Raw genomic sequence first — 54,356 nt, 5'->3', positions numbered from 1 at the left:
CTCCGCCGACCAGGGTGTCGTCGCCGCCGTGGCCAACCAGCAGGTCGTTGCCGCCGAGGCCGGTGAGCACGTTGTTGTTCCCGTCGCCCTCCAGGGTGTCGGAGATCTGCGAGCCGATGACGTTCTCGACGTTGGTGATGATGTCGAAGCCGCCGTCGCCCTGGCTGCGCGGCTGGTTCGGCGCGCGCCACAGGTAGACGCCGACGCCGATGCCGTTGACCACCGAGATGTCCTCGTAGGACACCGTGTCCGTCCCGGCCCCGCCGTCGATGGTGTCGTTGCCGAGACCGCCCAGCAGGGTGTCGTCACCCTCGCCGCCTTCCAGGGTGTCCGTACCATCGCCGCCTTCGAGACGGTCGTTCCCTTCCAGGCCCTGCAGGGTGTCGTTGTCGCCCAGGCCGGTGATGGTGTCGTCGCCCACGGTGCCGGGCAGGGTGTTCGGACCGTTGTCGCCGGTGATGTCGGCCATGATGAAGTTCCCCCAAGATGCGGAATTGAGCAGCGCTAGAGCATTCCGAGTGGCGTCGGCAGTGCAAAAAACAGGACCTATTTTTTGGCGGCCAGACGCGAGTCCCCCTGCGCTTAGCAGGCGATCCTAGTCACGGACGGGCGGCGGGCTAGGGGACGCACCGCACGGGCGAGGCGGCGTTTACCGTGTTTGGCCGCCCTGCGACTGAAAAACCGGCATTTCAGAAGCCAGCGTTCAACCATCGCCCGAAAAGGTGCGACAATCCGCCACACTGCTTAACCAACTGCGGCAGCCTGCCGCACCCCATTTTAGGCGGAAAACCCATACAGGGCTTGGAATTGCGGGTCGCGGGCGGCGATCTGGCGGGCGCAGTCGACCATCACCTTGGCCTGTTTCCATGTGGCGTCGTCCTGCATCTTGCCGTCGAGCATGACCACGCCCGTGCCGTCCGGCATGGCCTCCAGGATGCGCACCGCGAACTTCACCTCGTCGGGGTCAGGGCTGAACACCCGCTTGGCGATGTCGATCTGGCTGGGGTGCAGGCTCCAGGCCCCGGCGCAGCCGAGCAGGAAGGCGTTGCGGAACTGCTGTTCGCAGGCCTCGGGATCATCGATGGCGCCGAACGGGCCGTAGAAGGCCTTGATGCCATGGGCGGCGCAGGCGTCGACCATCCTGGCGAAGGTGTAGTGCCAGATGTCCTGCTGGGCGGCGATGCGCGGCCCACCATCAGCGCGCGGGTCCTCGATGACCTTGTAGAAGGGATGACCGCCGCCGACCCGGGTGGTCTTCATACCGCGGCTGGCGGCGAGGTCGGCCGGGCCCAGGCTGATGCCGTGCATGCGCGGACTGGCGGCGCAGATGGCCTCGACGTTGTTCACCCCCTCGGCGGTCTCCAGGATGGCGTGCAGCAGGATCGGCTTCTTCAGCCCGTGCCGCGCCTCCAGCACCGCGAGGAACTGGTCCATGTAGTGGATGTCCCAGGGCCCCTCGACCTTGGGGATCATCATCACGTCCAGGCGGTCGCCGACGCCCTCGACGATCTGGGTGACGTCGTCGAAATGCCAGGGGCTGTTGAGGCAGTTGATGCGGGTCCACAGGCCGACGCCGAGGGCGGCGAAGTCGGTCTCCTGGGCCATGGCGATGAAGCCGGCGCGGGCGGCGTCCTTGGCGTCGGCGGGGATGGCGTCTTCCAGGTTGCCGAGGATGACATCGGCCTGCCTGGCCATCTCCGGAACCTTGGCGCGCACCTTGTCCAGGTGCGGCGGCACGAAGTGGATCATCCGCTCGACCCGCACCGGCAGCTCGCGCGGCGGCGTCGGCGCGCCGATGGCCAGAGGCTTGAAGTATCCCCGCGGCGTCTTCATGGCGCTCGTCCCTTCGCAGTTGCGAACGGTTGTTTGAGGTCTGCGCTGCGGTGCGTCAAGCCGTCGGCGAGCGGAACAGCGGCAGGACCAGCCAGACGCAGAGCGCCAGGGCGGCCAGCCAGATCAGCACGACGATGACCGCCGCCGTTCGGCTGGTTGGCCGCTCGGCCATCACCACGGCCGCCGCCCGGCTATCGCGCCAGACCTCGGCCGGAACCAGGCGAGAGACCGCCAGAATGCCCAGGGGCACGATGATCACATCGTCCAGCAGACCAAGCACCGGGATGAAGTCCGGTATCAGGTCGATGGGCGAAAAGGCGTAGGCCGCCACGGCCAGGGCCAACGCCTTGGTCCACCAGGGCGTGCGAGGGTCCCGCGCCGCCAACCAGACTGTCAGGGCGTCCTGCTTGAGACGCCGGGCCCAGTCCCGGAGGATCATTGGCGCGGCTCGCCGTATCGGACCTCGCGCGGCGAGCGGCCGGTCCAACGCTTGAAGGCGCGGGAGAAGGCGGCCGGCTCAGAGAAGCCGACGAGATAGGCGGTTTCGTTGACCGACACCTTGCGGGCCGCCAGGTAGTCGACCGCCAACCGGCGCCGCAGGCCGTCGAGCACGGCTTCAAAGGTGGCGCCCTCGGCCTTGAGACGGCGGAACAGGGTCTGGCGGCTGACGCCCAGCTGGCCGGCGGCGTAGTCGACGCTGGCCTTTCCCGTATGCAGCACCGGCAGCAGCAGGCCCTCGACGCGGCCGCGCAGGGTGGTGGCCTGTCGCAGGTCGGCCAGCATGGCGTCCGCCCGGTCGGTGAGAACGCCGAACGCATAGCCCGGCAGCAGGGCGACGGGGTGGTCGGCCAGGGTCATGTCCATCCGCATGCCGTTCCAGGCGGCCCCGAAGGTCACCGGCACGCCCCAGACCCGCTCGTATTCATCGCCATGGGCCGGCCGGCCGTGGGTGACCTCGACGGCGGTGACGATCTGGCGGGGCAGGATGTGGCGCGGGCCGACGACGAAGCGGGTGAAGGTGCTCTCGGTCAGTTCGGGAAAGTCGTTGGGCCGGGCGCGCTGGTCGACCAGCCAGACCTCTTCCCCCCGCATGACGATGGCGAACCGCTCCCCGTCGGCGACGCCCTCGACCTCCATCACCAGCCGGCCATAGCGGTTCAGCTGCAGGAAGGCGTCGGTCATGGTCTCGGCCGCGTGGCTGATCAGCCCGACCACCGACAGCTTCGACAGGTCGAGCGCCTCGGCGAAATGCAGCGACAGGGCCGGGTCGTCGCAGGCGACCTTGGCGGCCCGCATCAGGGCCATGTAGCGGACGAAGGACACGCGGCCGTCGAGGTCGATGAGCTCCGCTTCGGTCAGGCCGGCGGCGGCCAGCAGCGTCGTCCGGTCGGCGCCCCGGCCGGTCGCATAGTCGGCCAGGCCCTTGGCCAGGCCTGCGGCCACCGTCGCCCGCGCGGACCCGGCGGGCGCATAGCTGCAACCTGCGATCATGTCTTTGGTGTCCGGCGTCATGGCTCCTCGGCGTGGCCTGAGCGAGGCTGATCTTCAATCGCCTCAAGGCCAAGTGACAAACAGGAAAGAGTGGTTCCCTTGCTCGGACTTTCAGCGACCGCCCTGGTCCATGTCGTCAGCGGCATGGTCGCCATCATCGCCGGCCCGGTCTCCCTGCTGGCCCCCAAGGGCCAATGGCTGCACCGCAAGGCGGGCATCGCCTTCTACTGGGCCATGCTGGTGATGGCCGGCGTCGCCCTGGTGATGGCCACGGTCCGCGTCCAGAAGGTCAACATCTTCGCCGCCGCCCTCACCCTCTATCTGGTGGTCACCGCCTGGAGCATCGTCAAGGCCCGGGCCGGAACCCTCACCCGGGTCGAGCGCTGGGCTCCCTGGTGGGCGGCCGCCGTCGCCGTCGGGGCGGCGAGCGTCGGGGCCCTGGTCGCCGTCGTTCCGGAGTGGCTCTACGAGGGCGATCCGCGCGCGCCCGCGGGCGCCGTGATCTTCCTCGTCTTCGCGGGAATCGCGGCCCTGGCGACCGCCGCAGATATCCGGACCCAGCGCCGTGGGGGCCTGAGCGGCGCGGCGCGCGTCTCTCGCCACCTCTGGCGGATGTGCCTGGCCCTGTTCGTCGCCATCGGCTCCTTCGCCTCGCAGGCGCCTCTGCTGGCGCGGCGCATGGACCTTGAGCCGCCGCCGTCCCTGACAATCTTCGGCCCGGCCCTGGCGGTGCTGGTCCTGATGGCCTTCTGGCTGATCCGGGTGCGGATGGGGCGCCGCTACAGGCCCGCGCCGGCCGCCGCATGACCGCCCACCTGCCGGTCCTGCTGGTCCACATCGCGGCCGGGACCCTGGCCTCGGTCACCGGCTTCGTGGCCCTGTTTTCGCCGAAGGGCGCCTGGCTGCATCGCCGCGCGGGGACCATCTACGTCGCCGCCATGATGCTACTGGCCATCAGCACGGCGGCGCTGGGCGTGATCATCGCCAAGCCGGGTAACATCTTCGCCGGCGCCTTCACCTTCTACCTGGTGCTCAGCTCTTGGCTAGCGGTGCGCCGTCCGCCGGGGACCTTCGGCTGGATCGAACGCGCCGGCGCCCTGATCCCGCTGGTCATGGCCGTTCTCTCCATCGCCGACGCGGTCTCGGTCCTGACCACCCCGGGCGGTCCTCCGGCCGGCCTGCCGCCGGGCGACCGGCCGCAGGTCGTCCTGACGGTGGGCCTCATCGCGCTTCTGGCCGCCGGTCTCGATCTGCGGGTGATGATCAAGGGCGGCCTCTCCGGCGCGGCGCGGATCGCCCGGCACGTCTGGCGCATGTGCCTGGCGATGTTCATCGCCACCGGCTCGTTCGGGGCGCAGATCCCGGCCATGCTGAAGCGGATCGACGTCGGCCCGCCGCCGCTGCTGGTCGACTTCGCGCCGGCCCTGCTGGTGCTGGTCCTGCTGGCCTTCTGGATGATCCGGGTGCGGATCGGGACACGCTTCAAGACGGTCTAGCTCTTCCGCCCCAGCGGGTGCTTGCTCTCCACCACGGCCCGCAGGCGGCCCTCGGCCACATGGGTGTAGATCTGGGTGGTGGCGATGTCGCTGTGGCCGAGCAGGGTCTGCACCACCCGCAGGTCGGCGCCGCCCTCCAGCAGATGGGTGGCGAAGGCGTGGCGCAGGACGTGGGGACTGACCCGGGCCGGGTCGATGCCGGCGGCCAGCGCCGCCTCTTCCAGCAGCTGCGAGAACCGCCGGGGCGTCAGCCGGCCGGCCTTGCCCCGCGACGGGAACAGCCAGGGACTCTCCTTGACGCCCTTGGACAGGAAATCCTTGCGCACCTCCAGCCAGGCCTTCACCGCCGTCCGCGCCGCCCCGTTCAACGGGGCCAGCCGCTCCTTGCCGCCCTTGCCCTTGACGATCAGGTAGGCCGGGTCGCGCGCCAGGGCGGCCAGCGGCAGGGCGACCAGCTCGCTGACCCGCAGGCCCGAGGCGTAGGTCAGCTCGATCAGACAGGCGAGGCGCAGGCCCTGGCCGCCGTCCCTGGCCGAGGCGGCGCTAAGCAACCGATTGACCTCATCCCGCGTCAGCACCTTGGGCAGCGGCCGCCCCTGCTTAGGGGCCTCGACCCGGCGGGAGGGATCGTCGCTCCGCCAGCCCTCGCCGAGCACGAAACGGTAGAACTGCCGCACCGCCGCCCGCCGCCGGGCCGCCGTCGAAGCCGACAGCCCCCGCGCCGACAGGTCGATGAACCAGGCCTCGATGTCCTCGGCCACCGCGTCGGCGAAGCCCTTGCCGCGACGGGCGAGGAAGCCGGCGACGTCCTCCAGGTCCTTGCCGTAGGCGGTCAGGGTGTTACGGGCCGCGCCGCGCTCGGCGGCCATCATTTCGAGGAAGGCTTCAGGCCAGCCGCCGCCCTCTTTTCCGGGACTCATTTGGGACTGAGGGCCAGGATGCCCTCGACCGCGAAGGCCCGCGCGTCCTGCGTCAGCCCGGCCCTGTTCAGGGCCCGGATGACAAAGGCCCGGTCGGCCGGCGACAGACTGCCGGCTTCGCTCGCGATCCACACCGCCAGCAGCCCCGTCTCGCCCTTCAGCCCGGCCTGGGCGGCGATATCGAGGGCGAACAGCCGGGTCGGCGGGACCAGCGACTTATCGGCCGCGAACCCTGAGAAGGCGTCCCGCGCCTCGCCGTCCATCGGCGCGCCCAGCGCCGCGATGTAGAGCGACGCCGTCCGGGCCAGCGGATTGCCGACCACGCCGCGCTGGACCAGCGCATCCTGCACGGCGGTGAGGTTCTCGCCCGTGGCGGCGGCGATGGCGGCGTCGAGCAGGTCGATGTCGTGCGGCTTGGCGCCCGGAATGACGTCCTGGGTCAGGCTGGCGCGCAGGGCCTTGGCCCCAGCCAGGTCGCCGGCGGCCAGCATCTGACGCCCGGCCCGGATCGGATCGCTGGCCAGCAGCTCGGGCGGCGGCGGGGCCGGCGCGACGGTCGCGGCCGGCGGCGGGGCCAGGGCCAGCTTTCGCGACAACGCCGTCTCGACACCGTTGCGAGCCGAGGCGGCGCCGGGCTCGCCGCCGACCAGCAGGGCGGTCATCAACCGCGCGAACACCGCGTCCTTGGCCTTCTCCTGGGCCAGGGTCAGGCTGAGCTGCGCCGCCTCGGTCTGGCCGGCGATGGCCTGGCAGTAGGTCCGCAGGCGCAGCCAGTAGGTCTCGCCCCGGCCGACGGTCACCGTCTGTTCGATGCGGCAGGCGCGGTCGTCGGCCCCGGCGATCAGCGCCGCCTCGGCCGCCACCTCGGCCAGCGCCGGCTCCGCCGCCAGGTTGGGAATGCGCTCGACCGAAGCGTTGGCGGCGGCCGGCTCGCCCAGGCTGAGCAGGGCCCGGCCCCGGGCGGCGGCCAGGACGCGATCCTCGGCGGCGCCGTCGGGCGCGTTGGCCCCGGTCGACAGCAGCCGCACGGCCAGCGCCTTGGCGGCGGGGCTGAGCGGCTTGGTCCCTATGCTCGGCATCACCCGCCGCGCCAGCTCGGCCGACGAGCCTTTCCACAGGCCCGCGCCCAGCCCGGTGTCCCGCGCCCCGCCCGAAAACACGTCCGGCGCGGTGAGCGGCGCGACCTCGACGCCCTGAGCCAAAGCCAGGGGGCCATATGCGGCGGTGGCGATCAGGCAAGCGGCCAGGAGGGGCGGGAGCAGCTTCATGCGAGGAGCCTAGCACGGCGCCTGCCCCTATGGCGCCTCTCCCGCACCGCAGCAGGATCGTGTATCGCCATCCCCGTGAGCTCGCCCCTGCCCTTCCCGCGCGACAAGACCATCGCCCTCGTCGGCCTGATGGGCGTCGGCAAGTCGAGCGTCGGCCGGCGGCTGGCGACGGCGCTGGGCCTGCCGTTCAAGGACGCCGACACCGAGATCGAGACGGCGGCCGGCCGCTCCATCCCCGACATCTTCGAGACCTTCGGCGAGGCGCAGTTCCGCGACGGCGAGCGGCGGGTCATCGCCCGGCTGTTGGAGGAGGAGCCGATGGTGCTGGCCACCGGCGGCGGCGCCTTCATCAACGACCAGACCCGGGCCCTGATCGCGCAGAAGGCCCTGTCGGTCTGGCTGAAGGCGGACGTCGACATCCTGGCCCGCCGCGTCGCCCGCAAGGACAACCGCCCGCTGGTCAGCGGCAAGGACCCGCTGCAGGTGCTGACCGCCCTGGCCGAGGTCCGCTACCCGATCTACGCCCAGGCCGACATCACCGTCGAACTAGGCGAAACCCCGCACCAGGACTCGGTCGCCGCCATCCTGCGCGCCCTGGAGGCCCACGCGGCATGACCCTGCATGTTCCCGTCGCCCATGTTTCGGTAAATTTGGCCGGCCGCGAATACGACGTCGTCATCGGCCCGGGCCTGATCGACCAGGCCGGCAGCTACATCGCCCCGCTGCTCAAGCGCGGCCGCACCGCCATCGTCGCCGACGAGACGGTCGCCCACCTGCACGCCGGCCGCCTGGTCGCCGCCCTGGCCCACGCCGGCGTCGAGGCCCACCTCATCACCATCCCGCCGGGCGAACAGTCCAAGAGCTTCGAAGGCCTGGCCGACCTTTCCGACCGCCTGCTTGCCCTCGAACTGGATCGCGGCGACTTGATCGTCGCCCTCGGCGGCGGCGTGGTCGGCGACCTCGCCGGTTTCGCGGCCAGCATCTACAAGCGCGGCATCGACTTCATCCAGATTCCCACCACCCTGCTGGCCCAGGTCGACTCCAGCGTCGGCGGCAAGACCGCCATCGACACCCCGCGCGGCAAGAACCTGATCGGCGCCTTCCATCAGCCCCGCCTGGTGCTGGCTGACCTTGGTGTATTGGATAGCCTCCCCGACCGCGAGATGGCCTGCGGCATGGCCGAGGTCATCAAGTACGGCCTGCTCGGCGACGCCGGCTTCTTCGCCTGGCTGGAAGCCCACGCCGCCGCCGCCATGGCCCGCGAGCCCGCCGCCCTGGCCGAGGCCGTCCGCCGCTGCGTGGAAATGAAAGCCGAGATCGTCATCGAGGACGAGAAGGAAGCCGGCCGCCGGGCCCTGCTCAACCTCGGCCACACCTTCGGCCACGCCTTGGAGGCCGAGAACGGCTACGGCGAGGCCCTCAAGCATGGCGAGGCGGTCGCCGCCGGCTGCGCCCTGGCCTTCCGCTACGCCGCCGCGCAGGGGACCTGTCCGCCGGCCGACGCGGCCCGGGCCGAGGCCCTGCTGGCGCTCGTGGGCCTGCCGACGCGGCTGGACCAGGTCGCCGGCCATCCGTTCGACGCCGCCCGGCTGGTCGGCCACATGGCCCAGGACAAGAAGGCTGAGGGCGGCGCCATCACCCTGGTGCTGCCCAGTACGCTCGGCGACAGCCATGTCGCCCGGGCCGTCGATCCGGGTCCGCTGGCCGATTTCCTGCGCGCCGAGGGGGCGCTCTGAATCTTTTTCAGGTTGTTGCTGGAACTTTCGGCAACCCTACCCGTTTTTGGCCATTACGCGGATCAGACCGACTTGGGTTTCCGCGGGTTGAGTTGTGGTCGGCGCCCAGGGCGCCGACCGTTGGTTTCGGGCGGAGGGGTTCGCATTGATGGTCGATAGCGTCGCTGGTCTCGACGGCCTTCGTGTGTTGGTCGTTGAAGACGAAATGCTCGTGTCCATGCTGGTCGAGGACATGCTGACGGAATTCGGCTGCGACATTGTCGGCCCCGCCCCCGACCTCGACCAGGCGATGAGCCTGGCCCTCGACGCCGAGCTCGACGCCGCCATCCTCGACGTCAACGTCGGCGGCCGCCAGATCTTCCCCGTCGCCGACCAGCTGAAAGCCCGCGGCATCCCCTTCGCCTTCGCCAGCGGCTACGGCGAAGCCGGCCTCGTCGACGCCCACCGGGGCGCGCCCGTGCTGCAGAAGCCGTTCCGCCAGGGCGACCTGGAACGGGTGCTGAAGGAACTGGCGGCGAGGCGGGGTTAGGCAGGCCGCATGATCGCGCGCTCCCTCCCCGAATTGGGGAGGGTGTCACGCGTAGCGTGACGGGTGGGGTAGTCGGACACATCCCCGACATCTGAGTGGTTGTCGTATTCCCCACCCTGACGGCTTCGCCGTCTGTCCCTCCCCATGAAGGGGAGGGAGGACTCCAGATGTTATTCCCCCGGCGCCGTCGCCTTGACCGACAGCGCATGCACCGGCCCAGCAAGTTCTTCACGAAGCGCCGCGTAAACCTGCCGCTGCCGCGCCACCCGGTTCACCCCGGCGAAGGCGGCCGCTTCGATGACCACGTTGAAATGGCTCTCGCCGCCTTCGCGATGTCCGGCATGCCCCTGGTGGCGCGCGCTGTCGTCCACCACCTCCAGGCGGGAGGGGGCGAAGGCCAAAGTGAGCTTTTCATGGATCACTTTTGATATGGGGGCTGAGTCGGTCATGTTCAATTCTAGAAAAGGCCACGCTGGCGGCCCATACTTCGTGCGATGAGTGGCGCCTTTCAATACCGACCCCGATTTGTCGACATCCGTGTCCGCCCCCCCAAGGAGGGCGAGCAGGAAGCGGAGAACGACGTCAACGCCCTCAAACCCGGCGAGCGGGCCTGCGACCACGCCGGCTGCCGCACCGCCGCCACCGCCCGCGCGCCGAAATCGCGGCAGATGATGAATGAGCACTACTGGTTCTGTCAGGCCCACGCGGCCGAGTACAACAAGCAGTGGAACTTCTTCGCCGGCATGAGCGACGAGCAGGTGGCCGAGGTCCAGGCCTCGCGCCTGACCGGCGAGCGCCCGACCTGGTCGTTCAAGGCCTCCAACCGCAGCCGCGAGGCCCAGGCCGGAACCCGCGACCCGGGCTCCTTCGCCGACCCCTTCAGCCTGTTCGGCAGCGGCACGTCACAGGTGCAGGCCAAGCCCCGCTCCGACGGCCGGCTGCTGGGCAAGATGGAGCGCGGCGCCCTGGCCGACCTCGACCTCGACGACACCGCCGAGCCCAAGGACATCAAGAAGCGCTACCACGAGCTCCTGAAACGCTGCCACCCCGACAGCAACGGCGGCGACCGCTCGGCCGAGCACAAGCTGCAGCGGGTCATTCAGGCGTGGAAGACACTGAAGAAGGCGAAGCTGGCTTAACGTTCCTCCCCCTCTTGGGGGAGGGGGACCATTGCGCAGCAATGGTGGAGGGGGTCACCGCCGAAGTCGGCGGGTAAACCTGCCAGAAGCTGCCGCCATCGCCGGTGGGGACCCCTCCGTCAGCGGCTTCGCCGCTGCCACCTCCCCCGGGAGGGGGAGGAACTCGGCGCCTTATCCCCCTCCTCCACGTCTTTCACCCACCACTTCTCGACCGCCCACACCGCCAGCCAGCAGGCCATCGCCCAGGCGGCGCCGACGCACCAGCCGGCCAGCACGTCGCTCGGCCAATGGACGCCGAGGTAGACCCGGCTGACCCCGACCATGGCCGTCAGCAGCAGCCCCACGCCCATGGCGAACCACTTCACCCGCCGCCGCTCTGCGAACCGCGCCACCAGCGCCCCGAGCGTCAGGTAGACCACGGCTGACATCATCGCGTGGCCGCTGGGGAAGCTGGTGTTGACCACCTCGACCAGCCGCCATCCCTCCTCCGGCCGCGCCCGCCCGAACAGGCCCTTGAGCGCCTGGCTCAGCGCCGTGCCGCCCATCGCCGCCACCAGCAGCAGCACCGCCTCGCGCCACCGCCGCAGACTGGCGAACAGCCCGACCAGCAAGAGCACGAACAGGCTCAGCACCGTCACCCCGCCCAGCGCCGTGACGTCGCCCATCGCCTCGCGCAGGAACCGTCCGCCGATCGGCGTCGCCGGATCGCCAGGCATGCGGAACATCAGGAGCAGCGCATGGTCGATCCCGCGCGTGTCGCCCTCGGCCACGTCGTCGGCGATCTCGATGAAGGACAGCAGCCCGACGCCCAGCACCAGCATCGCCAGGGTCGCCGCCAGCTCCGACCGCGCCGCCCGAACCATCCGTAGCGTCAAGGCGGGCCAACGGGCCGGCTGCAACAATTCCTTACGGTTCATGCTCTGAATCCCATCGAACAGCTGTTTGCCGAACGCTTCAAACGCGCTATCGAACCTTCGACATGGCCGACCTGACCGACAACCCCGCCGCCGCCGACACCCTGCTCAGCCTCGTTCCCGACAAGCAGGTTTCCATCCGTGACGTCTTCGGCGTCGACAGCGACATGAAGGTGCCCGCCTTCAGCCATCGCGACAGCCACGTCCCGGACATCGACGAGGCCTACAAGTTCGATCCGCAGACCACCCTGGCCATCGTCGCCGGCCTGGCCTTCGATCGCCGCGTCATGGTGCAGGGCTACCACGGCACCGGCAAGTCGACCCACATCGAACAGGTCGCCGCCCGCCTCAACTGGCCGCTGGTCCGGGTCAACCTCGACAGCCACGTCAGCCGCATCGATCTGGTCGGCAAGGACGCCATCGTCCTGAAGGACGGCAAGCAGATCACCGAATTCCGCGAAGGCATCCTGCCCTGGTGCCTGCAGCGCCCGATGGCCCTGGTCTTCGACGAATACGACGCCGGCCGCCCGGACGTGATGTTCGTCATCCAGCGGGTGCTGGAGGCCGGCGGCAAGCTGACCCTGCTCGACCAGAACAAGGTGATCCGCGCCAACCCCTATTTCCGCCTGTTCTCGACGACCAACACCATTGGTCTGGGCGACACCACCGGCCTCTACCACGGCACCCAGCAGATCAATCAGGGCCAGATGGACCGCTGGTCGATCGTCACCACGCTCAACTACCTCGACCACGACGTCGAGGCCGAGATCGTGCTGTCGAAGAACCCCGGCTACGCCACGGCCGAGGGCCGCCGCACCATCGCCGCCATGGTCCGCGTCGCCGACATGACCCGCAACGCCTTCATGAACGGCGACATCTCCACCGTCATGAGCCCCCGCACCGTCATCACCTGGGCCCAGAACGCCGACATCTTCGCCGGCGACATCGGCCTGGCGTTCCGGATGACGTTCCTCAACAAGTGCGACGAGCTGGAGCGGCCGACGGTGGCGGAGTTCTACCAGCGGGCGTTTGGGGAGGATCTGCCGGAGAGTGCGGCGCGGGTGAAGGTGGCTTAGGCAGGCGAAGCCAGTTCCTGCACGTAAGATATCATTTCCTGCAAATGGTCTGGCTTGTTCTCCAGTAACCACTGCGTAAGCTGAACCGAATGGGTTCTCTTACGGTATTCTACTTTGGCCTCAGATAGTTCCTGGAATAGCTCGGCGAGTAGTTTTGGCGCGTTACAGACGTCTTGCCAATCACTGCCCGCCGCGACCGACGACGCTTTCGGCTTGAATCTGCCGCGATTGTCTTTGATCCAGCGCGCCACATCTGCCGCTGTTGAAGCCTCGCCGCCTTCAGCAAGAATATGAGCGATCGCATCCACATCCAGCAGGTAATTTTCGTAGGTTCGCCTTCCAATCACTCTCGTCTTGACCGGCCGTCGCAAAAGATCGCCTAGCTCCGCCTCGCTCCTTAGTTCTCGGTCGAAACTAAAGGCTAAGGCGGGTGCAACCACTGCACCGGACTTTGTAAGGCGAGAGTAGAGATCAAGCGTGGCCGCTGCCCGCGGCGTATGCTTATCGATTTCCGCCGTGCTTCTCATAGCCAAAAATCTGAGGCCCCGCGGAACCGCCCCTACGGCCTTCCGCAAAACAATCGGGAAACAGGCTTCTTCGGTCTCTCCTTCGACCCAGACAACCTCATCCGGTCCAAATACGTCCGACAGGGAAACGCCGAGGTCACTAAGAATCTGACTCATATCGTCGATCTCAGACAAGCCCATTGTTGAAACCTTCGACTGTCCGCCAACCCATCTAACAAGGTGAAGGAAACTGGGCTCCGTCCAAGAAACTACGCCGGACGAGTGCGTGGACACTACGTACTGATTGCTTGGGTATTCTTTCAAGATATCGATTAACCTTTTGGATGCTCCTGGATGTAGGAAGCTATTTGGTTCGTCAATGCACACCACGGCATCAGACATGTTCATGGCGACATAGAGAATCGCGAGCACCTGCCCCACTCCGGACCCGCCCTCATCCAACGAAGATGTGAGGTCAACGCGCTCCGATGTCGGACTGACACCCCAAACACGCAACTCGATCTGATTGTTGGAAAGAGGGTTCGGGGCCACCCAATGAATATTCGGGAATATCTCAGATACGTGGGCGTTGAATCTCTCGTATCGCGCCTTGTTCGCCTGCAACTTTAACAACACTCTCGGCAAGTTGTCTGCGTTTGGCGTTAGTGCGGCCTCATCTCCGTATGCGCACTGACCTATATTGTGCCTTTGAGCCGCAAATATAAATGTGTGCTGAGGAACGTAGTTGACGATGATATCGAGTAAATTGTCCTCCTTACCACCGAAGGTACCCTCGTAGTCGAACCCCGTTCTATTGGAATTCGGAATTGCATGGATTGATAGATCATGAGAGTCATCACTAAATATTCCATGCGATGGATACTTAATATTGTGGAATTTATGCTGTCCTGGTCGGCACGAGAAATTGAACAATATCGGCACATCTGAATTCAGTATGTTTTGGAGTCTTTTGGACTCTTTTTCTACATTTTGACCTAAGACAGGCCAGTGGATCGTACTATTGTTCATCAGGGCGGCCGCTGCGATTTCCCTGCCTCTTAGGGAAAGGCCGACGGTAAAGGTCGCATTGGGGTTCAGGGCGGCGCTCGCCGCGATCTTCTCGTTTCTGTGCGGCCGGTTTGAAGCCTGCACGAGGCGAAGCGCCTCCAGGATTGAGGTCTTGCCTGCATTGTTTTGGCCCACGAGTACGTTGAAACCCGGCCCAAATTGAATTGGAGCAGATGCTTCGAAGCCTTTGAAGTTCTCGATCGATATGGAATGGAACTGCATAGGATCGCTTTCTGGGGGTGGTACTGAATTCAAGTCCGACCTTGGGGACCTAGGCACAGCATACCGATTCCCAATGTGATGGGTCAGGCCTCCGACAACGTCAGCACATTGCCGTCCGGATCGCCGAAGAACGCCACCTTCGTCCCGTCCGGCCCAGTCCAGATACCGGCCGCGTCCTGCCCCATCCCCTCGTAGTGGATCATCGCCACCCCTCGCCCGCTCAGCGCCGCCACCGCCGCCGCGATGTCGGCGACGTTCCAGCCGAGCACCGGGTGGCCGCTGGCCTTGTGGTCCGGGTTCACGGTCATCCGCAGCAGGCCCTGGCCGCCCAGCGCGATGAAGTCGCCGAAGCCGTCGCTGCTCTTCAAGGTCAGGCCCAGCACGCCCGCGTAGAAGGCCAGCGCCCGGTCGCGGTCGCTGACGAAGAGGAAGGCCACCGGGGTGGCGGATGCGTCGAAGGTCATGGCGTGGCTCCTGGCCTGCTTGAGAGCCGACCATGGGCCCGCCAGCCGCCTCCGCCAATCGCCCGAAAGGGTGATTTCGCGCCCTTAGCCCGCGATCGGCTCGCTCAGTAGGCGCGCCGCCGGATGCCGTCCTCAGTAACGATGGTCAGGTGGCTCCGCAGCGCTTCGCCGAGCTCGGCGACCACGGCCCCCACTCTGCTCGCTCGGGCAGCGGGCCGCAGACTCGGGCAGAAGACCAACAGGACACCAGTTTGCGGCGACAGACGCCGAACCGCGAGCTCACCGAAGTCGAAGTCCTCGCTGATGACGATCCGGTCCTCGGCATCGGCCAGCGCCGCCAGGCTTTCGTCCGCCGCGCCTCTTGCCGCGTCGGCGACGAACAGCACGTCGTGAGAAAGCTCGCGGAGGGTGACAGCCACCTCGCGTGGACAGCATTCATCAACGAGAAAACGCAAGACCCCCTACTCGGCCGCGATGCCGGCCTGGGCGCGCATCACGTCGGCGGCGTAGATCAGCGCCGCCTTGACGTCCTGCGGCGTGACGCTCGGATAGTGGTCGGCGATCTCCTCGGCGGTCATGCCGTTGGCGGTCTCGCGCAGAATGTGCTCGACGGTGATCCGGGTTCCCCGGACGACCGCCTTGCCCACCATGACGGCGGGATCGATGCTGATCCGCTCGTGAAGCATGGGCCCACTATAGTGCAAAGCGCGCTGCGAGGCCATTCGCGCCCCATGTCTAGCTCGTCCACCCCACTCATGCTATCTTCCTTCATTCCCCGAGGAAGATTGCGATGGCCATCAACATCAAGGACCCCGCGACGGAAGGCGTCGTCCGGGAGCTTGCGACGGCGACCGGCGCCACCATCACCGACGCCATACGCATCGCCGCGCAGGCCGCGCTGGACGTCGTGAAGGCGGAGCGCGAAACCGACCGTACCGATCGCCTCGCGGCCATCCAGGCCCTCATGGCCGACGTCGCCCGGATGCCGGTCGCCGACGACCGGCCCATCGCGGTCATCCGCAAGGCGCTTTCAGGCGGCCTGTGACCATTGTAGTCGATACCTCGGCCCTGATCGCCATCCTCTTTTCCGAGCCCGAAGGGATCGCCTTCGCGCGGCTCCTGGTCGACGCCGACGAGGTGGCGGTTTCGGCGGTCAGCCTTCATGAGACGCGGCTGGTCTATGCCAAGCGTATGGTCTCGGCGGACCAGACCAGGCTGGACGACCTGCTGAGCCTCGTCCGCGCCGGCGTCCGGCCGTTTGACGAGGCGCAGTCCGACATCGCCTTCAAGACCTTCACCCGCTTCGGCCAGGGACGCGACGGCCTGAACCTCTGCGACTGCGCCTCCTACGCCCTCGCCAAATCCCTCGGCGCCTCCCTGCTGTTCAAGGGAGAAGACTTCGCCCGCACCGACATCCCGCCGGCCGCTGAGCGCCATGTGTAACAACTACGCCAACCACATCCCGGTCGGCGAGATCTTCGAGATCTTCAGCGAGAGCCGCTTCCCGCTGGTCTTCCCGAGCGGCCCGCCCAACCTCGAGCCCAACGACGACATCCGCCCGACCGACGCCGCCCCGGTCATCCTGCCGGCCGGCGACCACACCACCCTGCTCCGCCTCAAATGGGGCCTGGTCCCCAGCCAGCCCAAGCGGCCGCCGGTGATCAACATGCGGGCCGAGGGCCGCCGGTTCGAGAGGGGCCGCTGCCTGATCCCCGCCTCGTCCTTCTTCGAGTTCACCGGCGAGAAGTATCCCAAGACCCGCTGGCGCTTCAGCCGCACGGACGGCGACTGGTTCTGCTTCGCCGGCTACCAGAATGGGGGAGAAGACGCCCGCTTCAGCCTGCTGACCGTCGACCCCGGTCCCGACATCGCGCCCACCCACGACCGCCAGCCGGTGGTGCTGGATCGCGCCGACTGGGACCGCTGGCTGGCCGGCGAGGACGGCCTGCTGAAGCCGTCGCCGGCCGGAACCTGGGTCATCGAGGAAGCGCCGCGGGCGGCGCAGGGGTCGCTGTTGTAGGGGATTGGCCGCCCGCCCTCCCCACCCACCGACCATGCTCGCGAAGGCGGGCATCCATGCGCGGGTCGACGTACACGCTGGCGGCGGCGGTCAGCGACGTACCTGACGCGGTTTATTCAGCTGAACCTCAGCATGGATGCCCGCCTTCGCGAGCATGGTCGGTAGAAAAGGTGAGCAACTGCTCCCCGCCGCCAGGATCAGTTCCTGAACAGCTGCAGGATCAGCTGCGGCTGCTGGTTGGCGATGCTGAGCGCCTGGATGGCCAGCTGCTGCTTGACCTGCAGCGCCTGCCAGCGGGCGCTTTCCTTGGCCAGGTCGGCGTCGACCAGCCGGCCGATCGAGGCCTCGATGGTGTCCTGCAGCTTCGAGATAAAGGTCTCGTGGGTGTCCAGCGCCTTGGCCCCGGTGCCCAGCTTGGCCACCGCCCCGTTGACGCCCTTCAGGGCATTGTCGAGGTTGGTCAGGTCGGCGGCGGTCACCGTCGTCAGGTCGGCCAGGGTGCCGCTCAGCAGCGAGCCGGTGGTCGACAGGTCGATGTGGTCGACATTGATGCTGTCGGTGGCGGAGGCGTTGGCCAGGGCGCGGACATTGCCGCTGGCCCCCGAGGAGATCAGGCTGACGCCGTTGAAGCTGGCGTTGGAGGCGGCCAGATCGATCTGCTTGCGCAGGGCCACATAGTCGGCGCTGAGGGCGGCGCGGTCGGTGGCGTTCAACGAGGCGTCCGAGGCCGCCAGCATCTTCTCCTTCATCTGGGTCAGGAGATCGCTGATCGTCTCGCCGCCACTGATCGCCACGTCGACGATCGACTGGCCGCGCTGCAGCGAGCCGGTCACGGCGCCGAGGGATTTGAGTTCGGCCCGCTGGCCCTGGGCGATCACCCAGGTGGCGGCGTCGTCCTTGACCGACGAGACCTTGAGGCCGGTGCTGATGCGGCGTGTGACCTCGGCCAGCTCGCGGTTGACCGCGCCCAGGCTCTGGAGCGCGATCATCGCGCCGTAGTTGGTGTTCACGCTCAGCATGACTGGCCCGTTCTGGTGTCCGCTCACACGGAAGGGCCTTTTGCCCCGCCTACCTCAATACCGGAGCGGGGTTAGGGGAAGATTACCACTAGAGCGCGTTCCGATAAGTGGGAACCGGTTATCGGAGCAAACGCGCGACAACGAAAAAGCTAGAGCACGAGCCAGGTCCCGTTCGTCTCGGGGTGACCGTTGACCAGGATGCGGGCGTCGGCGACGCCGTCGCCGGTGACGTCGAGCTGGACGACGGTGAACTTTTCGACCGTGTCGTAGCTGAGCATCAGCTGCCCGGCGGCCTTGGTGAAGGCGGCCACCTGCTTGAAGGCCTGGTCGCCGGCCAGCTTGCTGTTGGCGTCGATCAGCGACAGGTCAAGCAGGTCGCCGTTGGCGAAGTCGTAGATCCGGTCCGGGGTCATGGCGAGCGAGTCGCCGGTCTTTTCGTAGATGAAACGGTCCGCGCCAGCCCCGCCGTGCAGGAGGTCGTCCTGGGCGCCACCGATGATGACGTCGGCGCCATCGCCGCCCCACAGCCCGTCGCGGTCCATCCCGCCGACCAGCCGGTCGTCCCCGGCGCCGCCGAACAGGGTGTCGTGGCCCCCGGCGCCGATCAGGGTGTCATTGCCGCCGGCGCCGTTCACGGTCTGGCCGGGGCCGATCAGGCCTGCATAGTAGGTGTCGTTGAAGCTGGTGAGGTCGAACGTCTTGATGCCGCTGAAGGTGTCGAGCCGGGCGTCGCCGGTGTTGGCGCTGCCGTCGACGGTGCGCAGATCGAGCCGGATCGCCGAGCTATGGCCGGCGTAGGTGACCTTGTCGTCGCCGCCCATGCCAAGATGCTGGTCCGCCCCGGCCCCGCCGACGAAGACATCATTGCCGCCCGTGCCGTACTGGTAGTCGTCGCCCGCGCCGCCGATGAAGTGGGTGTTTCCGAGCTCACCCCACAGACGGTCGTTACCGTCGCCGCCGTCGAGCAGGTCATCGCCGCTGCCGCCGTACAGGGTGTCGTCGCCCGCGCCGCCGAACAACTGGTCCTTCCAATTGCCGCCGCTGAGGAGATCGTTACCGTCGCCGCCGTACAGCTGGTCGTCGCCGTCGCCGCCCAACAGCACGTCCTTGCCGCCCTCGCCGGACAGCCAGTCGTCGCCGGCGCCGCCGTTCAGCTCGTTGTTCGCGGCGTTGCCGGTGAAGCGATCCTTCGCGGCGCTGCCGTTGAGGTTCTGGATATTGATCAGCCGGTTGTTTCCCGCCCCGCCGGTCGCCTGGAAACCGGTGAGGTTGAGGTTCACCGTGACGCCAAGCCTGGACCAGCTGTAGTCGACCGTGTTGACGCCCGTTCCGCCGTCGAAATCGTCGTCGCCGCCCATGCCGAAGAAGGTGTCGGCATCCTCGTAGCCGAAGAACTGGTCGGCCCGGGCCGACCCCTTGAGGATGTCGTTGTACTTCCCGCCCCTGTACAGCATGTCGTCCCCCCACCGGACCAAGGCCGCCAAAGACCTGAGCATACTCCACAGGCCCCCGCTCCCTCAATATCGGGGGGCTGCGTCAATCAGCGCCCGGCGAACGGCCAGAACAGCGAGATCAGCAGCGGCGCGATGAGCAGGATCAGCAGCGACAGCGGCGCCCCCAGCCGGGCGTAGTCGCCGAACCGATAGCCGCCCGGCCCCATGACCAGGGTGTTGCACTGATGGCCGACCGGGGTGAGGAAGTCGCAGCCGGCCCCCACTGCCACGGCCATCAGGAAGGGATCGGGGCTGAGGCCCAGCTGCTTGGCCAGGCCCATGCCGATGGGGGCGACGATCAGCACCGTGGCGGCGTTGTTGAGGAAGGGGGTGGCCAGCATGGCGACCAGCATCATCGCCGTCAGGGTGACCAGCGGCGGCATGCCGTGGAAGGCGCCCGACAGGGCATGGGCGATCAGATCGGCCCCGCCGCTCTTTTCGATGCTGTCGCTGACCGGGATCAGGGCGGCGACCAGGATCAGCACCGGCGCGTCGAGGGCGGCGTAGGCCTCGCGCATGCGCAGAGCGCCAACCGCCACGACGAGGACAGCGGCGATGAAGAACCCCGCCGCCACCGGCAACAGGCCGGTGGCCACCACCACCATGGCCCCGCCCAGGATGAGGGCCGGGGCGACGGCGTGACGGATGCCGCCCAGCCGCACCGCCCGCTCGGCCAAAGGCAGCAGGCCCAGCGCCTTCAGCGCCTCGGGCAGCGACTGCTCGCTGCCCTGCAGGACCAGGATGTCGCCGCTCCTCAACCGGGCCGTGGAGAGGGGGCCGCGCCTGCGAAAGCCGCTGCGGCTGACCCCGATCAGGTTGACCCCGTGGCTCTCGTGCAGGGCGAAGCTCTTGGCGCTCTCGCCGATCAGGTCGCTCTCGGCCCCGATCACCGCCTCGACGACGCGGACCTCGTCGGTCGGCTCGGCCAGGGCGACGGGCCTGTCGGTCAGGCTGAGCTTGAAGCCGGCCCGCACGATCAGCTCGTTCAGCTCCTGCTCCTCGCCCTCCAGCAGCAGGATGTCGCCGGGCAGGATCTTGCGGTTGGCGTGCGGGGCGCTGAAGCGTCTGCGGCCGCGCAGGATGGCGATGACTTTGTTGGAGCCGTCGCCGAATTTCTGGATGTCGACGACCCGGCTGTCCTTGAAGCTCCAGCCTTCCGGAACCTCGACCTCGGTCATGTAGGCGTTGGCGGCCAGGGCGGCGTCAACGCTGATGCTGGCCTTGCGGTCCTTGGGCAGCAGCCGGTAGGCGAAGCTCAGGTAGAGGATGGCGATCACCGTCAGGATGCCGCCGACCGGGAAGTAGTCGAACATCCCGAAGGCCTCGCCGCCGGCCTCGCGGCGCACCTCTGAGACGATGATGTTGGGCGATGTGCCGACCAGCACGGCCAGGCCGCCGACCAGGCTGGCGAAGCTCATCGGCATCAAGACCCGCGAGGCCGGCGTGCCGGTGCGCTTGGCGATCTGCAGGGCGGTCGGCATCATCAGGGCCAGGGCCCCGACGTTCTTGCTGACCATGGAGAGGAGGGCGGTGGCGGCGCTGAACACCGGCACCTGGCTCTTCTCGGTCTTCAGGCGGGGAACCAGCGGCGCGAGGATGGTGTCCACCAGCCCCGACCGCGCCACCGCGGCGCTGAGCACCAGGGCGCTGGCGATGATGATGACGATGTCGTTGGAGACCCCATCGAAGGCGCTCTTCACCGGGATGACGCCGATGACCACCCCCACGGCCAGGGCCCCCAGCGCGACGAGATCATAGCGCCAGCGACCCCAGATGAAGACGATCACGGTCAGGCCGACAAGGCCGAACGACAGCGCCTGCTGCAAGGTCATGTGGTGCGCCCCATCGCTGGGGAGAACGTGGCGGGGAAAGCGCGGTTCCTTTACCGGCCCGTGGAGAGAAGGGACGCGATCATATCACCGCAATGGCCATCGGCTGGCGGAACTCGACGTCTTCGCCCAGGCCCGGTGCGACGGGCAGCATGCCGCAGCTCGCATGGCCTGGGGCCGATCTACAGGACGAGCCAGGCGCCGTTCGCCTCCGGTCGGCCGTCGATCAGGATTCGAGCGTCGGCCTTTGCGTCGCCGTCGACATCCAGCAGGACGGTGCTGAGCTTGAAGTTGGCGTCGTAGCTGAGCACCAGCTGGCCCGCCGCCTTGGTGAAGGTCGCAACCTGCTTGAAGGCCTGATCACCGGCCAGTTTGGTGTTGGCGTCGATGGCCTGGAGATCGAGCAGGTCGCCTTTGCCGAAATCGTAGATTCGATCGGAGTAACCGACCGTCGACTCGCCCAGCTTCCTGAGCACAAAACGGTCGGCGCCCGCGCCGCCATACAGCACGTCGGCGCCGGAACTGCCGATGAGGACATCGCTGCCGTCGCCGCCGTTCAGATAGTCGCTGTTGAGGCTGCCGTTGAGCGTGTCCGCTCCTGCGTCGCCATAGAAGGTGACGCCGATGGAGCCCGAATACATCGTGTCGTTGCCGGCCCCGCCGCGGGCGACATGGCCCAGGCTGTCGACGAAGGTGTCGTTGAAGGCGGTGAGAATGAACTGGTCGATATAGCTATAGGTGTCGCCCAGCGCATCGCCGGCATTGCTCCGGCCGCCGGTGTTGGAGGTGAGATCGACCAGCACCGCCGCCGTCGACGCGGCGTAGGTCACGATGTCGTCGCCGCCCTGGCCGTAGTGGGTGTCGGCGCCGGCTCCGCCGACGAAGATATCGTTGTCGCCGCCGCCGACCTGATGGTCGTTGCCGTCGCCGCCGGTGATGCGGTTGGCCCCGCTGCCCGCCAGGATGTAGTCGTCCCCGGCGCCGCCGTCGATGATATCGGCGCCCCAATAGCCCTCGAGGCGGTCGTTGCCCGCGCCGGCGACCAGCTGGTCATCCCCCTCGCCGCCCTCAAGCTTGTCGTCGCCATCGCCGCCGAACAGCTGATCGTTTCCGTCGCCGCCGTACAGCATGTCCGAACCGCCGTTGCCGGACAGCCAGTCATTGCCGCCGTTGCCATACAGCTTGTTGTCCGCTCCATTGCCGGTGAAGCGGTCATTGTAGGCGCTCCCACCCAGACCCTGGATGTTGACCAGCTTGTTCGAACCGCCGCCGCCTGTCGCCTGGAAGCCGGTGACGTTCAGGTTGACCGTTACCGCCGACTTTGCCCAGTCGTAGTCGACGCGGTTGAAGCCCGTGCCGCCATCGAACGAATCGGCGCCGCCCATGCCAACGAAGGCGTCGTTCCCCTCATAGCCGACGAACTGGTCCGCCGCAGCGGTTCCCTTCAGATAGCTGCCGTATCTACTCGCCTTGTAAAGCATGTCGCCCTCTCCGTTCGGTCAACGAATGGTTGAGCACATTTGATCGAACAATGCTCGATCAAAATCAGGGGTTGCGACAATCTGCGCGCTCGCCTCGCGGCGGGACGGCCGAAATGCGGTAATCGGCGATCGCGGTTCAGGTCACCAGCGGCGAGGCGCTGGTCGGCGGCGGGAGGTCCTTGCCCGGCCCCGTCGGCCCGCGCAGCCTGGTTTTGAACTCGCGCCAGGTCACCGACTTGTCCTTGCGCAGCAGCCACTTCAGGAAGCCGAAGATGTCCTCCAGGATGGTGTACATCACCGGCACGAACAGCAGGCTGAGCAGGGTCGAGGTGATCAGGCCGCCGATGACGGCGATGGCCATCGGCTGGCGGAACTCGACGTCCTCGCCCAGGCCCAGCGCCACCGGCAGCATGCCGGCGCCCATAGCCACGGTGGTCATCAGGATCGGCCGCGCCCGCTTGTGGGCGGCGTCCATCATGGCGTCGTAGCGGGCCTGGCCGGCGTTGCGCGCCTCGATGCCGTACTCGACCAGCAGGATCGAGTTCTTGGCGGCGATGCCCATCAGCATGAGCAGGCCGATCAGGGCCGGCATCGACAGGTTGGTGCCGGTGATCAAGAGGGCGAAGAAGGCCCCGCCCAGGGCCAGCGGCAGGGCCATCTGGATGGTGATCGGGTGCAGGAAGCTCTTAAACAGCAGCACCAGCACCGCGTACATCAGCAGCACCCCGGTCGCGAAGGCGGTCAGGAAGCCGATGCCCAGTTCGGCGAAGGCCTCGACGTCGCCCGAGGGCTGGATCGAGACGCCGGCCGGCAGGGTCTTCAGCGCCGGCAGCGCCTTCACCGCCTTGTCGGCATCGCCCAGGGCCATGCCGGCCAGCTCGGCGGTGATGGTGGCGTTGCGGCTGCGGTCCAGCCGTTCGATCTGGCTGGGCCCGGCCCCGAAGGTGATGTCGGCCACGGCCGACAGCGGCACGGCCTCGCCCGAGGCGGTCGGCACCCGCAGGTTCTGCAGCACCTCCAGGTGCTCGCGGGCGTTCTCGGTCAGGCGCAGGCGGATCGGGATCTGCCGGTCGCCGAGGTTGAACTTGGGCAGCAGCTGGTCGATGTCGCCCAGGGTGGCGACCCGCACCGCCTGGCTGATGTCGCTGGACGACACCCCCATGCGGGCGGCGACGTCCGGCTTGGGCGTCACCAGGATCTCCGGCCGGGCGATGTCGGCGGTGTTGACGATGTTGGCCAGGCCCTGGATGCCGCGCATCTGGGTCTCGACCTCGCGGGCCGCCTTAGCCAGGGCGGCGCCGTCGTCGCTGGTCAGGGTGACGTTGTACAGCGGGGCAGAGCCATCGACGCCGAAGCGGATGCGGACCCCGGGGATGTCCTTCAGACTCTTGGCGATGTCCTGCTCGAACTCCTGCTGGGAGAGCTTGCGGTCGTGCTTGGGGACCAGGTTTGCGGTCACCGCAGCCCGCCGCACGTCGCCGAGCGCCCCGCCCGAGCCGCCAGGCCCGGTGGCCGCCAGGCCGGCGCCGACGCCGCCGTAGACGCTCTTCACCTCGGGCCGGGCCTTGAGGACCTGGGTGATCCGCAGGACCACCGCGTCGGTGTCCTCGATGGTCGCCCCCGGCGGCAGCTCGACGCTCATGGCGCTGTAGCCCTGGTCGCCGGCCGGGATGAACTCGCCCGGCACCATGGCCGCGACGACGATCGACAGGATGAAGAACAGCGTCCCCATGAAGAAGGAGATGATCCGGTGGCGCATGCCCCAGGCCAGGGCCTTGAGGTAGCCGCCCATCCAGAACGGGTCCTTGTGCTCGCTCATCTTGGCGGTGCGCTTGAGCAGGAAGGCGCTCATCAGCGGGGTGAGCATCCGCGCCACGACGAGCGAGAACAGCACCGAGACGCAGGCCGCCAGGGCGAAGCTCTTGAAGAACTGGCCGACAATGCCGGGCATGAAGCCGACCGGCGCGAACACCGCGATGATGGTCGCCGTCGTCGCCACCACCGCCAGGCCGATCTCGTCCGCCGCCTCCATGGCCGCCTGGTAGGGCGTCAGATTGTACTGCTGCATGTGGCGGACGATGTTCTCGATCTCGACGATCGCGTCGTCCACCAGGATGCCGATGGTCAGGCTGAGGGCCAGCAGGGTGACGACGTTGAAGCTCTGGTCCAGCGGCGCGAGGATGGCGAAGGTCGGGATCAGCGACAGCGGGATGGCCGTCGCCGTGATCAGGGTCGCCCGCCAGTCGCGCAGGAACAGGAAGACCACCGCCACCGCCAGGATGGCGCCCAGCAGCAGGGCCTCGACCGAGGCGTTGTAGCTGGCCTCGACGTACTGCACCGTCGAGGTGACCTCCTCGATGTCGAGGTCCTGGCGTTCGGCGTCGAGCTTCTCGATCGCCTTGCGGACCGCCTTGCCGGCCTTGACCTCGCTGCCGTCGCGGGTGCGCAGCATCGAGAAGGAGACCACCTCCTGGCCGTTGAACCGGGCCCTGATGCGCGGCTCGGTCCAGCTGTCGCTGACCTTGCCCAGGTCGCCCAGCCGCACGCTGCGGCCGCCGCCAAGCGTCACCCGCTTGTCGGCCAGTTGCTCGACGGTGTCGGCCCCGCCCAGGGTGCGGATGGCCCGCTCCTCGCCGCCGACCGTGGCCCGGCCGCCGGGCAGGTCGGCGTTGATGCTCTTCAAGGTCTGGCTGACCTGCGCCGCCGTCACCCCTTGCGCGGCGAGTTTGCGCGAGTCGAGCTCGACGCGGATCTCGCGCGACACGCCGCCCTCGCGGGTCACCTGGGCGATGCCGGGGATGGCCAGCAGGCGCTTGGAGACGTCGTTGTCGACGAACCAGCTCAGCTGTTCAGGATTGAGCGCGCCGGAGCGGACCACATAGGTGATCAGCGGCTGGCCGGAGATGTCGATGCGCTGGACGATCGGCTCGGGGATGTCCTGCGGCAGGTCGGCGCGCACCGAGGCGACGGCGTTGCGCACGTCGTTGGTCGCCCGCTCCAGGTCGGTGCCGATCTCGAACTCGACGCTGGTGTTGCTAACCCCGTCGCCGACGGTCGAGCGCACGTGGCGCACGCCGTTCAGGCCGGTCAGGGCATCCTCGATGATGCGGGTGACCTGGCTTTCCAGCTCAGGCGGCGCGGCCCCCGGCTGGCCGGCGGCGACCACCACCATCGGAAAGTCGATGTCGGGGAAGTTGTTCACCCGCATCTTCAGGAAGCCCTGCACGCCGGCCAGCGTCAGGATGATGAACAGCAGGATGACCGGGATCGGATGCTTGATCGACCAGGCGGAGATGTTGCGGAACATCGGCCGCCCCTAGCGTTTCGGCTGGGCGGCGACCACGCGGACAGTGTCCCCGTCGGCCAGGAAGCCGGCCCCGCCGACCACCACCCGTTCACCCGCCTGCAGGCCGGCGGCGATCTCGACGAACTCGCCGACCCGCGCGCCGGTGGTCACCTCGCGGAAGTGGGCCTGACTCCTGGCGTCGACGACATAGACGCCCGGTTTGGAGTTGCGGAACACCACCGAGGACTGCGGCAGGGTCAGGGCCGGCTGGTCGCCGACGTCGATGCTGGCCTTGGCGAACATGCCAGGCCGGAAGCTCTGCGGCGAGGCCAGGGTGACGCGGGCCAGGCCGACGCGGGTCTGGGCGTCGACGCGCGGGGTGACCAGGCGGACGACGCCACCGGTCTGGCCGCCCTCGTCGCCGGTGATCACCGCCGGCATGCCGGAGCGCACCAGGTTCAGCTGCGCCTCGGGCACCTCGCCGGCCAGCTCCAGCCGGCCGTCGCGGACCAGGCGGAGGAGTTCGACGCCGGGCTGGACGATCTGGCCCTTGACCACGGTGCGGCTGGAGACCCGGCCGCTGACCGGGGCGCGAAGGTTGGTCTGGTCCAGCTGGGCGGCCGAGGAGGCCGCGGCCGCTTCGGCCTGGGCCAGGCCGGCCGAGGCGGTGCGTTGCTTGGCCAGCGCCGTGTCCAGCGCCGCCTGCGACAGGAAGCCCTTGGCCTTCAGCTCCTGGGCCCGGCCGAGCGCGGCGGTGGCCTCGGCCAGGGTCGCCTTGGCCGACAGCACTCCGGCCTGCGCCTGGCGCAGCGCCGCCCGCTGGACGGTGTCGCTCATCTTGACGATCAGCTGGCCCTGACGGACCCAGTCACCCTCGTCGACCAGCACCTGCACGGCGGTCAGGCCGCCGGTCTCGGCGCCGACGATGACCTCGTTCCAGGCGGTGACGCTGCCCGACACCTCGACCCGCCGGGGCAGGGTCTGTTCGGTGACGACGGCAGCGGTGACGGTCTGGGCGGTCCGGGTCTTGGGCGCCTCTTCCTTCTTGCCACAGGCGGCCAGCGGCAACGCCAGGGCGAAGGCGAAAGTCAAAGCGAGGGTCCGCGTCCGGCCAGGCCGGTCGGTAAAGGCGCGCACTTAGAACTCCCCAGTCTGTGCAGGCGACCTGCGGTATCTAGGCTCCTGCGAGCATTTCGCAACCACGAAGCACCCCGTTCGTCCCTTAGGACGGCCGGGAAAGCCCAGTTCCGACAGGCTGCTGACAAAATAGGGACAGTGGGCTCAGCCTTCGGCCCGATCCGCCCAATGGCCAGGGGCGGCGGCCAGCACCGCGGCGACCTTGGCGGTCAGCTCCTCGGCGGCGAAGGGCTTGAGCAGGTAGCCGCCGGCTCCGGCCCGGATGGCCGCCTGGATGTCGACGCCGAGCCCCGAGGCGCTGAACACCAACACCGGGGTGTCCTTGAACCGGTTGCGCAGGCGGACGCGGCTGATCAGTTCCAGGCCGGACATGCCGGGCATGCTGACATCGACCACCAGCATGTCGGGGCGGCCCATGACCAGGTACTTCAGGGCGTGCTCGCCGCTCCAGGCGGTGGCGACCTCGTAGCCGGCCGCTTCCAGCACCAGCCGGGCGTATTCACGGACGGGTTCGTCGTCGTCGACGACCAGAATGAGTGGCGCCATCGCATACCTCGCGTCATGCGAACGCTCAGATTGGGCCCAGAGTTCTTCCGAACTGTAAATCCGTCGCGCGTCGCGGACGCTCGCACCGGGCGCGATTTGTGCTAGACGCGCCCCACCATGACCACCCCGCCTATCGACAAGATCCGCAACTTCTCCATCGTGGCCCACATCGACCACGGCAAGAGTACGCTCTCCGACCGCCTCATCCAGCAGACGGGCGGCCTGACCGCGCGCGAGATGACCGAGCAGGTCCTCGACAACATGGACATCGAGAAGGAGCGCGGCATCACCATCAAGGCGCAGACCGTGCGCCTCAACTACAAGGCCAAGGACGGCGAGAACTACGTCCTCAACCTGATGGACACCCCCGGCCACGTCGACTTCGCCTATGAGGTCAGCCGCTGCCTGGCCGCTTGCGAAGGTTCGATCCTGGTGGTCGACGCCAGCCAGGGCGTCGAGGCCCAGACCCTGGCCAACGTCTACCAGGCCATCGACAACAACCACGAGATCGTCCCGGTCCTCAACAAGATCGACCTGCCGGCCGCCGAGCCCGACCGCATCCGCCAGCAGATCGAGGACGTCATCGGCCTCGACGCCAGCGACGCCGTGCTCTGCAGCGCCAAGAGTGGCCTCGGCATCGACGACGTTCTGGAAGCCATCGTCACCCGCCTGCCCGCCCCCAAGGGCGACCCGGACGCGCCGCTGAAGGCCCTGCTGGTCGACGCCTGGTACGACGCCTACCTGGGCGTCATCGTCCTGGTCCGCATCTTCGACGGGTCGTTGAAGGCCGGCCAGCGCATCAAGATGATGAACGCCGGCAAGACCCACCTGGTCGACCGGGTCGGCGTCTTCCAGCCCAAGAACACGCCGGTCGACGCGCTTGGCCCGGGCGAGGTCGGCTTCTTCACCGCCCAGATCAAGGAAGTGGCAGACGCCGCCGTCGGCGACACCATCACCGACGAGAAGAAGCCGACGTCCCAGGCCCTGACCGGCTTCAAGGAAGTGCAGCCGGTGGTGTTCTGCGGCCTGTTCCCGGTCGACGCCGCCGACTTCGAGGACCTGCGCGCCGCCATCGGTCGCCTTCGCCTGAACGATGCGAGCTTCTCGTACGAGATGGAAACCAGCGCCGCCCTCGGCTTCGGCTTCCGTTGCGGGTTCCTGGGCCTGCTGCACCTGGAGATCATCCAGGAGCGCCTCAGCCGCGAGTTCGACCTCGACCTGATCGCGACGGCGCCGAGCGTCGTCTACAAGATCGGCCTGATGCACGACGGCGGCGAGATCGAGCTGCACAACCCGGCCGATCTGCCCGATCCGGTCAAGATCGACACCATCAGCGAGCCCTGGATCAAGGCGACGATCCTGACCCCCGACGAATACCTCGGCGGCGTCATCAAGCTGTGCCAGGACCGCCGCGGCCAGCAGCGGGAGCTTTCCTACGTCGGCAGCCGCGCCCTCTTGGTCTACGACCTGCCGCTCAACGAGGTGGTCTTCGACTTCTACGACCGGCTGAAATCCATCTCCAAGGGCTACGCCAGCTTCGACTACCAGATCGAGGGGTACAGGGTCGGCGACCTGGTCAAGATGCAGATCCTGGTCAACGCCGAGCCGGTCGACGCCCTCTCCATGCTGGTCCACCGCGACCGCGCCGAGCAGCGCGGCCGGGGCATGGTCGAGAAGATGAAGGAGCTGATCCCGCCCCACATGTTCGTCATCCCCATCCAGGCGGCCATCGGCGGCCGGATCATCGCCCGCGAGACCGTGCGGGCCCTGCGCAAGGACGTAACGGCCAAGTGCTACGGCGGCGACGCCAGCCGCAAGCGCAAGCTGCTCGACAAGCAGAAGGCCGGCAAGAAGCGCATGCGCCAGTTCGGCAAGGTCGAGATCCCGCAGGAAGCCTTCATCGCGGCGCTGAAGATGGACGACAACTGAGGTGACTCCCGAAGACGCCGAACTGCTCGAACCCTACCACCAGGAAATCGGCCGCCTGGCCCTGGAGGCCGCCGACGAGACGGCCACCAAGCTCCTGGTCTACGCCGAGATGGACTCCGACGGCCTGACCGCCGACCTCTTCTTCGACGACCCCGAGGCCCCCGACGACATCCGCTACCGCCTCTGCCCGCCGATGCTGGAGGCGGTCATCGAGGCCTATTGGGACGCCGCCCGCCAGATCGATCCCAAGGGCGAATGGGCGACCATGGCCTATGTCATCGAGGACGGCGGCTTCCGGGTGGAGCTGAAATACCCCGAAGAGATCGACGAACTGCCGGACGAGGACATCAGCGACCGGCGGCCCGTGGTGGTGGCGGCGGTGTTCGGCCCCGGTCTGGTGGACTACTCGCGGCCGGGGGCGTGAAGCGGCTGGGGGGTGGTGTTATCGAAGCGGGACCATTATAGCACGGCGCCAGTCGATGTGCCGGTATTTATTCTTGTATTTTCCACGCCTTAAGTCCAATCGAATGTCCGCCGGAAGGCGCCATTCGACGGTCGTCGGATGCCGTTTCGACCACCCGGGAACCTCCCGTGTCGGCTGCCTTGGCGGACCGGCGGCGGGGCGGCGAAATCGGGGGGAAAACAATATGTCTAGACATATTCATCCGCCCTGGCGGCGGTCGCCGCGTCAGACGCCCCAGAAATAGTCCGGCGCCACGCCCTCGGCCTTCTGCCAGACGCAGACCCAGCGGCGCTTGCCGCCGTCGTCGTAGGACACCGCCTGCAGCAGGGCGAAGCCCTGGGCGCGGAAGGCCTTGTCGCGGACGAGCGCGTCCTCGTCCCCGACCCAGGCCTGCCAGCCGTGCTTGCCGGCCGGCCGGTAGAGGCTGGCGAAGCGAAGCTGGCCGGCGTCGAGGTAGGGCACGGCGCGGGCCAGGCGGAAGCCCTTGGCCTGCATGGCCTTGGTCAGGGGTGTCAGGTCATTCTGCTTGAGGCCGTGGCGCGCCTCCCAGGCGGTCGCCGAGCGCCGCAGCAGGGTGGTGAAGCGGGGGGCGCCGTCCATGTTGTCGACGCTGATCGAGACCGGCTCCAGGCCGGTGCGCGCGGCGCGGGCGACCAGGGCCTGGTATTCGGCCGGCGTCTGGCCGATGTGCCAGCTTTCAGGCCCGGCCGCGCCGCCCAGCTGGAACAGGGTCATGACACTCTGGGCGTGGGCCTGCACGCAGAGGCCGCGCAGGCGATAGCCGTTGTCGCCCGCGTCCTTGATGACGCCCGCCAGCTCGCCGCCCGCGACGCCGAAGGCGGCCAGGCCGGGCGGCGGCGCGATCTCGCTGAGCACCACATCGACCTTGCCGAACCCGCCGCCGGCCAGGTCCAGGCCGGTCGGGCTGAAGCCGTCACCGTCGTCGGCGAAGCCGTCGCCGAAGTCGTCCGCCGGGCCGCTGAAGATGTCCTGCCGCGCAACCGCCGCCGTCGCGGCCCGCGCGCCGGCGCCCGTGCCGAGGCCAAGGCCGGCGAGGCCGGCGATCATCGCCCGTCGGTTGGTGGTCATCGCCAAAGCTCCCCTGGATACCGAGGCCTGCATGGCCAAGGGGGAGCAGTGGATCAATACCCGTTTGCGGTAGGTTGTCTGGGCGTGCGGACGCCGGCCCTCAGGCCGCGGAGGCGCCCGACGGCTCCTCGGCCACGACGCGGATCGGCCGCCGCATGCGGTACAGCCACAGGCCCAGCACGACCGCCCCGCCCATCATGACCGCCTGCATGGCCAGGATGACCGGCAGCATGACGATCTGGAGGAGGACGACGAAGCCGAAGGCGGTGGTGTCCGCGGATCCGGTCATGCTGGCCAGCAGCAAGAACAGGGCGATGAGCAGGAAGAAGGGCACGAAGATCACGCCCATGCCGATGGCATAGCCGATGGCGACCATCTTGAAGGCCCCGCCCAGCTGCAGCTGTCCCCCTGTCGTCCGCAGTTCCATGATGTCGCCCTCCCGTTGGCCTGGCCGGTGACGGTTACGCGGACAGGGTGTCCTCGGCAATCCGCACCCGCCGGCGGAAGGCTGAATCGGGGACAGGGCTAGGAGGGTGGCGATCGGACGATTGGGTATTTCGCGCTCCGGCACGTCCGAGAAAGTTCTTGACTTTTGCTCATTTTGAGAATAATGTCCAAAGACAAGCTTCGGAGTGGTTACAGGTTCAATTCCAATCGTCACGGCTTTGCCCGTTGTCGCCCTACTCTCTGTCCTAGGCCTCATGGCTGGAAAGGTGAAAGGTGACGATATGAATACAGGCAATCCGAAAAATCAGGATGGCAAACAGACGATAGTAACTAGGCTGGTGAACATAACGCGTAAATTTGCAGGTCAATTCCTGCTAGTAACCGCGGCGATGGGCGCAAGCTGGACGGCTGGAAACGTCGCTCTACCACTATGAAAGGGCCGCTAGCTGGGAAGCAGCGGCCCTCTCGGTTTCCGGCGGCAAGTTGCTGAGCCGTGCACTCTCGGTGGCAATGCAAAACACTCAAATTGGTGACGACGATGCTCCCATGCCGGGACCTAGCACCATTGCAAACATCTAGTATTCGGAGAAAATTTTGCACGCATTTCAAATCAAGGTCGCTCGTGTAAACGAGGGGGAGCACCAAGCCGCTGAATTCAGCGTCGAGGCTATTGGCGTGCATCTCGACGCAGAAGGGTCGCTCACCATCACCCAAGAAGGCGGCTGCAGTCAGTCGTTAGGGCCGACTTCGTGGGGAGCATTCAGGGTCTCAAGGGTGCCGTCAGCGAGCGACAGGCTGTAGCCCTTGGAGCTTTCGAGGGCGGCCATCTGACATTGCACTGCTGCCGCCCTCGTAAGTTCAAGAGGTTCTGCCTCGACACTCTGAAAAGTTGCACATTATGCTGACTTATCAGGGGGAGAATTTTGGCCAGCAATGAACGACCAGAAGTGCAGCACCGCTTTGGCGGCGCATGGACCGAGAAAAAGCTCGAAGCCGTCCGCTACTATCTAGAGTTCTATACTGGAGCCCTACGAAATCAGCCCTTCGACCTTTGGTACATTGATGCGTTTGCGGGAAGCGGAGAGCGTACCGAAACCCGCCTTGAGGGTGGCCTCCTTGAGGGCACGCCCACGGAGTTCAAGAACGTTCAGCTAGACGGGTCGGCCCGTCGCGCTATGGCGATCCAACCACCCTTTAGGCACCTTATTTTTGTTGAGGGTGACACAAAGCGATTTAAGGCCCTTTGCAAACTCCGCGACGAAGACACGCGCGTCGAATGCCTAAACGGCGATGCGAACGAAGTCTTGCGCGGAATATTCTCTAGACCGGCATGGCGCCTTTCCGGCCCAGGCAAAGGTTCTCAGCGTGGCGTCGTCTTCCTGGACCCATACGGCATGCAGGTTTCTTGGGAGACCTTGAAAATGCTCGCCGCTACTAAAAGAGTTGACGTCTGGTACCTCTTTCCGTTGGCGGCAACAACACGACAACTGGCAAGGAATTTTGAGGCAATCGATTCACACAAGACCGCCGCGTTGACGCGACTCTTCGGGGACGAGAGCTGGGCCACAGATCTTTATGAACCTAGCGCTACGACTAGCCTCTTTGATGAGCCTGCAGGCAGCGAAAGAGGCGCGACGCCGGAGCAAATCGAGGCCTACTTCAAGAAGAAGCTCGAAAAGATTTTCAGCTACGTTTCGCCGCCGTTGCCTCTGTTCACCGACGCGGGATCTCAGCAGTTTTCTCTCTTCCTGACGCTTTCTAATGATTCACCGAAGGCCATTCAGCTAGCGAAGAACGGCGTACGAGACCTCCTTAAACAGCACTCACAACAGGCATTTCGTCGTAAGTCCGCCCATTGAGCAGCCTGCCGGTGGCTTTCTTGTTCCGGCCGCCCCACTGTTTGAAGAAGAATGCGGTACCGTTCGCCGCGCAACGCAGCCGGATTTCGTCGACCCATTCCGGCGACATCGGTCGGGCCCTGGGGCCAGACTCTCCACCAACGATCGCCCAGCCAATCCCTGAAAGATCCGCAGCGGCGACAGAGCCGATCAGTGGTTCAAACGAGACAAATCTGACCTGAGCCGGAACCGCTCTAAGGTCATCCAGACGAGTGAGCACTGCAGAGTCCTCGACACTCGTGCCAAGCCAGACATTCGGCAAAACTGGCCCGGCAAAAGTGGACACTATCTCCCGCATGCGCTCGGGGCGCTTCGTGAGGATCTGATAGGTGTGGTGGGGCGTCCGGCGCATGACGTCCCAGACGCGCTCGACGAAATCCGCAGGAACGTCCTGATGGAAAAGGTCTGACATCGAGTTCACAAATATCTTGCGAGGAGATCGCCAGCGCAGCGGCGCCTCCAGCGATCCTTCGTCCAAGGTGATCTTGCCAGTCCAGATGTACCGATCGCCACTCTTGCGAGTTAGGCCGGCATATTTCGGCACCCGCATAGCGTCTAGACGTGCGGCCATTCTCATGGCGTAGCAGTTGGTGCAGCCCGGCGTAATGATGGCGCACCCAGCGACAGGGTTCCAAGTAGCGTCCGTCCATTCAATCGAAGTCTCGGCCATGCGGCGGACTCTCTTCTCAGAAATTGGCGTCAAGGAGTCCATGCCTGCATTAACCATGCCAAGTTCGCACTTTGTGAGAGCGATTCTCAAAAGCGAACAAAACAAGAACAACACGACTTATACGGTCGGTCAAGGAGCGCTCTCGCTGTCCGCCCACTAGAGTGGGCGGAGGACGGTTCGGAGCGGGAGCGACGGACCAGGAGGCGGGCCCGCGCCGGTGGTTGGGGGTTCGCGCCCTTCTTGAGGCGTTGGCGGCGGCTTTCGCCCTTCACATCCGCCAGTGGAAATCCCGCCTCGGTTTGGCTCGCTTGCAGCGCTCGCCAAAGCAAGGTTCCGCCCCCGCCGACGCGGAGGGCGAACGCTCCCTCCTACACTCCGCTCATCCCGGCGAACGCCGGGACCCATCCGCGTGATCTCGATGCCTGAACATCCCGGCTCGAAACCCGGTTGTTCGGGGGCCAATCCCGAAGGTCAGAGCTCTGGCGGATGGGTCCCGGCGTTCGCCGGGATGAGCGGAAGGGGGATGAGCGGAAGGGGGGTGGGCGGAAGGGGAATGACCGGAGCGGGTGAGGTGGGGTCGCGGGTCGGGAGGGTGGCCAGGAAGGCCTCCACATGGCCGGGCGGGCCTATGCCGCAGGCCTCCCAGTAGAGGTCGCGCCAGTTGGCGTTGGCTTCCTCGATCAGTTCGATCTTCCAGGAGCGGCGCCATTCCTTCATGCGGCGCTCGCGGCGGAAGGCGGCTTCCCGGGTTTCGAAGACCTGGAACCAAACGAGGCGGTCACAGCCGTACTTGGCGCTGAAGCCGTCGAAGGTCTTGTTCTTGTGCTGGCCTATGCGCGTGGTGAGGCAATCGGTGCTGCCGATGTACAGCGTTCCGTTCTGCTGGTTGGTCACGATGTAGCAGAAAAAGGCCATGCGTTTGAGCATGGCCTTCTGAGAACAAACACGCAACATCGAGATCACGCGGATGGGTCCCGGCGTTCGCCGGGATGAGCGGAAGGGAGGAGGGGGCGGTGGTCCTCCTCCCCCCTTGTTAGTGCACCTTCGCCTTGCCGATCTCCAGCGCCCCATCCCCGGCCCGCACCTGGATGACGCTGCCGTCCTCCAGCTCGCCGGCCAGCAGTTTCCGCGCGATCGGGTCGACCAAGTCCTTCTGGATCACCCGCTTCAGCGGCCGCGCCCCGTACACCGGGTCGTAGCCCTTCTCGGCCAGCCAGTGCATCGCTCCGTCGTCCAGGGCGATGGCCATCCTCCGGTCGGCCAGCAGCTTTTCCACCCGGGCCAGCTGGATGCGGACGATGCTGCCCATGTCGACCCGCGCCAGCCGCTTGAAGAGGATGATCTCGTCGATGCGGTTGAGGAACTCGGGGCGGAAGTTCTTGCGGACCACGTCCATCACCTGCGGGCGCACCAGGTCGGTGTCCTCGCCCTCGGCCTGGGCGGCCAGGTATTCGGCGCCCATGTTCGAGGTCATGATGATCAGGGTGTTGCGGAAGTCGACCGTGCGGCCCTGGCCGTCGGTCAGGCGGCCGTCGTCAAGGACCTGCAGCAGCACGTTGAAGACGTCCGGGTGGGCCTTCTCGATCTCGTCGAACAGCACCACCTGGTAGGGCCGGCGGCGGACGGCCTCAGTCAGGGCGCCGCCCTCGTCGTAGCCGACGTAGCCGGGGGGCGCGCCGATCATGCGGCTGACGCTGTGCTTTTCCATGTACTCGCTCATGTCGAGGCGGGTGACCGCCGCCTCGTCGTCGAACAGGTACTCCGCAAGCGCCTTGGTCAGCTCGGTCTTGCCGACGCCCGTGGGGCCGAGGAACAGGAAGCTGCCGATCGGGCGTTGCGGGTCCTTCAGGCCGGCACGGGCCCGGCGGACGGCGTCGGAGACGGCGACCAGGGCTTCCTCCTGGCCGACGACGCGTTGGCGCAGGCCGTCCTCCATCTTCAGCAGCTTTTCTCGCTCGCCCTCCAGCATCTTCTCGACCGGCACCCCGGTCCAGCGGCTGACGACGGCGGCGATCTGCTGGTCGTCGACGACCTCGGGGGCGACGTCGGGCTCGGCGGCGTCCTTGGCCTCTTCCTCGGCCAGGCGCTTTTCCAGGGCCGGGATCTCGCCATAGGCGATCTCCGAGGCGCGCATCAGGTCGCCGCTGCGCTGGGCGCTGATCAGTTCGGCGCGCAGGCGTTCGAGGGCCTCTCTGCTCTGGGCCTCGGCCCCGCGGTTGGCCTTCTCCTGGCTCCATTTGGCGGTCATCTCGTCCGACCGATGTTGGAGATCGTCGATCTCGACCTCCAGGTTCTCCAGCCGCGCCTTGGAGGCGTTGTCGGTTTCCTTCTTCAGCGCCTCGCGCTCGATCTTCAGCTGCACCAGGCGGCGGTCGATCTCGTCCAGCTCCTCGGGCTTGCTGTCGACGGCCATGCGCACGCGGCTGCCGGCCTCGTCCATCAGGTCGATGGCCTTGTCGGGCAGGAAGCGGTCGGTGATGTAGCGGTTGGAGAGGGTGGCGGCGGCGACGATGGCACCGTCGGTGATCCGCACCCCATGGTGCAGCTCGTACTTCTCCTTCAGGCCGCGCAGGATGGAGACGGTGTCCTCGACGCTCGGCTCGTCGACGAACACCGGCTGGAAGCGGCGGGCCAGGGCGGCGTCCTTCTCGACGTGCTTGCGGTACTCGTCGAGCGTGGTGGCGCCGACGCAGTGCAGCTCGCCGCGGGCCAGGGCGGGCTTGAGCAGGTTGGAGGCGTCCATCGCCCCGTCGCCCTTGCCGGCGCCCACGAGGGTGTGCATCTCGTCGATGAACAGGACGATGCCGCCCTCGGCCGCGACGACCTCGCCCAGCACGGCTTTCAGGCGCTCCTCGAACTCGCCGCGGTACTTCGCGCCGGCGATCAGGGCGCCCATGTCGAGGCTGAGGAGCTTCTTGTCCTTGAGGCTTTCGGGGACGTCGCCGTTGACCATGCGGATGGCCAGGCCCTCGACGATGGCGGTCTTGCCGACGCCGGGTTCGCCGATGAGGACGGGGTTGTTCTTGGTGCGGCGGGCCAGCACCTGGATGGTGCGGCGGATCTCCTCGTCGCGGCCGATGACCGGGTCGAGCTTCTGGTCGCGAGCCGCCTGGGTCAGGTCGCGGGCGTAGCGTTTGAGGGCGTCGTAGCCGTCTTCGGCGCCGGCGCTGTCGGCGGTGCGGCCCTTGCGCAGGTCCTCGGCGGCGGTGGTCAGCTGCTTTTCGGTGGTCCCGGCGGCTTTGAGGGCCGTGGCGGCGTCGCCGCCTTCCTTGGCGGTGGCGATCAGCAGGCGTTCGGTGGTGACGAAGGCGTCGCCGGCGGCCTTGGCGGCCTCCTCGGCGGCGGCGAAGACGCGGGCGGTCTCCGGCTTCATGTAGAGCTGGCCCGAGCCGCCCTCGACCTTGGGCATCTTGGCGAGGTTGGCCTCGACCGCCTGGTCGGCGACGTCGGGCCGGCCGCCGGCCGATTGGATGAGGGCGCGGGAGAGGCCGTCCTTCTCCTCGAGCAGGACCTTGAGGATGTGGTCGGGGGTGAGGTGCTGGTGGCGACGCGCCAGGGCCAGCGACTGGGCCGATTGCACGGCCTGCTTGGCGCGGTCGGAGTAGAGGTCGATGTTCAAGGTGTCAGTCCCCTCTGGAGGCGGAGTTGGCCGGAAGCCTCATCGGAGCGCAACCGGACTGGCACGGATGTAGGTGTGGCAGATGGGTCACACAAGGACATGGATCAAATTGTTCCTCCCCCATCGGGGGAGGGGGACCGCGCGCGGATACGCGCGTGGTGGAGGGGGTCCCCACCGGCGGTTCAGCCGTGAACAGGTTTACCCGCCGACTTTGGCGGTGACCCCCTCCGTCAACGGCTTCGCCGCTGCCACCTCCCCCGAGAGGGGGAGGAGCTGCTACTTCTGGTCCGCGTACAGCTTCACCACCTCGTGCAGGAACGTCCGGCTGTCGTAGAGGCTCTTCACCCGCACCCGCTCGTTCAGCCCGTGCGTGCCGCCGCCGTCGGGGTCGAAGAACAGGCCCGACAGGCCGTAGCTGGGGGTGCCGGCGGCCGAGGTGAAGCGGCTGTCGGTGGCGCCGGTCGACATGGCGGGGATGATCGGCACGCCGGGCCAGATCCTGGCCGCCACCTGGCGGGCCGGGCCGAGGACCTTTTCATCGAGCGGCGGGGCGACGGCCTTGGGGCTGGGGGCGGCGGCCAGCTTGAACTTGACGCCCGGGTCGCCGCCGACGCGTTCGAGCTCCTTCAGCACCTCAAGCGGATCGACGCCCGGCAGGATGCGGCAGTTGACGTTGGCGGTCGCTCTCTGGGGCAGCGCGTTGGGGGCGTGGCCGGCCGTGACCATGGTCGGCACGCAGGTGGTGCGCATCATGCTGTTGCGGCCGCGGTCCTTGACGATGACGGCCTCGGCCGCCTTGTCGGTGGGGTCCTTGAGGATGGCCAGCAGGGCGGCGGCGACGGCCGGGTCGGTCTCCAGCTTGGCGGAACCCTCGAAGTTCTGGCGGACGGCGTCGTTGATGGCGATCGGGAAGTCGTAGTCGCCGACGTTGGCCAGCACCTTGCTGAGCCGGACGATGGCGTTGTCCTTGAACGGCCGGCTGGAGTGGCCGCCCGGGTTGGTGATCTCCAGGGTGTAGTCCTGATAGACCTTCTCGCCGGCCTGGATGGCCAGGTAGAGGGGCTTGCCGTTGGCGTCGAGGCGGGCGGCGGCGCCCTCGTTGAGCACCATGCCGGCGGCCAGGGCCTGGGGGTGGGTCTTCATCAGCCAGTCGACGCCGTTGAAGGTGTCGGCGGTTTCCTCGCCGCAGGTCAGGGCCAGCTTGATGTCGCGGCGGGGTTTGTAGGCGGCCTCTTTGTACCGGACCATGCTGTCGGTGAAGATGGCGGCCATGGCTTTGTCGTCGCTGGCCCCGCGGGCGTAGAAGTAGCCGCCTTCCTCGACCAGGGTGAACGGGTCGCGCTCCCAGTCGGCCCGGTTGGCCTCGACGACGTCGATGTGGGCCAGCAGCAGCAGGGGTTTGAGCTTGGCGTCCTTGCCGTGCAGGGTGGCGATCAGGTTGCCATCCTTGGGGCGGCCTTCGGGGATCAGGATCTGCAGGTCGGCGTCGGGGTAGCCGGCGGCCTTCAGGCGAGCAGCCATGCGCTCGGCGGCCAGGGTGCAGCTGCCGACCGACAGGGTGGTGTTGGTCTCGACCAGCTCCCTGTAGAGGCCCTTGAAGCGGACGAGGTCGGGGCGGAGCGCCTCCTGCGCCTGAGCCGCGCCGGCAAAGAGGGTCAGGGCCAGGACGGCGGCGCCAGTCTTCAGAAGGGTTGGGCGGATGGACATGGAAGCTCCCCAGGACACGAAGAGCCGAGCCTATGGGGCGGGCAAAGGCGAGGCAACCTTTGGTCCTTCCTTCTCCCTCTTGGGGGAGAAGGTGGCCCCGAAGGGGTCGGATGAGGGGTCGCACCCGGTGGCCGGAGCGTGTTGACGACAAGCGTTCATTGAGTCATGTTCTCGTTATGTTCCAACGCGATCATCTGCCCCTCGCCAGGGCCATGCGCCGCCAGCCGACCCACGCGGAGGCCCGGCTGTGGGCGGCCTTGCGAGGCAGGAAACTCGATGGGCTGAAGTTTCGCCGGCAGGCGCCGGTCGGCCGCTACATCGTCGACTTCTTCTGCTCCGAGAGGTTCCTCATCGTCGAGGCGGACGGGCCGACCCATGTGGACAGCGAGCACGACCGGGTGCGCGATGCCTGGCTGCGAGCGGAAGGCTACCGCGTGCTGCGGTTTCCCAACGAAGACGTGGCGAACCGGCTGGAGTGGGTATTGGATCAGATCCGCCGGACAGTCGGAAACCGCGCCTTGCCTGACAGGATCGGTTGACGGCGACTCAGCCGCCGGTGCGCCCCCTCATCCGACCCCTTCGGGGCCACCTTCTCCCCCAAGGGGAGAAGGAGATCATTTTTTCAGCTCCAGCACATCCAGCTTCGATTCCTGCTTCGGGAACGGCACGGCCATCCGCCAGCGGTCGGTTCCGATGCGTTCGAAGACGCCGACCTGGTCGCGCTCCGGCTGCTGGCCGTAGGACGGGAAGCCCTTTTCGTCGGCGCCCCAGGCCTGGGCCCCGACATAGATTAGGCGGTTGGGATTTTCGGCGTCGGGATAGAGCAGGCCGCGGGTGCGCTGGCTGCCGGTGGTCTTGGTCAGGATCAGGTCGCCGCCGGGGGTCAGCTCTATGCTGCATTTGAACCAGGGGTATTCGACGTAGGCCAAGCCGGGCGGATTGTGCTGTGAGCCGAGCTTGATGGTGCGGCAGCGATAGGTCCCGGGGCCCGGTTGCAGGTTGCCGGCCAGCGCCGCCTTGGGCACCAGCAGCATGCCGTGGGTGTCGACCATCGCCCCGTACTCGACGTTGGCCTCCTTGAGGGCGGCGGCCCAGGCGCGGTCGAGGCGGGCCAGGCGGTCCTGGTCGTCGGCCTTGGCGACGGTGCGCCACTGGTCCGTGCCGCCCTGCTCGCCGCCGGGCGTGGGGTCCTTGACCGCGTCGACGGCGGCGCCGGCCGTGGCGATGGCGGCGTCGGACGGCGTGGCCTTGGCTTCGGGCGCTTGCGGCGCCGGGGCCTCGTCGGCCTTGCGGTCGCAGGCGGCCAGGGTCAGGGCCAGGACGGCCAGCGAGGAAAGGAGGGCGGGACGCATCATAGGCTAACGGTGAGGCGCCCCGCCGGTTTCGTCAAAGCCGCTCGTGCATGGGGACTGGTTGCGCGCGCGGGCGGGCCGACGACTGTGCTCAATCGGTTGGTGCGCGCTACCTGTCCCCGATCGGCGCTGATCGGGGACAGGAACGCCGCTCCAGCCGTGATGCAGAACCGGCGACGCCGTTGCGCGGCGATCCAGTCCCCACCTACACCCGATCCCTGAACGGATCGGCCGGGAAGACGCCGAGTATCTCGATGCGGTCGGTGAAGAAGGCCAGTTCCTCCAGGGCCAGGGCCAGGCCCCGGTCCTCGGGCCGGCCGTCGACCTCGGCGTAGAAGAAGGTGGCGGTGAAGGCGCCGCCCTCCATGTAGCTTTCCAGCTTGGTCATGTTGACGCCGTTGGTCGCGAAGCCGCCCATCGCCTTGTAGAGGGCGGCCGGCAGGTTCTTCACCCGGAAGCAGAAGCTGGTGATGCAGCGCTGGGTGAAGGCCGGGGCGGGCGGCGCCTTGTCGGCGGTCATGACCAGGAAGCGGGTGGTGTTGTGGCGCTCGTCCTCGATGTCCTTGGCGAGGATGTCGAGGCCGTAGATCTCGGCGGCCAGGGCCGGGGCGATGGCGGCCTTGGCCGGATCGGGATGCAGGGCCAGGGCGCGGGCGGCCCCGGCGGTGTCGCCGACGGCCTCGGTCTCGACGCCGAGCTTCTTCAGGGAGCGGCGGCACTGGTGCAGGGCGATGGCCATGCTGGAGACCGTCTTCACCTGGTCGAGCCTGACGCCCTTGTTGGCCATCAGCTGGAAGCGGATCGGCTTGAACCGCTCGCCGATGATCTTCAGGCCGCTGGAGGGCAGTAGGTGGTGCACGTCGGCGACGCGGCCGGCGATGGAGTTCTCGACCGGGATCATCCCCAGCTCGCAGACGCCGGTCTTCACCGCTTCGAAGGCTTCCTCGAAGGTGGCGTAGGGGGCGGCTTCATAGCCGGGGAAATAGTCGCGGCAGGCCTCGTGGCTGTTGGCGCCGGGGGCGCCCTGGAAGGCGATCTTCTTGAGCATGATGTCAGACAGTCTTTGCGTGAGCCCGGGCGGCTTCGAGGTCGGCCGGGTTGTCGACGGAGATGGGCGCGGCCTCTGCGATGGACGCCCAGTAGCTCAGCCCCATTTCGAGGCCGCGCAGTTGTTCCAGCTTCTCGCGCCGCTCCAGGGCCGAAGGCGGCGCGCTGTTAAATCGCTCCAGCGCCGCGCGCCGATAGCCGTAGATGCCGACGTGGCGCCAGACGGGGCCGTCGCCGTAGAGGGTGGAGCGGGTGAAGTAGAGGGCGCGGCCCGATCTGCCGTCGGCCTCGAGGGCGAGGATGGCCTTGACCACGTCGGGGTTGGCGCGGTCGGCCGGGCTTCCCTCGGCGGCGACCACGGTGGCGACGTCGCAGCCAGGCTGGGCCTGCATCAGGGCGGCGCAGGCGCTGAGCACCGACGGCTCGACGAAGGGCATGTCGCCCTGCAGGTTGATCACCGCGTCATGGACGCCGCCGGGGTCCAGGGCGTTCAGCGCCGCCTGGATGCGGTCCGAGCCGGATGGCAGGGCCGGGTCGGTCAGCACCGCCTGGCCGCCGGCGGCGCGCACCGCCTCGACGATCTCTGCATCGCCCGCCGCCACGGCGACGGGGCCGATATCGGCCTTCTCAGCCTGGCGCAGCACCCGCACGATCATCGCCACGCCGCCGATGTCGGCCAGCGGCTTGTCGGGCAGCCGGGTGGCGGCCATGCGGGCGGGGATCAGGACGATAGGTTTCATCGGCTTTCAGAGGGGCCTTGCGCTTGCGAAGGCGGCGGTAGCGTGTCAGAGACGCTCGCGCAACAAGAGCCGGGATTCTGCCGGCTCCGGACAAGACACAAACCTACGAGTTCGATGCGAACATGAGCGACCTGACGTTCAACAAAATCGCCGGCGGCGTGCTGGTGGTGGGCCTGGCGATCTTCGGCCTGCGGGAACTGAGCGGCATTGTGTTCGAGAGCCACGAACTTCATAAGCCGGGCTACGCCGTGGCCATCCAGGAAGAAGGCGAGGCTGGCGCGGTCGCCGAGGTCGCGCCCGACTGGGGCACGGTCATTCCGGCCACCAACCCCGCCCTGGGCCAGGCCGTCTCGGCCAAGTGCAGCAGCTGCCACACCTTCACGGCCGGCGGCGCCAACGGCACCGGCCCCAACCTCTACGGCACCATGGGCAAGGTCCCCGGCACCCATCCGGGCTTCGCCTATTCGGACGCCATGAAGACCTTCGGGACCGGCAAGACCTGGACCTGGGACGAACTGGACGCCTTCCTGAAGGCCCCCCAGAAGCATGTCGCCGGCACCAAGATGACCTTCGTCGGCCTGAAGAAGCAGGAAGACCGCATCGCCATGCTGGCCTACCTGCACAGCCTGGGCTCGACCCTGGCGGTCCCGGCGCCCAAGCCCGCCGTCGCCGCCACCGAGGCCCCGGCCGCTGGCGCCACCGACCCGACGGCGACCGGCACGACCGCCGACCCCAAGACCGCTCCGGGCGGCGCCACCCAGGCTCCCGCCACCGCCGAGCCGGCCAAGCCGGCCCCCGCCCCGGCCCACTAGGCCCCGGCTCCAAAAGACAGGACGGGCTCCACTTCGGCGGGGCCCGTTTTTCTTTGCGCCAAAGGCAGGCTAGTCTTTCCGCGATCGGGGAGTTCCACATGCGCCTTGTCCTTGCCGCCGCGATGGCGCTGCTGGCCCTGCCCGCCGCCGCCCAGCAGGCCGCCGACCCCAAGGCCGATCTGTCGGTCGCCAGCCCCGCATTCGCCGCCGGTACGGGCCCGCGGCTGGTCATCGACGGCGCCCATCACAACTTCCACACCGTCGACGGCCGCTTCGCCCCCTTCGCGGCCGTGGTCCGCAACGACGGCTTCCAGGTCTCGGGCGGCACGGCGCCGCTGACGGCGGAGACGCTGAAGGACATCAAGGTGCTGGTCATCGCCAACGCCCTGGACGCCGCCAACGACGGGGCCGGCGAATGGACCCTGCCGACTCCCTCGGCCCTCAAGCCGGAGGAGATCGCCGCCGTGAAGGCCTGGGTCGAGGGCGGCGGCGGCCTGCTGCTGATCGCCGACCACATGCCTTTCGCCGGGGCCGCGCAGGACCTGGCCCAGGCCTTCGGCTTCTCCTTCTCCAACGGTTTCGTGCAGCGGGTCCCGCCGCAGGGCCCCGACATCTTCAGCAAGACCGACGGCACGCTGAAGGCCGATGTGGTCACGCAGGGCATCGAGTCCTTACGCACCTTCACCGGTTCGGCCTTCACCGCCCCCGCCGGCGCCCGGCCGATCCTGGTGCTGCCCAAGGGCTATGTGTCGAAGGAGACCAAGGTCGCCTGGGAGTTCGACCACGACACCACGGTCGTCGATGTCGAGGGCCGGCTGCAGGGGGCGGTGATGACCGTCGGCCAGGGCCGCATCGCCGTCTTCGGCGAGGGGGCGATGTTCAGCGCCCAGGTGGCGGGGCCCGAGCAGAAGCGGATGGGCTTCAACGCCCCCGACGCGCCGGGCAACAAGCCTTTCCTGCTGGGCCTCGTCCGCTGGCTGGCCGGCGCCCTGCCCGCTTCATGACCAACGCAGCAGATCGCATCCGCGCTTTCCTCGCCGGCCTCAAACGCCTGTCGACCCTGCGCATCGTGCTGGCCAACGCCGTACCCATCGTCTGCGTCATCCTGTTCGGCTGGCCGGCCGGCGTGCTGCTGCTGCTCTATTGGTGCGAGAACGTCATCATCGGGGCGGTGAACGGCTTGAAGATGGCGGCCAGCGGCCTGGCCATGGGGCCGGTCGGCTGGGTGGTCAGCGCCTTCGCCCTGCCCTTCTACATCGTCCACTATGGACTGTTCTGCTTCGTGCACGGGATCTTCGTCCTGGTCATCGGCTCGATCGGCGAGCGCAAGGTTCCCGACTTCGATCCTTCGCTGATCGGCCTCTATCGTGTGGTCGATCACCTGGCGCGTCATGAACCCGGCTTCCTCTGGAGCCTGGCGGCGATCGCCGGCCTGCAGCTGCTCGCCTTCGTCTTCGACTGGCTGGCCAAGGGCCGGTTCCGCGAGACCAACCCGATGACCCAGATGTTCGAGCCCTATGGCCGGATCATCGTTCTGCATCTGACCATCATGATCGCGATGATCCCGGTCCTGATCCTCGGCGGGCCGGTCTGGGCGCTGGTCGGGCTGGCGATCATGAAGACGCTGTTCGAGCTGGGACGCCTTGGCCAGTTCGGGCCGACCCCCGAAAGCCTGGCCAAGTCCAACGAAGCCCTCGAGGACCTGCGCCAGAAGCTTCAGAGCCGGCGGTAGGCGGTCGGCTGGCCGACCCCGGCCGCGTCGATCCGGGCCACGGCCTCGGCCAGGGGCTCGACGACGGTGGCCATGTGGTGGCCGTTGGCATGCACCATGCGCGTCTCGTCGAGCATCATGCCGACATGGCCCTTCCAGAAGACCAGGTCGCCGCGCGTCAACTTCGCCGGATCGACGGCGACGCCGATCCTGGCCTGCATGTCGGTATCGCGCGGACAGGCGACGCCGCAGGCGGCCAGGGCCTGCTGCATCAGCCCGGAGCAGTCGAGGCCCAGGCTCTCGCGCCCGCCCCACAGGTAGGGGGCGCCGAGAAAGCCCAGCGCCACCGCCGCCGCGTCGGTCTCGAACCCCGCGCCGATCGGCGCCAGATGCTCGGCCATGAACCAGCCCGAGCGGGCGGCGCGGGCGAAGCGGCCGTCGGTTTCCTCGACGGTGACCAGGGCGTTCAGGGAATAGAGGCCGACGGGCGTCGTCTTGATGCCCGCCTGGCTGAAGGCGTAGGTGCGCAGCGCCTTGACCCGATGGGTCGGCATCAGCGGCGGCCCGCTGAGCGCCTCGGCCGGAACCCAGCCGACGTAGGCGTCGCGCGCCGCCTGGCCGAAGGCGTAGCCGTCCTTCTCCAGCAGCACGTCGAAGCGCTCGCCGAACAGCAGCCGGCTCTCCTGCTCGGCGTCATCGGCCGGATGGCGGCGCAGCGGCGCGGCCGGGGCGCTGACCTGCATGGCGGTGGGGTCGACGTAGGAGGTCGCGGGAACTACCCCCTCGAGGATGCGGGCCGCCACGCCGTCGTGGATCAGGGTCAGACGCCGGTCGAAACTCATCCGAAACGGTCCTTCAGCACCTTGAAGAGGGCCCGGATGGCCTGCGCCTCGGCCCCGGTCGGCCAGCCCGGCCGGCCCTTGGGGTTCCAGGCGAAGATGTCGAAATGCACCCAGCCGCCCGTCGTCGGGGCGAAGCGCCGCAGGAACAGCGCCGCCGTCACCGAGCCCGCCTGGGCCCAGCCGTCGGGGTCGTTCTTGAGGTCGGCGACATCGCCGTCCAGCGCCTCCTCGTAGCCGACCCACAGCGGCATGCGCCACAGGGGGTCGCGCACGGCCAGCGCCGCCGCCGCCAGCTCGCCGGCCAGAGCGTCGTCGTCGGTGTAGAAGGGGATCACCTGCGGTCCCAGCGCGATGCGGGCGGCGCCGGTCAGGGTGGCCATGTCGATGGTCAGGACCGGCGACAGCTCCTGGGCCCTGGCCAGGGCATCGGCCAGGATCAGCCGGCCTTCGGCGTCGGTGTTGCCGATCTCGACGGTCAGGCCCTTGCGGGTGTTCAGGACGTCGCCCGGGCGCATGGCGTCGCCGCTGATGGCGTTCTCGACGGCGGGTACGATGACCGCCAGCCGGATCGGCAGCTTCGCGTCCATCACCATCCGGCCCAGCGCCAGGGCATGGGCGGCGCCGCCCATGTCCTTCTTCATCAGCCGCATGCCGGCGCTGGGCTTGATGTCGAGCCCGCCGGTGTCGAAGGTCACGCCCTTGCCGACAATGGCGACCAGCGGCGCGTCGGGGCCGGCCCCGTTCCAGGCGATCTCGATGATGCGCGGGTCGCGGCCCGGGCCGGCGGCGCGGCCGACGGCGTGGACGCTCGGATAGCCGTCGCTCAGCAGTTCGTCGCCGGTCGAGACGGCGATGCTGGCGCCATGCTGCTCGGCGATCTCGCGGGCGATGGTCTCGATCTGCAGCGGGCCCATATCGCCGGCCGGGGTGTTGACCATGTCGCGGGCCAGGGCGCAGGCATGGGCGATGGACTTCACCGCCGCCAGGTCGGCGTCCGGGGCGACCAGCCGGGGACCGGGCTCGCGGGCGGCGCGGTAGCGGTCGAAGCGGTAGCCGCCCATGGCGAAGGCCAGAGCGATGTCGGTGGCGTCCAGCCCGTCGGGGGCCGGCGTCAGGACGTAGTCGCCGGCCGGCAGCTTGGCCGACAGCCCTCGGAAGGCGGTCGGATCGCCCCCTGCTCCGAGCCCGAACAGCACCTCGGCGATCTCGCCCTCGGCGTCGTGGGCAAGCAGCAGCTGGCCGGCCTTGGCCTTGAAGCCGCCGATCTCGGCGAGCCGCCCCAGCGCTGCCGGCCGGTCGCTGAGCACCCCGGGCCAGGCCTCCGCGGTCACCGCCAATACGGGGATGGCGCGGCCTTCGGTTGCGGCGATCACGGGGTCGGTCATACGACGAAGCCCTTAAGGAACATGCTTAACGATTCCTTGAGCCGGCCCGGACGATATTGGACGCCTGAAACTCTGGCCAAGGGTCTCCCTTCCATGTGTCCCAAGCGCGTCCTCGCCGCAACCGTTCTGATCCCCGCCGTCCTGTTGCTGGCCGGCCCGGCCGCCGCCTGGCCGTTCGGGGGCAAGAAGGAAACGCCGGCTCCCGCCGCCGCGCCGGCCGCGCCCGCCGCCACGCCGCCGGGCGCGCCCAGGGCCCTCGCCCCGCCGCAGAAGGCCACCGCCGCCCAGCGCGCCGAGGCCCGCCGCTATGAACCCCTCGCCGCCGCCGCCTTCTGGGGCCGCGAGGTCGAGATCGATCCGCGCGACGTCGAGGCCAGCATCGCCCTGTCGCAGTCCCTGCGGACCCTTGGCCGCTTCCAGGAGGCGGCCGACACCATCCAGGCGGCCCTGGTCGTCGACCCGAACAACCTCAACGCCCTGCTGGAAGTCGCCCGCGCCAATATCGGCATGAACCAGGGCTTCTACGCCATCGAGCCGGCCCGCAAGGCCGCCGCCCTCGCCCCGCGCGACTGGCGCCCGGTCGGGCTGCTGGCCGTGGCTTACGAACAGGCCCAGCGCGACGAGGAGGCCCTGGCCGCTCACCGCCAGGCCGTCGCCCTGGCCCCCGACGAGCCCGGCGCCTTGAGCAACTACGCCATGTACCAGGCCGCCCGCGGCGACCTGGCCGGGGCCGAGGCCCTGCTCCGCCGCGCCGTCGCCAGCCCGCGCGTCACGCCCAAGGTGCGTCAGAACCTGGCCCTGGTGGTCGGCCTGCAAGGCCGCCTGCCGGAAGCCGAACGCCTGGCCCGCCAGGACCTGCCGCCCGAGATGGTGGCCAGCAACCTGGCCTGGCTGAAGGCCGCCCTCGCCCAGGGCGCTCCTGCCCCAGCGGCCGGCCGCAGCTACCCGCCGATGGCCGGCGGCGGCGGACGCTAGGACCACTCCTCTACAGCTGACTATCGAAGCGGCGACCATTATACCGCCGCTCGTCCGACCCACAAAAAAGACGGCGACGTTCAAGGAGCGCGGAAAAGGGGCCAGATCCCCGGCTGCGTGGGCTTCGGCGTGGGTCCGGGCCGCGAGGATGTGGCCCGGGACGTTGGTCGGTGCGTGGGTCGATGGGCAGGGATTGTAGGTCGAAAGCGCGCCGCCGCGACCTACGCCCGCGCCGGGGTCCCCGGCGAGGCCCCTCATGACGGGTGAATATGTCTAGACATATTACGTAAGCCATTGTCCAGACAGCGTTTTTCAGACGCGAGTGGCTTGTTCCGGAACGCTAGCGGCTGACCGGCGGGCGCTCGTAGGCCATGGCCCCGATGGTGTTGCCCTCGGTGTCGTCGAAGCGGATCAGCACCCCGACGGTGGGGATCGGAGCCTTGCCCATGGTGACCTTGCCGCCATTGGCCTCGACGGCCGCCAGCACCGCGTCGATGTCGTCCACCCCGAAGGTCGGCTCGATGCCGTTCAGGCCCGTGCCGGTGCGCGGCTCGTGGCGCTGGTGCATCAGGCCCTGGACGCCCGGGTTGGCCGCGTCGCCGGTGTGGATCAGGTAGAAGCCCGGCGGCCCCCAGGGTTCGAAAACCCAGCCGAATACCGCCTCATAGAAGCGGCGGGCGCGGTCGACGTCGTCGACGTGAAGGGCGAAGGAGGAGAGGTTGCTGGCCATGGCCCGAAGGTTGCGACTCTGTCCGTCCTGTCGCAATCCCGCTAGATTGCCATTCGATGTCGCAAATCCGGCATACGGCGGCCGATGAGCCCTATTTCCTGATCCGCACCCTGGCGGCGCGGTACGAGGCCGGACGCTCGACGCCCCGCCACGCCCATGCCTGGGGACAGCTGATCTACTGCTCGGCCGGGGTGATGACGGTCTGGACCGAGACCGGCTCCTGGGTGGCGCCGCCGCATTGGGCGATCTGGGCCCCGGCCGGGGTGGCCCACGAGATCCGCTTCTCCGGCGACAGCGCCATGCGGACCCTCTACCTGCGCGCCGACCTGGCCGCCGCCCTGCCCTCTACCTGCGTGGCGATGACCGTCTCGCCGCTGCTGCGGGAGATGATCGCGCGGGCCATGGAGCTTGGCATGCTCGACGAGCGCCAGCCGCTGCACCAGGCGCTGGCGACCCTGATCCTGGCCGAGCTGAAGCGGCACGACGCCCCGCCCTTCGACCTGCCCACCCCGACCAGCGGGGCGGCGCGGCGGGCGGCCGAGCTGCTCGGCGCCGAGGGCGGGCTGGGGACCGAGGCCCTGGCCCGGCGGGTGGGCCTGAGCGGCCGCACCCTGGAGCGACGTTTCCTGGCTGAAACCGGGCTGACGGTGGCCGGCTGGGGCCGTCAGGCGCGGCTGCTGCAGGGGCTGCGCGGCCTGGCGGCGGGCGAGCCGGTGAAGCGGGTGGCGCAGGCGGCCGGCTACCGCTCGGCCAGCGCCTTCGTGGCCGCCTTCCGCGCGGCCTTCGGCCAGACGCCGGGACGCTACTTCGCCGGTCCGTCCTGAGGGCTCAGCCGCCGCCCATCAGCCGGCTGGGCCAGCCGATCCGCACCAGGGTCTGGTCGGGATCGGAGAGGGCGAACTCGTACATGCCCCAGGGCTTGTGATCCGGTCCGCCGGTTCCGAGGGCCTCGCCGGCGAACGCGGCGGCCAGCCGGTCGACCTCCTCGCTGTAGAGATACAGGCCGAACGGGTTGCGGCCCGGGACCAGCCAGTCCTCGACGGCGGCGGTCAGGTGCAGCGACCCGCCCTTGCCGTCAGACAGCATGCGATAGCTGTCCTCCGCCCCGGCCGGCGGGCGATCCTCCGGCGGGCGGCTGAACCCCAATCGGTTGTAGAAGGCCTCCGAGGCGTCGAGGTCGTTGCAGGGCAGGATGGCGGTCAGGCCGTGCGAAGGCATGGGTCAGCTCCTTGCGGGGGGATGGGCGGGTGGATGGGCGCGGGCCAGGTCGAGCACCAGTCGCAGGCCGGGTTCGGCGTCCTCGGCCCGCGCCTCGCCGCCGTGCAGCTTGGCGCAGGCGGCGACGATGGCCAGGCCCAGACCGGAGCCGGCCTGGGTGCGGCTTTCCTCCAGCCGCACGAAGCGCTGCAGGATACGCTCCCGGTCGGCGGCCGGCACGCCCGGCCCGTTGTCGGTCACCGACAGCAGCACCCGCCCGCCATCGGCCGCCAGCCCGACCCGGATCGTCGCCCCCGGTCCGGCATAGCGCGAGGCGTTGTGCAGCAGGTTGCCGAGCGCCTGGCGCAGCAGCAGGGCGTGGACCAGGGCCGGGGTCGGCCGGTAGTGCAGGTCGAGGGTCAGGGTCTGGCCGGCGTCCTCCAGCATCGGGGCGAACAGCTCGGCGATCTCGGCGACCAGCTGCGTCAGGTCGACCTGGCTCATGCTATCGGCCGACAGGCCGCTCTCGGCGCGGGCGATCTCCAGCAGGGTCGAGAGGGTGGCCAGGATCTCGTCGGCCCCCAGCACCGCCCGTTCGATCTGGGCCAGGCGCTCGGGTTCGGCCAGGGCCGGGTCGGCGGCCTGGGCCAGGGCGGCGCGCACCCGGGCCAGGGGCAGGCGCAGGTCATGGGCCAGGCTGTCGGTGGCCAGCCGCAGGTCGGCCAGCAGGGTCTCGATGCGCGCCAGCATGGCGTTCACCGAGGCGCCGAGATCGTCGAAGACGTCGCCATTGGGCATCGCGGGAGCCCGGGCCGACAGGTCGCCGGCCGCGATCCGCTCGGCCGCCTCGGCCAGCCCCCGCGCCCGCCGCACCAACAGCCGCTGCAGCCAGAGGCTGGCGGCGGCGATGGCCAGCAGGCCGGGGAACAGAGCCAGGCCGACGGCGCTGAGCACCGCGCGGCGGAAGGCGCCCCGGTCGGCCAGGTCCTCGAAGATGGCCAATGTGCCGCCGGTCGCCATCGGCTGGACCAGCACCTCGAAGCGGCGCTTTCCGATGTCGACGATGTTGTAGCCGGGGGCCGGCAGGGCGGTGGAGGCCAGCAGGGCCTCGCCGCCGAGCAGCCGGCCGTCGTCATCGAACACCGCGAAGGTGAAGGCCCCCTCCTCCATCCGCGCCCGCCGGTCCAGCGCCCGGGCCATGGCCGGCAGGCCCTCTTCGTGGGCGAAGGCGACGAAGTAGTCGCGGGCGGTTTCGGCCACCAGTTGCTGGCGGTGGGCGATCTGGCGCTCGCCGGCGACGTCGACCGCGGCCAGGCTGACGCCCAGCAGCAGCAGGACGCAGACCCCGAGCACGGCGGCCAGCACGCCGGGCCGGGCGCTGATCCGGAAGCGGTCCCTCACGGCGTCGCCGACAGTCGGTAGCCCGTGCCGCGCAGGGTGTGCAGCAGCGGGGCGTCGAAGCCCTCGTCGATCTTCTTGCGCAGGCGGCTGACGTGGGTGTCGATCAGGCTGGTGTGGGGATCGAAGCGGTAATCCCAGACCTCTTCCAGCAGCATGGTGCGGGTCACCACCCGGTCGCGGTGGCGCAGCAGGTATTCCAGCAGCTTCAGTTCGCGCGGCAACAGATCGATGACCCGGTCCTCGCGCGTCACCCGGCGGCTCAGTAGGTCGAGGGTGAGGTCGCCGCAGGCCAGCGCCGTCTCCTTCAGGGCCGGCGCGCCGCGCCGCATGAGGTTCTCAAGCCGCGCGGACAGTTCGGAAAAGCCGAACGGCTTGGTCAGATAGTCGTCGCCGCCGGCCCGCAGGCCCTTCACCCGCTCGTCGAGGTGGGCCAGGGCGCTGAGGAACAGGACGGGCGTCACCATCTCCGCCGCCCGCAGGGCCTTGACCACGGCCAGGCCGTCCATGCCCGGCACCATGCGGTCCATGACGATGGCGTCGAAGCTGGAGGTGGTGGCGAGGTAGAGGCCGTCACGGCCGTCGGCGACATGCTCGACGGTGAAGCCCTCCTGGCGCAGGCCGCGCAGCACATAGTCGGCGGTGTCGGCGTCGTCTTCGACCAGCAGGACGCGGCGGCTCATCAGCGAAATCCACAAGGAGCGGCGCGGCGGTTGAAGACCCTCGCCATGTCGAAAGTGCGTCGGGAATAATGCGGCGCGGACATGCGCCGGCCCCACCCGCGGCAGGCAGAGCAATCGCATATGGAGGCAGGTGACCAAGACCGGGTCAGCCGCCGTGAGCGGTTCCTTCTCCCCTTGTGGAAGAAGGTGGCGCGAAGCGCCGGATGAGGGGTCGATAGGTCTTTCAGCTGCGCAGAGGTGGTGGCGACAGGCTGTGTCAGAGACCGGGGAGCCCCCTTGTGTGTCTGAAATCTGCGAAGTTCGCGGTTGCCGCTGGACGGGTCATGACCCGTCCAGCGGCAACCGCGAACTTCGCAGATTTCAGACACACAAGGGGGCTCACCGGCCTCCGACACAGCCTGTCGCCACCGCCTCTGCGCGGTTGAAAGACCTATCGACCCCTCATCCGGCGCTTCGCGCCACCTTCTCCCACAAGGGGAGAAGGGAACACTTACGGCGGCTGACCCAGTCTTGGGCGTTGAGGACAGCGGTGACAGCCCCACCCATGGCCGGACCAACACCGGCTGGACAGCCCCGGGAGAGCGCCGCAAGGTGGCGCCATGTCCCTGGCCGACGCCTCCTCTTCGCCACGCTGGACCGGCCCCCGCTGGCCGGGACGGCTGGCGCTCGGCGCCGCCTGGTGGCTGGCCTTCCTGCTGCTGCTGGAGCCCGGCAACGTCGCCTCGGCCCTGGACGCCGGCCAGACCCTGGCCTGGGACCGTGAGGCGATGCGCATCCTCGTCGCCACCCTGATGGGCGCCTCGGTGACGCCGTGGCTGCTGGCGCTGGTCGAGCGGTTCCCCGTTGGCGGGTCGACGCCCTGGCGCCGCCTGGTCCTGCACGCCCTGGCCGCGGCCGGCCTGGCGGCGGGCCTGATCCTGCTGGCCAACCCCCTGGCCGCCTGGTTTCTCGAGCCGGATCACCGGCCGCTGCTGGTCGGCCTGCGCCAGGACCTGGCGGCCGACTGGCCGCTGATGACCTACGCCATCGGCCTGTTCATCGCCCTGGCCCACGGCCTGCGCCGCCTGCGAGCGCCGGCGCCCGCGACGCCCTGGCTGACACAGGTGACGGTGACGGCCAGGGGCCGCCAGACCCTCCTGCCGCTGGCCGAGGTCGACTGGATCGAGACCCAGGGCAACTACCTGGCCCTGCACGCCGGCCCGGCCGTCCATCTGCTGCGCGAGACCTCGCGTGGCCTGGAGGCGCGGCTCGACCCGGCCGGCTTCCTGCGCATCCATCGCCGGGTCATCGTCGCCTCGGGCCGCATCCGCGACCTCACCCTGCTGGACGGCGGCGACGCCAACCTGCGGCTGACCACCGGCCAGACCCTGCGGGTCAGCCGCAGCTACCGCCGCCAGGTCCAGGACCGACTGAAAGCGGCCCGTTAGCGGCCCTTGCGCGGTCCGCCGGTCGGCTTGCCGGTCGGCTTCGCCCCAGCGGGACGCGGCTTGCCGCCCTTGCCCGCACCCTTGGCCGGAGCCTGAGCCGGCCGGGTGGTCGCCGCTTCGCCGGGCGCCGTGAACCAGTGGCCCTTGGCCTTGCCTTCCAGGTGTCGGCCCAGGGGCTTGGCGGGCTTGTCCGGCTTGCCGGCGAAGGTCCGGGCCGGTTTGTCGCCGGCCTTTTCAGCGGCCTTGCCGGCAAACTTCCCGGCCGGCTTCTCACCCGGCTTGCCGGCGAACTTGCCCGCCGGTTTGCCGAACGGCTTGCCCGGACCGCCACGCCCCTTGCCAGGTCCGTCGTCCAGCCCCGCCAGCGCCTTGCGCAGGGCCAGGGCCTTGGCGTCCTCGGCCGCCGCGGCGGCTTCCCGGTCCTTGAAGTGCTGCGGTCGCAGGTCCTTCGGCGGCGGCCGGCCGGTCGTCGGCGGTGCGGCGACCTTGTGGCTCCTGGAGGCGCGGTCGGCGTCGGTCAGGGGGGTGTTGGCGCGGAAGGGGACGGCCTTGATCTCGCGCTTGCCGGGCCCGAAGTCGGCGACGATCTTCGCCTTCGGCCGCTTGGGCATGACGTGGTTGACCGCCTTCTTCTTCGGCTTGGCCCAGCCGGCCTTGTAGACGGGTTTCTCCGGCTTCTGCTCGCCGACCACCTTGGAGGTCGAGCCCAGGCTCGGGTCGCGCCGCGACTGGGCGGCGGCCGGGGCCTTGTACTGCACGGTG

At 68.3% G+C, this 54,356-nt stretch carries 55 protein-coding genes (2 of these 55 only partly in view); 20 read left to right on the top strand and 35 right to left on the bottom strand.

Translation table 11 applies throughout. From position 1 onward, the window contains the following. From AC1RSK_RS01545 to AC1RSK_RS01530, 4 genes are all read right to left on the bottom strand, one after another. On the bottom strand, nt 1–469 hold the beginning of the coding sequence (locus AC1RSK_RS01545; protein WP_492904909.1) for a calcium-binding protein. Its footprint begins 6,257 nt before the window's first position; only the first 469 of its 6,726 coding nucleotides appear in the window; it begins with the start codon at nt 467–469; the stop codon falls past the left edge of the window. 308 nt (nt 470–777) lie between these two features. After that, a complete protein-coding gene (locus AC1RSK_RS01540; RefSeq protein ID WP_492904907.1) occupies nt 778–1,833 on the bottom strand; it encodes an HpcH/HpaI aldolase/citrate lyase family protein in 1,056 nt (351 codons plus the stop codon). A gap of 55 nt (nt 1,834–1,888) precedes the next feature. Further along, entirely contained in the window at nt 1,889–2,272 is a 384-nt protein-coding gene (locus AC1RSK_RS01535) for a YkvA family protein (RefSeq protein WP_492904905.1), read from the bottom strand. Continuing rightward, nucleotides 2,269–3,345 carry an AraC family transcriptional regulator gene (locus AC1RSK_RS01530; protein WP_492904903.1) on the bottom strand — a complete coding sequence of 359 codons (1,077 nt, stop codon included), beginning with the start codon at nt 3,343–3,345 and terminating at the stop codon, nt 2,269–2,271. Before AC1RSK_RS01530 ends, AC1RSK_RS01535 begins: the two co-directional genes overlap by 4 nt. A 78-nt stretch (nt 3,346–3,423) precedes the next feature. Here AC1RSK_RS01530 and AC1RSK_RS01525 point away from each other — a divergent pair, with 78 nt between their 5' ends. Together AC1RSK_RS01525 and AC1RSK_RS01520 are read left to right on the top strand one after the other, a co-directional pair. Then, nucleotides 3,424–4,131, top strand: coding sequence for a DUF2306 domain-containing protein (locus tag AC1RSK_RS01525; protein ID WP_492904901.1), 708 nt, complete (start codon nt 3,424–3,426; stop codon nt 4,129–4,131). After that, nucleotides 4,128–4,820: a DUF2306 domain-containing protein gene (locus tag AC1RSK_RS01520; RefSeq protein ID WP_492904899.1), complete on the top strand. Its 693-nt coding sequence runs from the start codon at nt 4,128–4,130 to the stop codon at nt 4,818–4,820. The genes AC1RSK_RS01525 and AC1RSK_RS01520 overlap by 4 nt, the downstream gene beginning before the upstream one ends. Here AC1RSK_RS01520 and AC1RSK_RS01515 read toward each other — a convergent pair. Together AC1RSK_RS01515 and AC1RSK_RS01510 are read right to left on the bottom strand one after the other, a co-directional pair. After that, nucleotides 4,817–5,740 carry a site-specific tyrosine recombinase XerD gene (locus AC1RSK_RS01515; protein ID WP_492904897.1) on the bottom strand — a complete coding sequence of 308 codons (924 nt, stop codon included), beginning with the start codon at nt 5,738–5,740 and terminating at the stop codon, nt 4,817–4,819. The two genes, AC1RSK_RS01520 and AC1RSK_RS01515, sit on opposite strands and share 4 nt — an antisense overlap. Next, nucleotides 5,737–7,008, bottom strand: a complete 1,272-nt coding sequence (locus AC1RSK_RS01510; protein ID WP_492905397.1) for a hypothetical protein — start codon at nt 7,006–7,008, stop codon at nt 5,737–5,739. Before AC1RSK_RS01510 ends, AC1RSK_RS01515 begins: the two co-directional genes overlap by 4 nt. Nucleotides 7,009–7,029: 21 nt before the next feature. On the opposite strand from AC1RSK_RS01510, the gene AC1RSK_RS01505 reads away from it, so the two are divergent. The 3 genes from AC1RSK_RS01505 (at nt 7,030) to AC1RSK_RS01495 (ending at nt 9,273) form a co-directional block, all read left to right on the top strand. Then, the gene (locus tag AC1RSK_RS01505) at nt 7,030–7,623 is read left to right on the top strand and encodes a shikimate kinase (protein ID WP_492905385.1); all 594 of its coding nucleotides are present in this window, start codon (nt 7,030–7,032) and stop codon (nt 7,621–7,623) included. Beyond that, nucleotides 7,620–8,744, top strand: coding sequence for a 3-dehydroquinate synthase (aroB, locus tag AC1RSK_RS01500; RefSeq protein ID WP_492904895.1), 1,125 nt, complete (start codon nt 7,620–7,622; stop codon nt 8,742–8,744). The genes AC1RSK_RS01505 and aroB overlap by 4 nt, the downstream gene beginning before the upstream one ends. A gap of 205 nt (nt 8,745–8,949) precedes the next feature. Next, the gene (locus AC1RSK_RS01495; protein ID WP_492904893.1) at nt 8,950–9,273 is read left to right on the top strand and encodes a response regulator; all 324 of its coding nucleotides are present in this window, start codon (nt 8,950–8,952) and stop codon (nt 9,271–9,273) included. A gap of 170 nt (nt 9,274–9,443) precedes the next feature. Here AC1RSK_RS01495 and AC1RSK_RS01490 read toward each other — a convergent pair whose 3' ends face one another. Beyond that, nucleotides 9,444–9,722 carry a BolA family protein gene (locus AC1RSK_RS01490; protein WP_492904891.1) on the bottom strand — a complete coding sequence of 93 codons (279 nt, stop codon included), beginning with the start codon at nt 9,720–9,722 and terminating at the stop codon, nt 9,444–9,446. A 45-nt stretch (nt 9,723–9,767) separates the two neighbouring features. Here AC1RSK_RS01490 and AC1RSK_RS01485 point away from each other — a divergent pair, with 45 nt between their 5' ends. Beyond that, nucleotides 9,768–10,412, top strand: coding sequence for a J domain-containing protein (locus AC1RSK_RS01485; RefSeq protein WP_492904889.1), 645 nt, complete (start codon nt 9,768–9,770; stop codon nt 10,410–10,412). Nucleotides 10,413–10,531: 119 nt separating this feature from the next. On the opposite strand, the gene AC1RSK_RS01480 is transcribed toward AC1RSK_RS01485, so the two are convergent. Continuing rightward, on the bottom strand, nt 10,532–11,329 hold the full coding sequence (locus AC1RSK_RS01480; protein ID WP_492904887.1) for a phosphatase PAP2 family protein: 798 nt from the start codon (nt 11,327–11,329) through the stop codon (nt 10,532–10,534). A gap of 62 nt (nt 11,330–11,391) precedes the next feature. On the opposite strand from AC1RSK_RS01480, the gene cobS reads away from it, so the two are divergent. Then, the gene (cobS, locus tag AC1RSK_RS01475) at nt 11,392–12,402 is read left to right on the top strand and encodes a cobaltochelatase subunit CobS (protein ID WP_492904885.1); all 1,011 of its coding nucleotides are present in this window, start codon (nt 11,392–11,394) and stop codon (nt 12,400–12,402) included. On the opposite strand, the gene AC1RSK_RS01470 is transcribed toward cobS, so the two are convergent. The 4 genes from AC1RSK_RS01470 to AC1RSK_RS01455 form a co-directional block, all read right to left on the bottom strand. Beyond that, complete coding sequence (locus AC1RSK_RS01470) at nt 12,399–14,198, bottom strand: ATP-dependent nuclease (protein ID WP_492904883.1); 1,800 nt, start codon at nt 14,196–14,198, stop codon at nt 12,399–12,401. The two genes, cobS and AC1RSK_RS01470, sit on opposite strands and share 4 nt — an antisense overlap. An 83-nt stretch (nt 14,199–14,281) precedes the next feature. Further along, nucleotides 14,282–14,662, bottom strand: coding sequence for a VOC family protein (locus tag AC1RSK_RS01465; protein ID WP_492904881.1), 381 nt, complete (start codon nt 14,660–14,662; stop codon nt 14,282–14,284). Between the two features lie 104 nt (nt 14,663–14,766). Continuing rightward, a complete protein-coding gene (locus AC1RSK_RS01460; protein WP_492904879.1) occupies nt 14,767–15,117 on the bottom strand; it encodes a DUF5615 family PIN-like protein in 351 nt (116 codons plus the stop codon). A gap of 6 nt (nt 15,118–15,123) precedes the next feature. Next, nucleotides 15,124–15,348, bottom strand: a complete 225-nt coding sequence (locus AC1RSK_RS01455; RefSeq protein WP_492904877.1) for a DUF433 domain-containing protein — start codon at nt 15,346–15,348, stop codon at nt 15,124–15,126. Nucleotides 15,349–15,452: 104 nt separating this feature from the next. Here AC1RSK_RS01455 and AC1RSK_RS01450 point away from each other — a divergent pair, with 104 nt between their 5' ends. From AC1RSK_RS01450 to AC1RSK_RS01440, 3 genes are read left to right on the top strand one after another with little or no spacing between them, the layout of a single operon-like run. Then, nucleotides 15,453–15,707 carry a type II toxin-antitoxin system VapB family antitoxin gene (locus tag AC1RSK_RS01450; RefSeq protein WP_492904875.1) on the top strand — a complete coding sequence of 85 codons (255 nt, stop codon included), beginning with the start codon at nt 15,453–15,455 and terminating at the stop codon, nt 15,705–15,707. Beyond that, nucleotides 15,704–16,105: a type II toxin-antitoxin system VapC family toxin gene (locus AC1RSK_RS01445; RefSeq protein ID WP_492904873.1), complete on the top strand. Its 402-nt coding sequence runs from the start codon at nt 15,704–15,706 to the stop codon at nt 16,103–16,105. Before AC1RSK_RS01450 ends, AC1RSK_RS01445 begins: the two co-directional genes overlap by 4 nt. Further along, on the top strand, nt 16,098–16,682 hold the full coding sequence (locus tag AC1RSK_RS01440; protein ID WP_492904871.1) for an SOS response-associated peptidase: 585 nt from the start codon (nt 16,098–16,100) through the stop codon (nt 16,680–16,682). The genes AC1RSK_RS01445 and AC1RSK_RS01440 overlap by 8 nt, the downstream gene beginning before the upstream one ends. A gap of 197 nt (nt 16,683–16,879) precedes the next feature. On the opposite strand, the gene AC1RSK_RS01435 is transcribed toward AC1RSK_RS01440, so the two are convergent. From AC1RSK_RS01435 to AC1RSK_RS01405, 7 genes are all read right to left on the bottom strand, one after another. Then, nucleotides 16,880–17,701, bottom strand: a complete 822-nt coding sequence (locus AC1RSK_RS01435; RefSeq protein WP_492904869.1) for a flagellin — start codon at nt 17,699–17,701, stop codon at nt 16,880–16,882. A 149-nt stretch (nt 17,702–17,850) separates the two neighbouring features. Continuing rightward, entirely contained in the window at nt 17,851–19,155 is a 1,305-nt protein-coding gene (locus tag AC1RSK_RS01430) for a calcium-binding protein (protein ID WP_492904868.1), read from the bottom strand. 86 nt (nt 19,156–19,241) lie between these two features. Next, nucleotides 19,242–21,026 carry an SLC13 family permease gene (locus AC1RSK_RS01425; protein WP_492904866.1) on the bottom strand — a complete coding sequence of 595 codons (1,785 nt, stop codon included), beginning with the start codon at nt 21,024–21,026 and terminating at the stop codon, nt 19,242–19,244. Nucleotides 21,027–21,205: 179 nt separating this feature from the next. Further along, nucleotides 21,206–22,504, bottom strand: a complete 1,299-nt coding sequence (locus AC1RSK_RS01420; protein ID WP_492904864.1) for a calcium-binding protein — start codon at nt 22,502–22,504, stop codon at nt 21,206–21,208. 136 nt (nt 22,505–22,640) lie between these two features. Further along, a complete protein-coding gene (locus tag AC1RSK_RS01415) occupies nt 22,641–25,811 on the bottom strand; it encodes an efflux RND transporter permease subunit (protein WP_492904862.1) in 3,171 nt (1,056 codons plus the stop codon). A gap of 9 nt (nt 25,812–25,820) precedes the next feature. Then, the gene (locus AC1RSK_RS01410) at nt 25,821–26,882 is read right to left on the bottom strand and encodes an efflux RND transporter periplasmic adaptor subunit (RefSeq protein WP_492904860.1); all 1,062 of its coding nucleotides are present in this window, start codon (nt 26,880–26,882) and stop codon (nt 25,821–25,823) included. 189 nt (nt 26,883–27,071) lie between these two features. Then, the gene (locus AC1RSK_RS01405; protein ID WP_492904858.1) at nt 27,072–27,473 is read right to left on the bottom strand and encodes a response regulator; all 402 of its coding nucleotides are present in this window, start codon (nt 27,471–27,473) and stop codon (nt 27,072–27,074) included. A 117-nt stretch (nt 27,474–27,590) separates the two neighbouring features. Between AC1RSK_RS01405 and lepA the strand changes: the two genes are divergently transcribed. Both lepA and AC1RSK_RS01395 read left to right on the top strand, forming a co-directional pair. Continuing rightward, complete coding sequence (lepA, locus tag AC1RSK_RS01400) at nt 27,591–29,402, top strand: translation elongation factor 4 (RefSeq protein ID WP_492904856.1); 1,812 nt, start codon at nt 27,591–27,593, stop codon at nt 29,400–29,402. A 1-nt stretch (nt 29,403) separates the two neighbouring features. Continuing rightward, complete coding sequence (locus tag AC1RSK_RS01395) at nt 29,404–29,826, top strand: hypothetical protein (RefSeq protein ID WP_492904854.1); 423 nt, start codon at nt 29,404–29,406, stop codon at nt 29,824–29,826. 264 nt (nt 29,827–30,090) lie between these two features. Here AC1RSK_RS01395 and AC1RSK_RS01390 read toward each other — a convergent pair whose 3' ends face one another. After that, complete coding sequence (locus AC1RSK_RS01390; RefSeq protein ID WP_492904852.1) at nt 30,091–30,954, bottom strand: hypothetical protein; 864 nt, start codon at nt 30,952–30,954, stop codon at nt 30,091–30,093. A gap of 100 nt (nt 30,955–31,054) precedes the next feature. Continuing rightward, nucleotides 31,055–31,381, bottom strand: a complete 327-nt coding sequence (locus AC1RSK_RS01385; protein ID WP_492904850.1) for a hypothetical protein — start codon at nt 31,379–31,381, stop codon at nt 31,055–31,057. 943 nt (nt 31,382–32,324) lie between these two features. Here AC1RSK_RS01385 and tcmP point away from each other — a divergent pair. Continuing rightward, complete coding sequence (tcmP, locus tag AC1RSK_RS01380; RefSeq protein ID WP_492904849.1) at nt 32,325–33,260, top strand: three-Cys-motif partner protein TcmP; 936 nt, start codon at nt 32,325–32,327, stop codon at nt 33,258–33,260. Here tcmP and AC1RSK_RS01375 read toward each other — a convergent pair. The 4 genes from AC1RSK_RS01375 to AC1RSK_RS01360 all read right to left on the bottom strand — a co-directional run bounded on the left by AC1RSK_RS01375 (nt 33,214) and on the right by AC1RSK_RS01360 (nt 39,295). Further along, nucleotides 33,214–33,969: a DUF5131 family protein gene (locus AC1RSK_RS01375; RefSeq protein WP_492904847.1), complete on the bottom strand. Its 756-nt coding sequence runs from the start codon at nt 33,967–33,969 to the stop codon at nt 33,214–33,216. The two genes, tcmP and AC1RSK_RS01375, sit on opposite strands and share 47 nt — an antisense overlap. Before the next feature lie 471 nt (nt 33,970–34,440). Further along, nucleotides 34,441–34,896 carry a GIY-YIG nuclease family protein gene (locus tag AC1RSK_RS01370; protein WP_492904845.1) on the bottom strand — a complete coding sequence of 152 codons (456 nt, stop codon included), beginning with the start codon at nt 34,894–34,896 and terminating at the stop codon, nt 34,441–34,443. Between the two features lie 106 nt (nt 34,897–35,002). Beyond that, a complete protein-coding gene (clpB, locus tag AC1RSK_RS01365; protein ID WP_492904843.1) occupies nt 35,003–37,588 on the bottom strand; it encodes an ATP-dependent chaperone ClpB in 2,586 nt (861 codons plus the stop codon). A 276-nt stretch (nt 37,589–37,864) separates the two neighbouring features. Then, nucleotides 37,865–39,295 carry a M20/M25/M40 family metallo-hydrolase gene (locus tag AC1RSK_RS01360; protein ID WP_492904841.1) on the bottom strand — a complete coding sequence of 477 codons (1,431 nt, stop codon included), beginning with the start codon at nt 39,293–39,295 and terminating at the stop codon, nt 37,865–37,867. A 212-nt stretch (nt 39,296–39,507) separates the two neighbouring features. Between AC1RSK_RS01360 and AC1RSK_RS01355 the strand changes: the two genes are divergently transcribed. Further along, entirely contained in the window at nt 39,508–39,834 is a 327-nt protein-coding gene (locus AC1RSK_RS01355) for an endonuclease domain-containing protein (RefSeq protein ID WP_492904839.1), read from the top strand. Between the two features lie 75 nt (nt 39,835–39,909). Here the strand turns inward: AC1RSK_RS01355 and AC1RSK_RS01350 are convergent, their stop codons facing one another. From AC1RSK_RS01350 to AC1RSK_RS01340, 3 genes are all read right to left on the bottom strand, one after another. Next, on the bottom strand, nt 39,910–40,647 hold the full coding sequence (locus tag AC1RSK_RS01350; RefSeq protein ID WP_492904837.1) for a DUF4893 domain-containing protein: 738 nt from the start codon (nt 40,645–40,647) through the stop codon (nt 39,910–39,912). 205 nt (nt 40,648–40,852) lie between these two features. After that, nucleotides 40,853–41,695 (bottom strand): prephenate dehydratase, encoded by an 843-nt coding sequence (locus tag AC1RSK_RS01345; protein ID WP_492904835.1) that lies wholly within the window; start codon nt 41,693–41,695, stop codon nt 40,853–40,855. 4 nt (nt 41,696–41,699) lie between these two features. Then, a complete protein-coding gene (locus tag AC1RSK_RS01340; protein WP_492904834.1) occupies nt 41,700–42,434 on the bottom strand; it encodes a 3-deoxy-manno-octulosonate cytidylyltransferase in 735 nt (244 codons plus the stop codon). A gap of 122 nt (nt 42,435–42,556) precedes the next feature. Between AC1RSK_RS01340 and AC1RSK_RS01335 the strand changes: the two genes are divergently transcribed. The 3 genes from AC1RSK_RS01335 (at nt 42,557) to AC1RSK_RS01325 (ending at nt 44,978) form a co-directional block, all read left to right on the top strand. Then, entirely contained in the window at nt 42,557–43,246 is a 690-nt protein-coding gene (locus tag AC1RSK_RS01335; protein WP_492904833.1) for a c-type cytochrome, read from the top strand. Between the two features lie 98 nt (nt 43,247–43,344). Beyond that, nucleotides 43,345–44,250, top strand: a complete 906-nt coding sequence (locus AC1RSK_RS01330; protein WP_492904831.1) for a hypothetical protein — start codon at nt 43,345–43,347, stop codon at nt 44,248–44,250. Next, nucleotides 44,247–44,978 (top strand): DUF6498-containing protein, encoded by a 732-nt coding sequence (locus tag AC1RSK_RS01325; RefSeq protein WP_492904829.1) that lies wholly within the window; start codon nt 44,247–44,249, stop codon nt 44,976–44,978. The genes AC1RSK_RS01330 and AC1RSK_RS01325 overlap by 4 nt, the downstream gene beginning before the upstream one ends. Here the strand turns inward: AC1RSK_RS01325 and AC1RSK_RS01320 are convergent. Then, on the bottom strand, nt 44,963–45,799 hold the full coding sequence (locus AC1RSK_RS01320) for a C40 family peptidase (RefSeq protein ID WP_492904827.1): 837 nt from the start codon (nt 45,797–45,799) through the stop codon (nt 44,963–44,965). The genes AC1RSK_RS01325 and AC1RSK_RS01320 overlap by 16 nt on opposite strands. Then, a complete protein-coding gene (locus AC1RSK_RS01315) occupies nt 45,796–47,184 on the bottom strand; it encodes a leucyl aminopeptidase family protein (RefSeq protein ID WP_492904825.1) in 1,389 nt (462 codons plus the stop codon). Before AC1RSK_RS01315 ends, AC1RSK_RS01320 begins: the two co-directional genes overlap by 4 nt. A gap of 93 nt (nt 47,185–47,277) precedes the next feature. On the opposite strand from AC1RSK_RS01315, the gene AC1RSK_RS01310 reads away from it, so the two are divergent. Further along, the gene (locus AC1RSK_RS01310; RefSeq protein ID WP_492904824.1) at nt 47,278–48,159 is read left to right on the top strand and encodes a tetratricopeptide repeat protein; all 882 of its coding nucleotides are present in this window, start codon (nt 47,278–47,280) and stop codon (nt 48,157–48,159) included. A 340-nt stretch (nt 48,160–48,499) separates the two neighbouring features. Here the strand turns inward: AC1RSK_RS01310 and AC1RSK_RS01305 are convergent, their stop codons facing one another. Beyond that, complete coding sequence (locus AC1RSK_RS01305; protein ID WP_492904822.1) at nt 48,500–48,889, bottom strand: VOC family protein; 390 nt, start codon at nt 48,887–48,889, stop codon at nt 48,500–48,502. A gap of 56 nt (nt 48,890–48,945) precedes the next feature. Here AC1RSK_RS01305 and AC1RSK_RS01300 point away from each other — a divergent pair, with 56 nt between their 5' ends. Continuing rightward, on the top strand, nt 48,946–49,713 hold the full coding sequence (locus tag AC1RSK_RS01300; protein ID WP_492904820.1) for a helix-turn-helix domain-containing protein: 768 nt from the start codon (nt 48,946–48,948) through the stop codon (nt 49,711–49,713). Nucleotides 49,714–49,717: 4 nt separating this feature from the next. On the opposite strand, the gene AC1RSK_RS01295 is transcribed toward AC1RSK_RS01300, so the two are convergent. Genes AC1RSK_RS01295 through AC1RSK_RS01285 form a run of 3 tightly spaced genes read right to left on the bottom strand, consistent with a single transcriptional unit; the run spans nt 49,718 to nt 52,167 of the window. Further along, nucleotides 49,718–50,107, bottom strand: coding sequence for a VOC family protein (locus AC1RSK_RS01295; protein WP_492904818.1), 390 nt, complete (start codon nt 50,105–50,107; stop codon nt 49,718–49,720). Nucleotides 50,108–50,110: 3 nt separating this feature from the next. Next, entirely contained in the window at nt 50,111–51,487 is a 1,377-nt protein-coding gene (locus AC1RSK_RS01290; protein ID WP_492904816.1) for a HAMP domain-containing sensor histidine kinase, read from the bottom strand. Continuing rightward, nucleotides 51,484–52,167 carry a response regulator transcription factor gene (locus AC1RSK_RS01285; protein ID WP_492904814.1) on the bottom strand — a complete coding sequence of 228 codons (684 nt, stop codon included), beginning with the start codon at nt 52,165–52,167 and terminating at the stop codon, nt 51,484–51,486. The genes AC1RSK_RS01290 and AC1RSK_RS01285 overlap by 4 nt, the downstream gene beginning before the upstream one ends. 599 nt (nt 52,168–52,766) lie before the next feature. Here AC1RSK_RS01285 and AC1RSK_RS01280 point away from each other — a divergent pair. Further along, nucleotides 52,767–53,594 (top strand): LytTR family DNA-binding domain-containing protein, encoded by an 828-nt coding sequence (locus AC1RSK_RS01280; protein WP_492904813.1) that lies wholly within the window; start codon nt 52,767–52,769, stop codon nt 53,592–53,594. Here AC1RSK_RS01280 and AC1RSK_RS01275 read toward each other — a convergent pair. Further along, on the bottom strand, nt 53,591–54,356 hold the end of the coding sequence (locus AC1RSK_RS01275; RefSeq protein ID WP_492904811.1) for a pseudouridine synthase. 818 nt of this gene lie beyond the right edge of the window; only the last 766 of its 1,584 coding nucleotides appear in the window; its start codon lies off the right edge, out of view — the gene reads right to left on this strand; it ends in the stop codon at nt 53,591–53,593. The genes AC1RSK_RS01280 and AC1RSK_RS01275 overlap by 4 nt on opposite strands.

Source organism: Caulobacter sp. GW821-FHT11A05, assembly GCF_058809015.1.
The sequence above is the reverse complement of the archived record's forward strand: the minus strand, read 5'-3'. Positions and strand labels throughout refer to the sequence as shown.

Excerpts from the sequence above, each read along its gene's own strand:
- AC1RSK_RS01540 (WP_492904907.1), bottom strand. The coding sequence starts at position 1,833 with ATGAAGACGCCGCGGGGATACTTCAAGCCTCTGGCCATCGGCGCGCCG.
- AC1RSK_RS01535 (WP_492904905.1), bottom strand. The coding sequence starts at position 2,272 with ATGATCCTCCGGGACTGGGCCCGGCGTCTCAAGCAGGACGCCCTGACA.
- AC1RSK_RS01530 (WP_492904903.1), bottom strand. The coding sequence starts at position 3,345 with ATGACGCCGGACACCAAAGACATGATCGCAGGTTGCAGCTATGCGCCC.
- AC1RSK_RS01520 (WP_492904899.1), top strand. The coding sequence starts at position 4,128 with ATGACCGCCCACCTGCCGGTCCTGCTGGTCCACATCGCGGCCGGGACC.
- AC1RSK_RS01515 (WP_492904897.1), bottom strand. The coding sequence starts at position 5,740 with ATGAGTCCCGGAAAAGAGGGCGGCGGCTGGCCTGAAGCCTTCCTCGAA.
- AC1RSK_RS01510 (WP_492905397.1), bottom strand. The coding sequence starts at position 7,008 with ATGAAGCTGCTCCCGCCCCTCCTGGCCGCTTGCCTGATCGCCACCGCC.
- aroB (WP_492904895.1), top strand. The coding sequence starts at position 7,620 with ATGACCCTGCATGTTCCCGTCGCCCATGTTTCGGTAAATTTGGCCGGC.
- AC1RSK_RS01495 (WP_492904893.1), top strand. The coding sequence starts at position 8,950 with ATGCTCGTGTCCATGCTGGTCGAGGACATGCTGACGGAATTCGGCTGC.
- AC1RSK_RS01490 (WP_492904891.1), bottom strand. The coding sequence starts at position 9,722 with ATGACCGACTCAGCCCCCATATCAAAAGTGATCCATGAAAAGCTCACT.
- AC1RSK_RS01485 (WP_492904889.1), top strand. The coding sequence starts at position 9,768 with ATGAGTGGCGCCTTTCAATACCGACCCCGATTTGTCGACATCCGTGTC.
- AC1RSK_RS01480 (WP_492904887.1), bottom strand. The coding sequence starts at position 11,329 with ATGAACCGTAAGGAATTGTTGCAGCCGGCCCGTTGGCCCGCCTTGACG.
- cobS (WP_492904885.1), top strand. The coding sequence starts at position 11,392 with ATGGCCGACCTGACCGACAACCCCGCCGCCGCCGACACCCTGCTCAGC.
- AC1RSK_RS01470 (WP_492904883.1), bottom strand. The coding sequence starts at position 14,198 with ATGCAGTTCCATTCCATATCGATCGAGAACTTCAAAGGCTTCGAAGCA.
- AC1RSK_RS01465 (WP_492904881.1), bottom strand. The coding sequence starts at position 14,662 with ATGACCTTCGACGCATCCGCCACCCCGGTGGCCTTCCTCTTCGTCAGC.
- AC1RSK_RS01455 (WP_492904877.1), bottom strand. The coding sequence starts at position 15,348 with ATGCTTCACGAGCGGATCAGCATCGATCCCGCCGTCATGGTGGGCAAG.
- AC1RSK_RS01450 (WP_492904875.1), top strand. The coding sequence starts at position 15,453 with ATGGCCATCAACATCAAGGACCCCGCGACGGAAGGCGTCGTCCGGGAG.
- AC1RSK_RS01440 (WP_492904871.1), top strand. The coding sequence starts at position 16,098 with ATGTGTAACAACTACGCCAACCACATCCCGGTCGGCGAGATCTTCGAG.
- AC1RSK_RS01435 (WP_492904869.1), bottom strand. The coding sequence starts at position 17,701 with ATGCTGAGCGTGAACACCAACTACGGCGCGATGATCGCGCTCCAGAGC.
- AC1RSK_RS01430 (WP_492904868.1), bottom strand. The coding sequence starts at position 19,155 with ATGCTGTACAGGGGCGGGAAGTACAACGACATCCTCAAGGGGTCGGCC.
- AC1RSK_RS01425 (WP_492904866.1), bottom strand. The coding sequence starts at position 21,026 with ATGACCTTGCAGCAGGCGCTGTCGTTCGGCCTTGTCGGCCTGACCGTG.
- AC1RSK_RS01420 (WP_492904864.1), bottom strand. The coding sequence starts at position 22,504 with ATGCTTTACAAGGCGAGTAGATACGGCAGCTATCTGAAGGGAACCGCT.
- AC1RSK_RS01415 (WP_492904862.1), bottom strand. The coding sequence starts at position 25,811 with ATGTTCCGCAACATCTCCGCCTGGTCGATCAAGCATCCGATCCCGGTC.
- AC1RSK_RS01405 (WP_492904858.1), bottom strand. The coding sequence starts at position 27,473 with ATGGCGCCACTCATTCTGGTCGTCGACGACGACGAACCCGTCCGTGAA.
- lepA (WP_492904856.1), top strand. The coding sequence starts at position 27,591 with ATGACCACCCCGCCTATCGACAAGATCCGCAACTTCTCCATCGTGGCC.
- AC1RSK_RS01390 (WP_492904852.1), bottom strand. The coding sequence starts at position 30,954 with ATGACCACCAACCGACGGGCGATGATCGCCGGCCTCGCCGGCCTTGGC.
- AC1RSK_RS01385 (WP_492904850.1), bottom strand. The coding sequence starts at position 31,381 with ATGGAACTGCGGACGACAGGGGGACAGCTGCAGCTGGGCGGGGCCTTC.
- AC1RSK_RS01375 (WP_492904847.1), bottom strand. The coding sequence starts at position 33,969 with ATGGCCGAGACTTCGATTGAATGGACGGACGCTACTTGGAACCCTGTC.
- AC1RSK_RS01370 (WP_492904845.1), bottom strand. The coding sequence starts at position 34,896 with ATGCTCAAACGCATGGCCTTTTTCTGCTACATCGTGACCAACCAGCAG.
- AC1RSK_RS01360 (WP_492904841.1), bottom strand. The coding sequence starts at position 39,295 with ATGTCCATCCGCCCAACCCTTCTGAAGACTGGCGCCGCCGTCCTGGCC.
- AC1RSK_RS01355 (WP_492904839.1), top strand. The coding sequence starts at position 39,508 with ATGCGCCGCCAGCCGACCCACGCGGAGGCCCGGCTGTGGGCGGCCTTG.
- AC1RSK_RS01350 (WP_492904837.1), bottom strand. The coding sequence starts at position 40,647 with ATGCGTCCCGCCCTCCTTTCCTCGCTGGCCGTCCTGGCCCTGACCCTG.
- AC1RSK_RS01345 (WP_492904835.1), bottom strand. The coding sequence starts at position 41,695 with ATGCTCAAGAAGATCGCCTTCCAGGGCGCCCCCGGCGCCAACAGCCAC.
- AC1RSK_RS01340 (WP_492904834.1), bottom strand. The coding sequence starts at position 42,434 with ATGAAACCTATCGTCCTGATCCCCGCCCGCATGGCCGCCACCCGGCTG.
- AC1RSK_RS01335 (WP_492904833.1), top strand. The coding sequence starts at position 42,557 with ATGAGCGACCTGACGTTCAACAAAATCGCCGGCGGCGTGCTGGTGGTG.
- AC1RSK_RS01330 (WP_492904831.1), top strand. The coding sequence starts at position 43,345 with ATGCGCCTTGTCCTTGCCGCCGCGATGGCGCTGCTGGCCCTGCCCGCC.
- AC1RSK_RS01325 (WP_492904829.1), top strand. The coding sequence starts at position 44,247 with ATGACCAACGCAGCAGATCGCATCCGCGCTTTCCTCGCCGGCCTCAAA.
- AC1RSK_RS01320 (WP_492904827.1), bottom strand. The coding sequence starts at position 45,799 with ATGAGTTTCGACCGGCGTCTGACCCTGATCCACGACGGCGTGGCGGCC.
- AC1RSK_RS01315 (WP_492904825.1), bottom strand. The coding sequence starts at position 47,184 with ATGACCGACCCCGTGATCGCCGCAACCGAAGGCCGCGCCATCCCCGTA.
- AC1RSK_RS01310 (WP_492904824.1), top strand. The coding sequence starts at position 47,278 with ATGTGTCCCAAGCGCGTCCTCGCCGCAACCGTTCTGATCCCCGCCGTC.
- AC1RSK_RS01305 (WP_492904822.1), bottom strand. The coding sequence starts at position 48,889 with ATGGCCAGCAACCTCTCCTCCTTCGCCCTTCACGTCGACGACGTCGAC.
- AC1RSK_RS01300 (WP_492904820.1), top strand. The coding sequence starts at position 48,946 with ATGTCGCAAATCCGGCATACGGCGGCCGATGAGCCCTATTTCCTGATC.
- AC1RSK_RS01295 (WP_492904818.1), bottom strand. The coding sequence starts at position 50,107 with ATGCCTTCGCACGGCCTGACCGCCATCCTGCCCTGCAACGACCTCGAC.
- AC1RSK_RS01285 (WP_492904814.1), bottom strand. The coding sequence starts at position 52,167 with ATGAGCCGCCGCGTCCTGCTGGTCGAAGACGACGCCGACACCGCCGAC.
- AC1RSK_RS01280 (WP_492904813.1), top strand. The coding sequence starts at position 52,767 with ATGTCCCTGGCCGACGCCTCCTCTTCGCCACGCTGGACCGGCCCCCGC.